The organism is Halorhodospira sp. M38, from assembly GCF_022227985.1.
GTDB lineage: Bacteria > Pseudomonadota > Gammaproteobacteria > Nitrococcales > Halorhodospiraceae > Halorhodospira > Halorhodospira halophila_A.
The window spans coordinates 113,076-168,836 of sequence record NZ_JAJNQP010000003.1 but is presented as its reverse complement, the minus strand read 5'-3'; the positions used below and the strand labels follow the sequence as shown (position 1 = coordinate 168,836).

At 69.9% G+C, this 55,761-nt stretch carries 56 protein-coding genes, 2 tRNA genes and 1 pseudogene (2 of these 59 running past the window's edge); 26 read left to right on the top strand and 33 right to left on the bottom strand.

Annotated elements, in window-relative coordinates:
• The 6 genes in view from trpA to LRA98_RS03510 are tightly spaced (at most 60 nt apart) and all read right to left on the bottom strand, a layout consistent with a single transcriptional unit that may run on beyond the window.
• On the bottom strand, positions 1-208 hold the beginning of the coding sequence (trpA, locus tag LRA98_RS03535) for a tryptophan synthase subunit alpha (protein ID WP_201171578.1). The gene continues 614 nt to the left of window position 1, outside the view; the window shows 208 of its 822 coding nt (coding positions 1-208); its start codon is at positions 206-208; its stop codon lies beyond the left edge, outside the window.
• Positions 205-1,425, bottom strand: coding sequence for a tryptophan synthase subunit beta (gene trpB, locus LRA98_RS03530; protein ID WP_201171580.1), 1,221 nt, complete (start codon positions 1,423-1,425; stop codon positions 205-207). Before trpB ends, trpA begins: the two co-directional genes overlap by 4 nt.
• Positions 1,409-2,032 (bottom strand): phosphoribosylanthranilate isomerase, encoded by a 624-nt coding sequence (locus LRA98_RS03525; RefSeq protein WP_201171582.1) that lies wholly within the window; start codon positions 2,030-2,032, stop codon positions 1,409-1,411. The genes trpB and LRA98_RS03525 overlap by 17 nt, the downstream gene beginning before the upstream one ends.
• 60 nt (positions 2,033-2,092) lie before the next feature.
• Entirely contained in the window at positions 2,093-2,893 is an 801-nt protein-coding gene (gene truA / locus LRA98_RS03520) for a tRNA pseudouridine(38-40) synthase TruA (protein ID WP_238633473.1), read from the bottom strand.
• A gap of 11 nt (positions 2,894-2,904) precedes the next feature.
• Positions 2,905-5,367, bottom strand: coding sequence for a FimV/HubP family polar landmark protein (locus LRA98_RS03515; RefSeq protein WP_238633472.1), 2,463 nt, complete (start codon positions 5,365-5,367; stop codon positions 2,905-2,907).
• Positions 5,368-5,389: 22 nt separating this feature from the next.
• Entirely contained in the window at positions 5,390-6,412 is a 1,023-nt protein-coding gene (locus LRA98_RS03510; protein WP_201171593.1) for an aspartate-semialdehyde dehydrogenase, read from the bottom strand.
• A gap of 179 nt (positions 6,413-6,591) precedes the next feature.
• On the opposite strand from LRA98_RS03510, the gene LRA98_RS03505 reads away from it, so the two are divergent.
• A complete protein-coding gene (locus LRA98_RS03505) occupies positions 6,592-7,206 on the top strand; it encodes a porin family protein (RefSeq protein WP_238633471.1) in 615 nt (204 codons plus the stop codon).
• A gap of 99 nt (positions 7,207-7,305) precedes the next feature.
• On the opposite strand, the gene leuB is transcribed toward LRA98_RS03505, so the two are convergent.
• The 5 genes from leuB to aroC all read right to left on the bottom strand — a co-directional run bounded on the left by leuB (position 7,306) and on the right by aroC (position 12,851).
• Complete coding sequence (gene leuB / locus LRA98_RS03500) at positions 7,306-8,376, bottom strand: 3-isopropylmalate dehydrogenase (RefSeq protein ID WP_238633470.1); 1,071 nt, start codon at positions 8,374-8,376, stop codon at positions 7,306-7,308.
• A 23-nt stretch (positions 8,377-8,399) separates the two neighbouring features.
• A complete protein-coding gene (leuD, locus tag LRA98_RS03495; RefSeq protein WP_238633469.1) occupies positions 8,400-9,047 on the bottom strand; it encodes a 3-isopropylmalate dehydratase small subunit in 648 nt (215 codons plus the stop codon).
• Between the two features lie 45 nt (positions 9,048-9,092).
• Positions 9,093-10,493 (bottom strand): 3-isopropylmalate dehydratase large subunit, encoded by a 1,401-nt coding sequence (gene leuC / locus LRA98_RS03490; protein ID WP_238633468.1) that lies wholly within the window; start codon positions 10,491-10,493, stop codon positions 9,093-9,095.
• 80 nt (positions 10,494-10,573) lie between these two features.
• Complete coding sequence (locus LRA98_RS03485) at positions 10,574-11,743, bottom strand: MFS transporter (protein WP_238633467.1); 1,170 nt, start codon at positions 11,741-11,743, stop codon at positions 10,574-10,576.
• Positions 11,744-11,747: 4 nt separating this feature from the next.
• On the bottom strand, positions 11,748-12,851 hold the full coding sequence (aroC, locus tag LRA98_RS03480) for a chorismate synthase (RefSeq protein WP_238633466.1): 1,104 nt from the start codon (positions 12,849-12,851) through the stop codon (positions 11,748-11,750).
• A gap of 76 nt (positions 12,852-12,927) precedes the next feature.
• Here aroC and LRA98_RS03475 point away from each other — a divergent pair, with 76 nt between their 5' ends.
• From LRA98_RS03475 to LRA98_RS03450, 6 genes and pseudogenes are all read left to right on the top strand, one after another.
• Positions 12,928-13,929, top strand: a complete 1,002-nt coding sequence (locus tag LRA98_RS03475) for a CobW family GTP-binding protein (protein WP_238633465.1) — start codon at positions 12,928-12,930, stop codon at positions 13,927-13,929.
• Between the two features lie 90 nt (positions 13,930-14,019).
• On the top strand, positions 14,020-14,763 hold the full coding sequence (queC, locus tag LRA98_RS03470; RefSeq protein ID WP_201171621.1) for a 7-cyano-7-deazaguanine synthase QueC: 744 nt from the start codon (positions 14,020-14,022) through the stop codon (positions 14,761-14,763).
• 31 nt (positions 14,764-14,794) lie between these two features.
• Positions 14,795-16,081 (top strand): annotated as a pseudogene (locus LRA98_RS03465) (D-amino acid dehydrogenase); the annotation flags it as partial.
• Between the two features lie 105 nt (positions 16,082-16,186).
• Positions 16,187-16,564, top strand: coding sequence for a photoactive yellow protein (gene pyp, locus LRA98_RS03460; RefSeq protein WP_201242104.1), 378 nt, complete (start codon positions 16,187-16,189; stop codon positions 16,562-16,564).
• 58 nt (positions 16,565-16,622) lie between these two features.
• Complete coding sequence (gene pcl / locus LRA98_RS03455) at positions 16,623-17,807, top strand: 4-coumarate--CoA ligase (RefSeq protein ID WP_201171627.1); 1,185 nt, start codon at positions 16,623-16,625, stop codon at positions 17,805-17,807.
• Between the two features lie 5 nt (positions 17,808-17,812).
• Positions 17,813-19,405 (top strand): HAL/PAL/TAL family ammonia-lyase, encoded by a 1,593-nt coding sequence (locus LRA98_RS03450; protein ID WP_238633463.1) that lies wholly within the window; start codon positions 17,813-17,815, stop codon positions 19,403-19,405.
• A 4-nt stretch (positions 19,406-19,409) separates the two neighbouring features.
• On the opposite strand, the gene LRA98_RS03445 is transcribed toward LRA98_RS03450, so the two are convergent.
• Genes LRA98_RS03445 through LRA98_RS03425 form a run of 5 tightly spaced genes read right to left on the bottom strand, consistent with a single transcriptional unit; the run spans position 19,410 to position 22,140 of the window.
• Positions 19,410-19,997: a GspH/FimT family protein gene (locus LRA98_RS03445; RefSeq protein WP_338018542.1), complete on the bottom strand. Its 588-nt coding sequence runs from the start codon at positions 19,995-19,997 to the stop codon at positions 19,410-19,412.
• A complete protein-coding gene (locus LRA98_RS03440) occupies positions 19,919-20,335 on the bottom strand; it encodes a type IV pilin protein (RefSeq protein WP_201172523.1) in 417 nt (138 codons plus the stop codon). The genes LRA98_RS03445 and LRA98_RS03440 overlap by 79 nt, the downstream gene beginning before the upstream one ends.
• 10 nt (positions 20,336-20,345) lie before the next feature.
• The gene (locus LRA98_RS03435) at positions 20,346-20,774 is read right to left on the bottom strand and encodes a hypothetical protein (protein WP_238633461.1); all 429 of its coding nucleotides are present in this window, start codon (positions 20,772-20,774) and stop codon (positions 20,346-20,348) included.
• Positions 20,774-21,718, bottom strand: a complete 945-nt coding sequence (locus tag LRA98_RS03430) for a prepilin-type N-terminal cleavage/methylation domain-containing protein (protein WP_238633460.1) — start codon at positions 21,716-21,718, stop codon at positions 20,774-20,776. Before LRA98_RS03430 ends, LRA98_RS03435 begins: the two co-directional genes overlap by 1 nt.
• Positions 21,715-22,140 carry a type IV pilus modification PilV family protein gene (locus LRA98_RS03425; protein WP_201242109.1) on the bottom strand — a complete coding sequence of 142 codons (426 nt, stop codon included), beginning with the start codon at positions 22,138-22,140 and terminating at the stop codon, positions 21,715-21,717. Before LRA98_RS03425 ends, LRA98_RS03430 begins: the two co-directional genes overlap by 4 nt.
• A 182-nt stretch (positions 22,141-22,322) precedes the next feature.
• On the opposite strand from LRA98_RS03425, the gene LRA98_RS03420 reads away from it, so the two are divergent.
• From LRA98_RS03420 to LRA98_RS03400, 5 genes are all read left to right on the top strand, one after another.
• Positions 22,323-22,398 (top strand) — tRNA-Thr (locus LRA98_RS03420).
• 9 nt (positions 22,399-22,407) lie between these two features.
• Positions 22,408-22,917 carry a serine aminopeptidase domain-containing protein gene (locus LRA98_RS03415; RefSeq protein WP_238633459.1) on the top strand — a complete coding sequence of 170 codons (510 nt, stop codon included), beginning with the start codon at positions 22,408-22,410 and terminating at the stop codon, positions 22,915-22,917.
• Positions 22,918-23,028: 111 nt separating this feature from the next.
• Positions 23,029-23,388, top strand: coding sequence for a PA2779 family protein (locus tag LRA98_RS03410; RefSeq protein ID WP_201171641.1), 360 nt, complete (start codon positions 23,029-23,031; stop codon positions 23,386-23,388).
• A 213-nt stretch (positions 23,389-23,601) separates the two neighbouring features.
• Positions 23,602-24,441: a PA2778 family cysteine peptidase gene (locus LRA98_RS03405; RefSeq protein ID WP_238640824.1), complete on the top strand. Its 840-nt coding sequence runs from the start codon at positions 23,602-23,604 to the stop codon at positions 24,439-24,441.
• 130 nt (positions 24,442-24,571) lie between these two features.
• Positions 24,572-25,603 carry a hypothetical protein gene (locus LRA98_RS03400; RefSeq protein WP_238632660.1) on the top strand — a complete coding sequence of 344 codons (1,032 nt, stop codon included), beginning with the start codon at positions 24,572-24,574 and terminating at the stop codon, positions 25,601-25,603.
• Here LRA98_RS03400 and LRA98_RS03395 read toward each other — a convergent pair.
• The 3 genes from LRA98_RS03395 to LRA98_RS03385 all read right to left on the bottom strand — a co-directional run bounded on the left by LRA98_RS03395 (position 25,600) and on the right by LRA98_RS03385 (position 28,554).
• Positions 25,600-26,619, bottom strand: coding sequence for an LPP20 family lipoprotein (locus LRA98_RS03395; protein WP_238632661.1), 1,020 nt, complete (start codon positions 26,617-26,619; stop codon positions 25,600-25,602). The genes LRA98_RS03400 and LRA98_RS03395 overlap by 4 nt on opposite strands.
• A complete protein-coding gene (locus LRA98_RS03390) occupies positions 26,616-27,860 on the bottom strand; it encodes a COG3014 family protein (RefSeq protein ID WP_238632664.1) in 1,245 nt (414 codons plus the stop codon). Before LRA98_RS03390 ends, LRA98_RS03395 begins: the two co-directional genes overlap by 4 nt.
• A 94-nt stretch (positions 27,861-27,954) precedes the next feature.
• Complete coding sequence (locus LRA98_RS03385) at positions 27,955-28,554, bottom strand: penicillin-binding protein activator LpoB (RefSeq protein ID WP_201171652.1); 600 nt, start codon at positions 28,552-28,554, stop codon at positions 27,955-27,957.
• Between the two features lie 104 nt (positions 28,555-28,658).
• Here LRA98_RS03385 and LRA98_RS03380 point away from each other — a divergent pair, with 104 nt between their 5' ends.
• The gene (locus LRA98_RS03380; protein ID WP_238632666.1) at positions 28,659-29,102 is read left to right on the top strand and encodes a DUF2058 family protein; all 444 of its coding nucleotides are present in this window, start codon (positions 28,659-28,661) and stop codon (positions 29,100-29,102) included.
• Here the strand turns inward: LRA98_RS03380 and ispH are convergent.
• The 5 genes from ispH to murJ are packed head-to-tail and all read right to left on the bottom strand — an operon-like array spanning position 29,097 to position 35,965.
• The gene (ispH, locus tag LRA98_RS03375; RefSeq protein WP_201171655.1) at positions 29,097-30,053 is read right to left on the bottom strand and encodes a 4-hydroxy-3-methylbut-2-enyl diphosphate reductase; all 957 of its coding nucleotides are present in this window, start codon (positions 30,051-30,053) and stop codon (positions 29,097-29,099) included. The two genes, LRA98_RS03380 and ispH, sit on opposite strands and share 6 nt — an antisense overlap.
• Before the next feature lie 28 nt (positions 30,054-30,081).
• Positions 30,082-30,558, bottom strand: a complete 477-nt coding sequence (gene lspA, locus LRA98_RS03370; protein WP_238632668.1) for a signal peptidase II — start codon at positions 30,556-30,558, stop codon at positions 30,082-30,084.
• Between the two features lie 10 nt (positions 30,559-30,568).
• Positions 30,569-33,394: an isoleucine--tRNA ligase gene (gene ileS, locus LRA98_RS03365; RefSeq protein ID WP_238632670.1), complete on the bottom strand. Its 2,826-nt coding sequence runs from the start codon at positions 33,392-33,394 to the stop codon at positions 30,569-30,571.
• A 13-nt stretch (positions 33,395-33,407) separates the two neighbouring features.
• The gene (locus LRA98_RS03360; protein WP_201171663.1) at positions 33,408-34,343 is read right to left on the bottom strand and encodes a bifunctional riboflavin kinase/FAD synthetase; all 936 of its coding nucleotides are present in this window, start codon (positions 34,341-34,343) and stop codon (positions 33,408-33,410) included.
• Between the two features lie 47 nt (positions 34,344-34,390).
• Positions 34,391-35,965 carry a murein biosynthesis integral membrane protein MurJ gene (murJ, locus tag LRA98_RS03355; RefSeq protein ID WP_201171666.1) on the bottom strand — a complete coding sequence of 525 codons (1,575 nt, stop codon included), beginning with the start codon at positions 35,963-35,965 and terminating at the stop codon, positions 34,391-34,393.
• Between the two features lie 80 nt (positions 35,966-36,045).
• Between murJ and LRA98_RS03350 the strand changes: the two genes are divergently transcribed.
• The 5 genes from LRA98_RS03350 to rpsT all read left to right on the top strand — a co-directional run bounded on the left by LRA98_RS03350 (position 36,046) and on the right by rpsT (position 39,898).
• A complete protein-coding gene (locus LRA98_RS03350) occupies positions 36,046-37,176 on the top strand; it encodes an MlaE family ABC transporter permease (protein ID WP_238632672.1) in 1,131 nt (376 codons plus the stop codon).
• Positions 37,170-37,958, top strand: coding sequence for an ABC transporter ATP-binding protein (locus LRA98_RS03345; protein ID WP_201171670.1), 789 nt, complete (start codon positions 37,170-37,172; stop codon positions 37,956-37,958). Before LRA98_RS03350 ends, LRA98_RS03345 begins: the two co-directional genes overlap by 7 nt.
• Positions 37,959-38,900: an MlaD family protein gene (locus tag LRA98_RS03340; RefSeq protein ID WP_238632674.1), complete on the top strand. Its 942-nt coding sequence runs from the start codon at positions 37,959-37,961 to the stop codon at positions 38,898-38,900.
• A complete protein-coding gene (locus tag LRA98_RS03335; protein WP_201242595.1) occupies positions 38,897-39,517 on the top strand; it encodes an ABC-type transport auxiliary lipoprotein family protein in 621 nt (206 codons plus the stop codon). The genes LRA98_RS03340 and LRA98_RS03335 overlap by 4 nt, the downstream gene beginning before the upstream one ends.
• A 114-nt stretch (positions 39,518-39,631) precedes the next feature.
• Complete coding sequence (gene rpsT, locus LRA98_RS03330) at positions 39,632-39,898, top strand: 30S ribosomal protein S20 (RefSeq protein ID WP_238632676.1); 267 nt, start codon at positions 39,632-39,634, stop codon at positions 39,896-39,898.
• A gap of 83 nt (positions 39,899-39,981) precedes the next feature.
• Here rpsT and LRA98_RS03325 read toward each other — a convergent pair whose 3' ends face one another.
• The 8 genes from LRA98_RS03325 to LRA98_RS03290 form a co-directional block, all read right to left on the bottom strand.
• Positions 39,982-41,841 (bottom strand): ankyrin repeat domain-containing protein, encoded by a 1,860-nt coding sequence (locus tag LRA98_RS03325; protein ID WP_238632677.1) that lies wholly within the window; start codon positions 41,839-41,841, stop codon positions 39,982-39,984.
• Positions 41,842-41,844: 3 nt separating this feature from the next.
• A complete protein-coding gene (gene proB, locus LRA98_RS03320) occupies positions 41,845-42,978 on the bottom strand; it encodes a glutamate 5-kinase (protein WP_238632679.1) in 1,134 nt (377 codons plus the stop codon).
• Complete coding sequence (gene cgtA, locus LRA98_RS03315) at positions 42,962-44,002, bottom strand: Obg family GTPase CgtA (RefSeq protein WP_238632681.1); 1,041 nt, start codon at positions 44,000-44,002, stop codon at positions 42,962-42,964. The genes proB and cgtA overlap by 17 nt, the downstream gene beginning before the upstream one ends.
• 87 nt (positions 44,003-44,089) lie before the next feature.
• On the bottom strand, positions 44,090-44,347 hold the full coding sequence (rpmA, locus tag LRA98_RS03310; protein WP_201171682.1) for a 50S ribosomal protein L27: 258 nt from the start codon (positions 44,345-44,347) through the stop codon (positions 44,090-44,092).
• Positions 44,348-44,362: 15 nt separating this feature from the next.
• The gene (rplU, locus tag LRA98_RS03305; protein WP_238632683.1) at positions 44,363-44,677 is read right to left on the bottom strand and encodes a 50S ribosomal protein L21; all 315 of its coding nucleotides are present in this window, start codon (positions 44,675-44,677) and stop codon (positions 44,363-44,365) included.
• A 153-nt stretch (positions 44,678-44,830) separates the two neighbouring features.
• Positions 44,831-44,907 (bottom strand) — tRNA-Pro (locus LRA98_RS03300).
• A gap of 13 nt (positions 44,908-44,920) precedes the next feature.
• On the bottom strand, positions 44,921-45,892 hold the full coding sequence (ispB, locus tag LRA98_RS03295) for an octaprenyl diphosphate synthase (protein ID WP_238632684.1): 972 nt from the start codon (positions 45,890-45,892) through the stop codon (positions 44,921-44,923).
• 58 nt (positions 45,893-45,950) lie between these two features.
• A complete protein-coding gene (locus tag LRA98_RS03290; protein WP_238632686.1) occupies positions 45,951-46,454 on the bottom strand; it encodes a hypothetical protein in 504 nt (167 codons plus the stop codon).
• Positions 46,455-46,570: 116 nt separating this feature from the next.
• On the opposite strand from LRA98_RS03290, the gene LRA98_RS03285 reads away from it, so the two are divergent.
• On the top strand, positions 46,571-48,208 hold the full coding sequence (locus tag LRA98_RS03285) for a BCCT family transporter (protein ID WP_238632688.1): 1,638 nt from the start codon (positions 46,571-46,573) through the stop codon (positions 48,206-48,208).
• 33 nt (positions 48,209-48,241) lie between these two features.
• On the opposite strand, the gene LRA98_RS03280 is transcribed toward LRA98_RS03285, so the two are convergent.
• On the bottom strand, positions 48,242-49,576 hold the full coding sequence (locus LRA98_RS03280) for a DUF3422 family protein (protein ID WP_443134937.1): 1,335 nt from the start codon (positions 49,574-49,576) through the stop codon (positions 48,242-48,244).
• A 98-nt stretch (positions 49,577-49,674) separates the two neighbouring features.
• Here LRA98_RS03280 and cobU point away from each other — a divergent pair, with 98 nt between their 5' ends.
• From cobU to LRA98_RS03245, 7 genes are all read left to right on the top strand, one after another.
• The gene (gene cobU, locus LRA98_RS03275; RefSeq protein ID WP_238632690.1) at positions 49,675-50,211 is read left to right on the top strand and encodes a bifunctional adenosylcobinamide kinase/adenosylcobinamide-phosphate guanylyltransferase; all 537 of its coding nucleotides are present in this window, start codon (positions 49,675-49,677) and stop codon (positions 50,209-50,211) included.
• A 40-nt stretch (positions 50,212-50,251) separates the two neighbouring features.
• A complete protein-coding gene (gene cobT, locus LRA98_RS03270; RefSeq protein WP_207189817.1) occupies positions 50,252-51,349 on the top strand; it encodes a nicotinate-nucleotide--dimethylbenzimidazole phosphoribosyltransferase in 1,098 nt (365 codons plus the stop codon).
• A complete protein-coding gene (locus tag LRA98_RS03265) occupies positions 51,346-51,975 on the top strand; it encodes a histidine phosphatase family protein (protein WP_201171691.1) in 630 nt (209 codons plus the stop codon). The genes cobT and LRA98_RS03265 overlap by 4 nt, the downstream gene beginning before the upstream one ends.
• The gene (locus tag LRA98_RS03260; protein ID WP_201171694.1) at positions 51,972-52,724 is read left to right on the top strand and encodes an adenosylcobinamide-GDP ribazoletransferase; all 753 of its coding nucleotides are present in this window, start codon (positions 51,972-51,974) and stop codon (positions 52,722-52,724) included. Before LRA98_RS03265 ends, LRA98_RS03260 begins: the two co-directional genes overlap by 4 nt.
• A 9-nt stretch (positions 52,725-52,733) precedes the next feature.
• Entirely contained in the window at positions 52,734-53,660 is a 927-nt protein-coding gene (gene cbiB, locus LRA98_RS03255) for an adenosylcobinamide-phosphate synthase CbiB (protein WP_238632692.1), read from the top strand.
• A gap of 10 nt (positions 53,661-53,670) precedes the next feature.
• Entirely contained in the window at positions 53,671-54,735 is a 1,065-nt protein-coding gene (cobD, locus tag LRA98_RS03250) for a threonine-phosphate decarboxylase CobD (protein ID WP_238632693.1), read from the top strand.
• Positions 54,736-54,842: 107 nt separating this feature from the next.
• Positions 54,843-55,761, top strand: partial view of a Gfo/Idh/MocA family protein gene (locus LRA98_RS03245; protein ID WP_238632694.1) — the 5' portion only. The gene runs 71 nt beyond the window's last position; the window shows 919 of its 990 coding nt (coding positions 1-919); the start codon lies at positions 54,843-54,845; the stop codon falls past the right edge of the window.

Sequence of the window (55,761 nt, the reverse complement as noted above, 5' to 3'; positions counted from 1 at the left end):
GGGCGCAGGCGGCCTGGATCACAGGGCCGTCGGCCATCGGATCGGAAAACGGGACGCCAACCTCGATGATGTCGGCGCCGCCGGCCACCAGGGCGTGCATCAGGCGCACGGTGTCGTCGGGCGACGGATCACCACCGGTGATGTACGGGATCAGGGCCGTTCGCCCGGCGGAGCGGCAAGTGCGGAAACGTTCAGCGATGCGGCTCACAGTTCGATGCCCTCCTGCGCCGCGACAGTGGCGATGTCCTTGTCACCCCGTCCGGAGAGATTGACCACCAGGGTAGCGTCCGGCCCGAGTTCCGCGGCCAGGCTTTCGGCGTAGGCGACCGCATGGGCGGTCTCCAGCGCCGGCAGGATGCCCTCGGTTCGGCTGAGCCGGTGGAACGCCGCGAGCGCCTCGGCATCGGTGACCGCGACGTACTCGGCGCGCCCCGTATCCTTCAGCCAGGCGTGCTCGGGGCCGACGCCGGGGTAGTCGAGGCCGGCCGAGATGGAGTGGGTGCCGATGATCTGCCCCTCGTCGGACTCCATCAGGTAGCTGCGCGCGCCGTGCAGCACCCCGGGCCGTCCGGCATTGAGCGGAGCGGCATGCCGACCGCTGGCCACGCCTTCGCCACCGGCCTCGACACCCACTAGCCGGACAGCGGCGTCGTCGAGGAACGGGTGGAAGATGCCCAGGGCATTGGAGCCGCCGCCGACGCACGCCACCACGGCATCGGGCAGACGGCCCTCGCGCTCCAGCATCTGCGCCCGGGTCTCGACGCCGATGACCCGCTGGAGATCGCGCACCAGGGTCGGATAGGGGTGGGGGCCGGCGACGGTGCCGATGATGTAGAAGGTGTTGTCGACGTTCGCCACCCAGTCGCGCATCGCCTCGTTCATGGCGTCCTTGAGGGTGCGCGTACCGGCATCCACGGCGCGGACCTCCGCACCAAGCAGGCGCATCCGATAGACGTTGGCGGCCTGGCGCTGCACATCGTCGGCTCCCATGTAGACGACGCACTCCAGGCCCATTCGCGCCGCCACCGTCGCCGTGGCCACGCCGTGCTGGCCGGCCCCGGTCTCGGCAATGATCCGGGTCTTGCCCATGCGTGCGGCCAGCACCGCCTGGCCGACGGTGTTGTTGACCTTGTGCGCGCCGGTATGGGCCAGGTCCTCACGCTTGAAATAGATGCGCGCCCCGCCGGCGCTGGCGGTCAGCCGCTCGGCCAAATACAGCGGAGTCGGTCGGCCGACGAAATCGCGCAGCTCGCGGTCGAGTTCATCCTGAAAGGCCGGATCGCGACGCGCTTCCGCGTACGCCTCGGCCAGCTCCTCAAGCGGCCCCACCAGGGTCTCGGAGACGAACCGTCCCCCGAAACGGCCAAAGTGCCCGTCGTGCTCCCCGGCGGGATCGCCGCCGTACTGCTCAGGTCTCGTCGCCACGTTCCACCTCCGCGAGAAACCGGGCTATGCGCTCCCGGTCCTTGATCCCCGGCTCCGACTCGACGCCGCTGCTGACATCCACGGCGAAGGGGCGCACATTGCGCACCACCCCCGCCACATTCTCGGCGTTCAGGCCGCCGGCCACCGTAAGCCCCCGCACGCCGCCCGGGATCGTGTCGTGATCAAAGGACTCGCCCCGGCCACCCCGTTCGCCCAGGCGGTGGCTGTCGAACAGGAACCCGCTGGCATCGGGATAGGCCGCCACATAATCCTGAGGATCCACCCCGCCGCCCATGGGCACCGCCTTGACGTAACGGCGCTCGTAGAAGCGGCAGAGCTCAGGCGCCTCATCGCCGTGGAACTGCAGGGTATCAAGGTGCAGCCCCTCGAGCGCCACTTCCACCTGCCCCGGCTTGGGATCGACAAACAGGCCGACCACGGAGACAAAGGCCGGGACCGCGGCCACAATGGCGCGGGCCTCTTTCATATCCACCGCACGCGGGCTGGCATCGCAGAAGACCAGGCCGATGGCATCGGCCCCCAACTCCACGGCGGTCGCGGCATCTTCAGGGCGGGTGATTCCGCAGATCTTGACGCGCGTGCGCACGCTCGGCGTCCCCCTTCGGCGGCTCCAAGGAAAGCGCAAATGTTACCGCGTGGGCCGGCTTTACGCCAAAAACGGCCAGTGCCCTTCGGCGGGGAGTCCGTAATGTGGCGGGTAGACCACCCGGGTCAGGTAGAGCCCGGACGCCGGCGCCGTGATCCCGCTGCGGGTCCGGTCGCCCGCGGCCAGCAGATCGGCGGGCCAGTGCTCAGCCTGCTCGCCGGTTCCGACGGCCATCAGCGTCCCGGCGATGTTGCGCACCATGTGGTGCACGAAGGCGTTGGCCTCGATGTCGATGAACAGAAGCTCACCGTGGCGGTGCACATCGATCCGGTACACCTCGCGAACGGCGTGGGGTGCCTGGCAGGCGACGGCACGGAAGGCCGAGAAGTCTTGCTCACCGACCAGGGCCTGGGCGGCCCGGTGCATACGCCCCGCATCGAGCTGGCGGTGGGTCCACGCCACCCGGTGGCGCAACAGCGCCGGGCGGGCGCGGCGGCTCAGGAAGACGTAGCGGTAGCCACGGCGCTGGGCGCGGTAGCGGGCGTGGAAATCGGCGTCGACGGCGTGGGCCGAGCGCACGCTGACCGTCTCGGGCAGTTGCGCGTTGGCCCCTAGCACCCAGGCGTGCAGCGGGCGCGACGCCGTCGTATCGAAATGAACCACCTGCGCGGCGGCGTGCACCCCGGCATCGGTTCGCCCGGCGCAGACCACGGTCACGGGGTGATCCGCGATCCGCGACACCGCCCGCTCGAGGGCCTGCTGCACCGAGGGGGCGTGGTCCTGGCGCTGCCAGCCGCTGAAATTGGTGCCGTCATACTCCAGCACCAGCGCGATGCGTTGCTCGGTACACGCTCCCGCCAAGGCCGCCCCGCCTACTCGCCGCCGAGCTCAGCCAAGACCTGCCGGGCGCTCTCGCGCTGCGACTCGGTCCCCTCCTCCAGGACCTCCTCGAGCAGGCTGCGGGCCCCCGGCTCATCCCCCAGGTCGATGTAGGCCCGGGCCAGGTCGAGCTTGGTGTCGGCCTCATCCCCCTCACCGACCCCCAGGGACGGCTCCGGCTCAGCCTCCGGCTCGGCACCCTCGTCCGCCTGCAGGCCGAGCCCCTCCTCGGCGCCCTCGTCTTCCTCCTCGCTGAACAGGCTGTCGAGGTCCATTTCGTCGAGTTCATCGCCGCTGGCATCCGCACCGCCGAAGAGCTCATCGGCGACGTCCTGCGCGCCGGCACTCGATTCCGGCTCGCGGGCCATGGCCGGCTCAGGCCCCTCGGCGGGCTCGGCGGCTGCCGGCCCCCCGGCGGCCTCGGGCTCCGCAGGCTGCGGCTGCTCGTCAAAAGCCGCATCAAGACGGCGATCGAAGTCATCCTCGCCCTCGCCTTCGCCCGGCGCCTGCTTGCCGACTCCTTCGCCCTCGTCAGCGTCCAGACCCAGATCCAGGTCTTCCAGATCCGGCTTGGTATCCAGACCCTCCTCGACCTCGGGCGCCGGACTCTCCGGCGTACCGCCATCGGCTGCCGCCCCCCCAGGCGCCTGCGCTTCGCCCTCCGCCTCGTCGGCGTGCGCCTGGCTTGCTGCCGCGGCATCGGCGAACAGCGGACTATCCGGCACGAAGGCCACACCCAGTGCCACCGCTGCCTGCCAGGTCGGGTCGGCGTCGCTGCGGGTCCGGTCGTAGAGGTCCTGGGCCTGGCTGAGGAACGCCTCCCGATCGCCGAGACGGGAGTGCACCTCGAGCAACCGCAGGCGCAGATCGGTGCGTGCCGGTTCGCGGTGAATGCCGCGCTCGAGCACGTCCCGGGCCCGGCGCAGGTCGTCGTCTGCCAGGTACTCGTCGGCGAGTTCGAGGGCGTCGCGGCGTGCCCCGCTGTCGAAATCGAAATCGAGGTCGCCGCGATCGAGGCGCAGCCCCTCCCGGCTATCAGGCTCCGCCGAACGGCGCCGCCGGCGCAGCAACAGGCCGGCGACCACAGCGAGCGCCAGCAGGGTTCCTCCGGTGGCGATCAGCATCTGCCGCCGTGCCTCCTCGTCACGCCAGAGGTCGGCAGCGGTGACGTCGCCGTCGCCGGAGAGCCACTGCGCCCAGCCGACCTCATCTTCCGTCTCTTCCTCGCGCTCCGGCGCCTCCGGCTCAACCTCGACGGGCGCTGGCTCCGGCTCGTCCAGGGGGTCGAGGGGCTCGTCCACCTCGGGCAGCGGGACGATCGGCGTCGGCTCGGCATCCGGCGGCGGCAGCACCCCTTCCATGTCCAGGTCCACCAGCCGCTCGAGCGCCGCCACCCGCTCGCTCAGATCCTCAACCTGCGCCCGGAGGCTGTCACGTTCCGAACGCAGGCTCGCCCGCTCCTCCCGCAGGGCCGCCAGTGCCCCCTGCAACCGGCGTACGTTGGCCTCAGAGGCCTCCAGCTCGGTATCAAGCAGCGAGAGCACCTCTTCGGTGCCTTCCTCATCGCCCAGGGCCAGGATGCGCAGACGGGCCTCCTCGGCTGTCGGCGCCTCTTCCTCCCCAACGGGCGCGTCGGGGTCCGCCAGGTCAGGGATAGGCACCGACTCGTCGAGCTCCTCCACAGCCGCGCGTCGCTCGGCTGGCGGCACCCAGCTGGCCAGGTGCTCCTCGTAGATCGCCTGGGCCTCGCCGGCAGAAAGCTGCTCGATCTGCTCGCGGCTGGGCAGCTTCAGCCACCACCCACTGAGCAGGTCGTTGACGTTGTCGTCAGAGAAGGCGCGGGGGTTGAGCCGCTGGATGGCCAGCATGGTCTGCGCGACCGTCACCGAGTCATCGGGGCGGTGCTCCGACGCGATCCGCCACAGGGTATCCCCCTCCTCCACCGGCCCATAGGCGGTGGATCGGCGCTCGCGCTCACCGTCGCGGGTCACCTCCTCAAACGGCTCGCCCTCGCGGGCCAGTGGCTGCCCCTGTGCCGGGGCATCGTCGTCGGCGGTGGTCGGCCGCTCGAGGAGCAGGGTGTACTCGCGGACCAGGTCGCCCTCGGGCCAGCTGACCTGGACCAGGAAATCAAGCAGGGGCTCATCGATGGGCTGCTGGCTGGTGACGGCGATGTACGGGGCATCCTCGCCCGACTCGATCAGCTCAAAGTCGAGCAGCGACAGCTCGGGCGCACGCTCGATCCCGGCGCGATCGAAGATCCGCCCCGGGGCCAGGCCGACATCGAGCCGCGCCAGCTCGTCGGAACCGAGATCCCGCACAGGGATGCGCGCCGAAACCGGCTCGCCGGCCTCGGAGCGGCCCTCGATGGTACCGAGGCTGACCTCCACCGCGGCCGCCACCGAGACCAGTGACAGACCTGCCAGGCCGGCGAGGCCGTGAATCGCCTTGCGCACGGGCTCGCCCCTCCGTCCGCCGTCAGATGTATTCGCCAATCAGCAGCTCCGCGATCTGCACGCTGTTCAGCGCTGCTCCCTTGCGGACGTTATCGGCCACCACCCACAGATCGAGACCCCGCTCGTGGCTGATGTCCTCGCGGATGCGTCCGACGTAGACTGGATCGCGCCCCGCGGCCTCGGTCAGTGCCGTCGGATAGCCGCCACCGGCGCGCTCGTCCAGGACCTCGATGCCCGGAGCGCCGGAGAGCACCTGCCGGGCACGCTCAGCGGTGATGCGCTCGCGGGTCTCGATGTGCACCGCCTCGGAGTGGCCGTAGACCACCGGCACCCGCACCGTGGTCGGGTTCACCCGCACGGAGGAGTCCTCGAAGATCTTGATGGTCTCCCAGACCATCTTCATCTCCTCCTTGGTGTAGCCGTTGTCCTGGAAGTCGTCGATGTGCGGCAGGCAGTTGAAGGCGATCGGCTTGGGATACTCGGCACACTGCGGCTCGGCGCCGTCGAGGATCGCCCGACTCTGGGTGTGGAGTTCGTCGATGGCCGGCTTGCCACTGCCGGAGACCGCCTGGTAGGTGGCCACGTTGATCCGCTCGATGCCCACGGCGTCATGGATCGGCTTGAGCGCCACCAGCATCTGGATGGTGGAACAGTTGGGGTTGGCGATGATCCCCCGCTTCTTGTAGCCAGCCACCGCGTGAGGGTTCACCTCGGGGATGATCAGCGGGATATCGTCGTCATAGCGGAAGTGGGAGGTGTTGTCGATGACCACCGCACCGGCCTCCGCCGCCCGCGGCGCATGCTCGGCGGAGATGGAGCCCCCGGCGGAGAAGAGCGCGATCTGAACCTGCGAGAAATCGAACTCGGCCAGATCCTGGATCACCAGCTCCTGCCCGGCAAAGGTCACCGTGTTCCCCGCCGAGCGCGCGCTGGCCAGCGGGTAGATCCTGCGCGCGGGGAAGCCGCGCTCGGCCAGGATGGAGAGCATCACCTCTCCCACGGCGCCGGTGGCACCAACGACGGCGACGTCGTACTGCTTGCTCATGGATCCTTAGCCCCTGTCTGGACGTTTTCCTGTCCGGAGTCTAACGCCTCGCGGCAGCACGGGGCCAGCGCGACCCGCCGCCTCGGGCCGCCCCAGCAATCCGCGGACTGGCACGCCGGCAGGTACCTGCTAGATTGTCAGCAGTTCCCCCCAACCCGTGAAACCAAGGAGCGGCACCCATGCACAGAGGCATCCTCTACACGGCCGCCACCGGCCTGGTCGCCGGCGGCGTTCTCGGCGGGCAGGCGTTTGCGCAGCTGCCGGCCCAGGACTTCAGCTACGACTACGCCGAGGGCGGCGTTGTCTTCACCGAGTTAGGCGACGAAGATCCCATCGGCCCACGGGTCATTGGCTCGCTGAGCCTGACCGACGACATCTTCCTGCGCGGCGAGGCCAGCTACCTCACCGACGACATCGACATCACCACGCTCTCGCTGGGCCCGGGCTACCGCCTGGCGGTCACGCCGGGCATCGACCTCTACGGGGTCGCCGCCCTGGTCTACCGCGATACCGACTTTGATGATGGCTCAAGCAGTGAGAGCGAGACCGGCTACGAGCTCACCGCCGGCATCCGCCACGGCTGCATGTTCCTCGACGGGCTGCAATACGCCTGGGAGATCCGCTACCTGGACGTCGACACGTTTGAGGATCTCGACGACGGCATCGTCAACCTGGCGGCCAAGTTCACCTACGCGCTGACCCCGCAGTGGGACGCCGTGGGCGATCTGCAGATCAACGACGCCGGCGACGAGAACGATCTGGGCCTGGCCCTCGGGGCCCGCTTCAACTTCTAACGCCTCCCCGGGACGCGCGGAGGCACCCACGCAAAGGGGCCGCACCTTGCCGGGTGCGGCCCCTTTGTCGCGGATGGTTGCTGCGGGCTGTAGCTGGAGCTACAGCCGCTGCGCCACCGCCTCGCCCATTTCCCGGGTGCCCACCGGCCGCGTGCCGCCCTGCAGGTCCGGGGTGCGCAGCCCTTCCTCGAGCACCGCCCCCACGGCGGCCTCGACCCGGTCGGCAGCCTCGCCGGCACCCAGGCTATAGCGCAGCATCATCGCCACCGACAGGATCGTGGCCAGCGGATTGGCCTTGTCCTGCCCGGCGATGTCCGGCGCTGAGCCGTGCACCGGCTCGTAGAGCCCCTTGCCGTGCTCATCCAGCGAGGCCGAGGGCAGCATGCCGATGGAGCCGGTCAACTGGGCGGCGCAATCCGAGAGGATGTCGCCGAAGAGGTTGCCGGTGACCACCACGTCGAACTGCTTCGGCGCGCGCACCAGCTGCATGGCGGCGTTGTCTACATACATATGGGAGAGCTCCACCGCCGGATAGTCGGCGGCCACCCGCTCGGCGACCTCCCGCCAGAGCTCCGAGCTCTCCAGCACGTTCGCCTTGTCCACCGAGCAGACCCGCCCCTGGCGCTGCTGCGCCGCCTCGAAGGCCAGGCGCATGATCCGCTCGATCTCCGACTCGCTGTAGACCTCGGTGTTGTACCCCTGGCGCTCGCCGTTCTCCAGCGTGCGGATCCCCCGGGGCTGGCCGAAGTAGATGCCGCCGGTGAGCTCGCGGACGATGAGGATGTCCAGCCCCGCCACGACCTCCTCGCGCAGCGCCGAGGCCCCGGCCAGCTGCGGGTAGAGGATGGCCGGGCGCAGATTGCCGAACAGCCCCAGCTCCGAGCGGATCGCCAGCAGACCACGCTCCGGGCGCACCTCGCGGGGCAGCGCGTCGTACTGCGGGCCGCCGACCGCGCCGAGCAGCACCGCGTCGGCCGCCCGCGCCAGGCGCAGGGTCTCCTCGGGCAGGGGCTGCCCCGCCGCGTCGTAGCCGGCGCCGCCGATGGGCGCCGTCTCCATCTCGCAGCCAAGCCCATGGCGCTCGTTCAGGGCCTCCAGCACGCGCCGGGCCTCCGCGGTGATCTCGGGGCCGATACCGTCGCCGGGAAGCAGCAGGATCTTGTGGCACATAGGTTCTATTCAGGTTCCAGGGTTCAGGGTTCGGGGAAGAGCCAGGGGGCTTCCTGCTTGCGCCGCTGCTCGTAGGCCTGGATGGCCTCACTCTGCTCCTCGAGGGTGACGCCGATCTCATCGAGCCCCTCAAGCAGCATGCGCTTACGAAACGGGTCCACCTCGAAGCCGAAGCACTCACCATCCGGCGTATGGACCTGCTGCTCGAAAAGATCGATGGTCAACTGGTACCCCTCGGTGGCGTAGGCCGCCTGGAAGAGCCGGTCCACCACCGCGCCGTCGAGCACCACCGGCAGCAGGCCGTTCTTGAAACAGTTGCTGTAGAAGATGTCGGCGAAGCTCGGCGCCACGATGGCCCGGAAGCCGTAGTCCTTCAGCGCCCACGGGGCGTGCTCCCGGGAGGAGCCACAGCCGAAGTTCTCCCGGGCGAGCAGCACGCTGGCCCCCTGATAACGCTCCTGATTGAGGACGAAGTCCGGGTTGCGCGGCCGGTTCGTGCAGTCCATCCCCGGCTCGCCCCGATCGAGGTAGCGCCACTCGTCGAAGAGGTAGGGGCCGAAGCCCGTGCGCTGGACGGACTTGAGGAACTGCTTGGGGATGATGGCGTCCGTATCGACGTTGGAGCGATCCAGCGGCGCCACCAGGCCGGTGTGTCGAGTGAAAGGTTCCATGGGCGTTTCCAGTCGTTCGTTCAAGGGCCGGAAGCAGGGCGGCGCCTACTCCCGGATATCCACGAAATGGCCATGGATGGCGGCGGCGGCCACCATCGCCGGGCTCGCCAGGTGGGTGCGCCCCCCCTGCCCCTGTCGCCCCTCGAAGTTGCGGTTCGAGGTGGAGGCGCAGCGCTCGCCGGGCTCGAGCCGGTCGGGGTTCATCCCCAGGCACATGGAGCACCCCGGCTCCCGCCACTCGAAACCGGCCTCGAGGAAGACCCGATCCAGCCCCTCGGCCTCGGCCTGCTGCTTGACCACCCCGGAACCGGGCACCACCAGGGCCTGACGGATGTTCTCCGCCACCCGGCGGCCGCGGACCACTGCGGCGGCCTCGCGCAGATCCTCGATCCGGGCGTTGGTGCAGGAACCGATGAAGATCTTGTCCATGGGGATGTCAGTCAGGGCGATCCCCGGCTCCAGGCCCATGTACTCCAGTGCCCGGGTCATTGCCCGGGCACGGACCGCATCGGACTCCTCGACCGGGTCGGGCACGTGCCGGTTCACCGAGGCAACCATCTCCGGCGAGGTTCCCCAGGTCACCTGGGGCTCGATCTCGTCGGCGTGCATCTCCACCACCCGGTCGAACTCGGCGTCCGGATCCGAGACCAGGTTGCGCCAGCTGGCCACGGCCTGCTCCCACCGCTCGCCCTCCGGGGCGTTGGGCCGGCCACGGACGTAATCGATGGTAGTGTCGTCCACGGCCACCATGCCGGTGCGCGCCCCGGCCTCGATGGACATGTTGCAGATGGTCATCCGCCCCTCCATGGAGAGGTTGCGGATGGCTTCACCGCCGTACTCCAGGGCGTAGCCGGTGCCGCCGGCAGTGCCGATACGGCCGATGATCGCCAGGATGATGTCCTTGGCCGTGACCCCGCGCCCCAGCTGCCCGTCGATGCGGATGAGCATGGTCCGGGCCTTTTTCTGGACCAGGGTCTGCGTGGCCAGGACGTGCTCCACCTCGCTGGTCCCCACGCCGAAGGCCAGGGCACCGAGCGCCCCGTGGGTGGAAGTGTGGGAGTCGCCACAGACCAGCGTCATGCCCGGCAGGGTGGTGCCCTGCTCCGGACCGACGACGTGGACGATCCCCTGACGCGGGTCGCGGATGCCGAACTCGGTGACCCGGAACTCCGCGCAGTTGCGGTCCAGGGTCTCGATCTGCACCCGCGAGACCGGATCCTCCACCGGTTGGCTGCGATCGGTGGTGGGGACGTTGTGGTCGGTCACGGCCAGGTTGGCGGCCACACGCCAGGGCTGGCGCCCGGCCAGACGGAGACCCTCGAACGCCTGCGGCGAGGTCACCTCGTGCAGGAGCTGACGATCGATGTAGAGCAGCGCCGAGCCGTCGTCATACTCGGTGACCACGTGGCTATCCCAGAGCTTTTCGTAGAGGGTCTTCCCGGTCATTGGCCTGTTCTATCAACTGACTGAAAAACATTCACCGCACGATTATATCGAACGGAGCCCGCCGGGGGGAAATGCCCCGCTCAGGCTCGCTGCCCGCGCAGACTCCACGCCGCCAGGACCGCCGCGAGGAAGGCCACCCCGCTGGCCGCCAGGAAGGTCTGGCCGCCGAAGACATCCCAGGCCATGCCCGAGAGCAGCGAGCCCAGCGCCACCCCCGCGCCGAAGGTCAGGCTCGAATAGAGCGCCTGCCCCCGACCCTGGGCCGTGCCGGTGAAGAAGCGATTGACCACATCGATGGCCACCGCATGGTAGATCCCGAAACTGGCGGCGTGGAAGGTCTGACTCAGCGCCACCAGCCAGGCCGAGTCCACCCAGGCGGCGACCATCAGCCACCGCAGCCCGCCCAGCGTCAGCGCCAGTGTCAGCAAAGTGCGGGCCCCGAAACGGGGTAGTAGCCGATGCATGACCAGGAAGATGACGATCTCGGCCACCACGCCCCAGGCCCATAGGGCCCCGATCAGCCCGCCGCTGTAGCCGTGGTCCTCCAGGTAGATGCTGAAAAAGCCGTAGAACGGTCCGTGGCCCATCTGGTTGAGGAAACAGGCCAGAAAGAACCCGATCACCGCCGGCCGGCGCAGGGTCTCCCAGAAACCGTCACCATCGGCACGGCGCATGGCGCGCCCCGCCTCCGGCGCGATCAGGCTGGAGATGGCCAGCCCGCCGAAGATCAGCAGCACGACATAGGGCAACGCATCGAACCCGGCCCGATCGAGCATCTCCCCGATGCCCATCACCGACAGGATGAACCCCACCGAGCCCCAAAGCCGGATACGCCCGTATCGGTGCTCCTGCCCACGCAGGTGGTTGAAGGTATTGGCCTCGTACTGGGGCAGCGCGGCGTTCCAGAAGAAGCCGAACAGGGCCATCACCAGGGCCACCGCCCCGTAGGTCTCGGCGATGAGGATGGCGGAGAAGGCCAGGAAAGCCACCACCGAGGCGGCACGCACCACAGCCATGCGCCGGTCGAGCCGATCGGCCAGAGCCCCCCAGACGTTGGGCGCGATGATCTTGGTGGCGTGCAGGATGGCCAGCAGCTGACCGATCTCCGCCGAAGAGAACCCCTCGGCGCGCAGATACGGCCCCCAGTAGGGCATCAGCGCGCCCAGGGCGGCGAAGAAGAACAGGTAGAAGCCGGAGAGCCGCCAGTAAGGCAGCGGCGTCTGCGCCCCGCCCGGAGCCCCGACGCTCAACGGGTCACTCCCGGTCGCGGGCGGGCAGCACCGGGGTCCCGGACTCGACGTCGGCGTTCTGTGCCCGATGCCGCAGCCAGTGATCCATCACCACCAGGGCGACCATGGCCTCGGCGATGGGCACGGCCCGGATCCCCACGCACGGATCGTGACGGCCCTTGGTCACCACCGAGACGGGCTCGCCGTGGACATCCACCGAGCGACCGGGGATGAGCATGCTGGAGGTGGGCTTGAGCGCGGCGCGCGCCACCAGATCCTGGCCGCTGGAGATGCCACCGAGCACCCCGCCGGACTGGTTGCCGGAGAATCCGGCCGGGGTCAGCTCGTCCCGATGGGCGCTGCCCCGCTGCGCGGCGGCCGCCATGCCGGCACCGATCTCCACGCCCTTGACGGCGTTGATCGACATCAGCGCCTTGGCCAGATCGGCATCGAGCCGATCGAACACCGGCTCGCCGAGCCCCGGCGGCACGTTGCGGACCTCGACCTCCACCGCCGCACCCACCGAGTCGCCGGCCTTGCGAACCTCGTGGATCAGCGCCTCGAGCTCCGGAATGCGCGCCGGATCAGCGCAGAAGAAGTCGTTGCTGTCGACGGCGGACCAGTCTTCGGCCCCAAGTTCGATCTCGCCCATCTGCGCCAGCCGCCCACGGATTTCGATACCGAGACGCTGGGCGAGATAGCGGCGGGCGATGGCCCCGGCCGCCACCCGGACGGCCGTCTCCCGGGCCGAGGAGCGCCCGCCGCCACGATAGTCACGGACGCCGTACTTTTGCTGATAGGTGTAGTCGGCGTGCCCGGGCCGGAAGCGCTCGGCGATCTCCGAGTAATCCTTGGAGCGCTGATCGGTGTTTTCGATGAGCAGCCCGATGGACGTCCCGGTGGTCACCCCCTCGAAGACCCCGGAGAGGATCCGCACCTGATCGCTCTCGCGGCGCTGCGTAGTGTGCTTGGAGCGCCCGGGCCGGCGCCGGTCGAGCTCGACCTGCAGATCCGTCTCGGTAAGGGCGAGCCCCGGCGGGCAACCATCCACGACGCCGCCAAGCGCCGGGCCGTGGCTCTCGCCGAAGGTCGTAACCGTGAACAGGGTGCCGAAGGTATTCCCAGACATAGGTCACCGATTGTAGCACTGCAGACCTGTGGGCGGGCCTGGTCGGGTGCGGGTCGCTGCGCGTATGCTTCGCATCATGCAGAGTCCCGCCCCCGCCAATCTGATCACTGGCTTCCTGGGCGTCGGCAAGACCACGGCCATCCGCCACCTGCTCGCCGAGGCCCGCCCTGCCGGCGAGCGCTGGGCCGTGCTCGTCAACGAATTCGGCGATGTCGGTGTCGACGCCACACGATTCGAGGACGACGCGGCCATCGAAGAACTGCCCGGCGGCTGCCTGTGCTGCACACTCGGGGCGCCCTTCCGGATCGCCCTGGCCCGCCTGCTGCGCCGCAGCCGTCCGTCCCGACTGCTGATCGAGCCGACCGGACTCGGCCATCCGGCGCGCATCCTCGACCTGCTCCGCGAATTCGAGCAGCAGGGCGTGATCTCGCTGCGCGCCACGCTGACCCTGATCGACCCGCGCCAACTCGATGATCCGCGGGTCGCCGGGCACGACGCATTCCTGGATCAGGCGCAGCTGGCCGATGTGCTGGTTGCCCACAAGACCGACCTGTGCAGCGCCGGCGAGCGCGCAACCTTCCAGGCCTGGGCCCGATCGCTGTATCCACCCAAGCAGCGCATCGAGGAGGCCGCCCACGGCTGCATCGATCCGGCTTGGCTGGACGAGTCGGCTGGCGGTGCCGGCCCCGCAGGCAGCGCGGCAGCGCCTCACCACGCCGGGCACCACGACCACCACGCCGACCGTGCCGCCACCCCCGAACCGGGCCGCCCGGTGCGCGCCGAGCAGGCTGGCGGCGCCGCTGCGGCCTGCGGGTGGATCTTCCACCCCGACGACGCCTTCGACCGCCAGGCCCTGCTCCGGGCCCTTGAGACCCTTCGCGGCTCCCAGCGCGTCAAGGGCGTCGTGCGCACCGGCCGCGACTGGCTGCGCGTGGATGTCGACGCCGATGGGGTCCGGATGGAAGCCACCGCCTGGCGCGGCGAAAGCCGGCTGGAGATCATTGGCCCGGCCGACGGGATCAGCTGGGCCGCCACCGAGCAGGCCCTGCTGGCAGCCCGCCGGGACGCCGGCGAGTGACCGCCGGGGCGCCGCCGCATCGCTCTGGCGGACGCTGCACGCAACCCCTATCCTGTTACGGGAACGCGACAACCAACCAGGAAGCAGGCGATGGCCGAGTCCCGGCAGCGGACACCCGCCAGCACCGATGAAGAACACGCCCTGGTCCTCTTCTCCGGGGGGCAGGACTCCACGGCCTGTCTTGCCTGGGCCCTGGAGCGTTTCAGCCGCGTCGAGACCATCGGCTTCGCCTACGGGCAGCGGCACGACGTGGAACTCTCGGCCCGCCGCGAGGTTCTTGACGGCCTGCGGGCCCTGCGCCCCGATTGGGCGGCGCGTCTGGGCGAGGACCGCGTTCTTGACGCCGGCGTGCTCGGCGAGATCAGCGACACGGCGCTGACCCGCGAGGCCGAAATCACCTACGACGCGCGCGGCCTCCCCAACACCTTCGTCCCCGGCCGCAACCTGCTCTTCTTCACCCTGGCGGCGGCCCTGGGCCACCGGCGGGGCATCCGCCACCTGGTAGCCGGCGTCTGCGAAACCGACTTCTCCGGCTACCCCGACTGCCGCGACGACACCGTCAAGTCCCTGCAGGTCACCCTGAACCTGGGCATGGCCGAACGACTGGTGCTGCATACCCCCCTGATGTGGCTGGACAAGGCCCAGACTTGGGCGCTGACCGAACGACTCGGCGGAACCGCCCTGGTGGACCTGATCGTGGAGGCAAGCCACACCTGCTACTACGGCGCGCGCGAGCAGCGCCACGAGTGGGGCTACGGCTGCGGCGAATGCCCGGCCTGCCGTTTGCGCGCCGAGGGCTGGCACCGTTACCGAGACAGCAGCGCGGCGCCGTGATCCCACCGCCCGCGCCGGAGAATCGTGCCCGAACCACAACCGAGGGAGAACACCGATGCGCATCGCTGTAGTCGGGGCTGGCGTGGTCGGAACCTCCGTGGCCTGGGAACTGACCGCCCGTGGCCACCAGATCGTGCTCATCGAGCGCTGCAGCGACGTGGCGCAGGAGACGAGCTACGCCAACGGCGCCCAGCTCCACGCCGGCCACGCCGCTCCATGGAACCCTCCGGGCGTACTCCGGGATGCCATTGCCTGGCTCGGCAAACCCGACTCCCCGCTGCGCATCAATCCCTTGCGCGTACTGCGCAATCCGAGCTGGTCGCTGCGCTTCCTGGCCAACGCCACCGCCCGGCGCTACCGCCGTCACGCCGACGCCAATGCGGTCCTGGCCCTCTACGGCCTACAGCAGGCACGGGCGTGGCGTGACGAGCTCGACCTCTCGTTCGCCGCTCGCGACAGCGGCATCCTGAAGCTCTTCGATGACCCGGACGCTCTGGAGCAGGGGTGCACCGAAGCGGCTGCCGTGGAAGCGCTGGGCATCCGGCACCAGGTGTTGGGAGTGGACGAGACGCTCGCCCGCGAACCCGCGCTGAGTGATACCGCAGACCAGCTGGCTGGCGCCATCGAGTTCCCCGACGACGGCTGCGGCGACCCGCTGCAGTTCACCGCGGCCCTGGCGCAGCGACTCACCGCCGAAGGCGCTGAACTCTGGCTCGACACCACGGCACGCAGGCTGCTCGGCGGCCCAGCGGGTGTGGAGGGCGTCGAGACCAGCCGCGGGATCATCGACGCGGACGCCGTAGTTGTCGCGGCGGGCAGTTACAGCCCGGCCCTGACCCGCAGCTTCGGTCTGCGCCTGCCCATCGAACCCGTCAAGGGGTATTCGGTGAGCATCCCGCTGCACGGGATAGAGGGCGCACCCGGGATGCCCATCATCGACGACGCCCGCAAGGTGGTCGTTACCCGACTGGGTGAGCAGCTGCGTATCGCCGGCAAGGCGGAGATCACCGGCTTCGATCTCAGGCTCGACGAGCGGCGCTGGCGAGCCGTCCGCGAGCAGGGTCTGAGCCGCTTCCCGCGCCTGGCCGAACAGCTGGCGGACGCCTCGAGCCAACCCTGGGCCGGCCTGCGCCCGATGACCTGCGACGGCCCCCCGATCCTGGGTCCGACCCCGATCTCCGGCCTGCACCTGGCCACGGGCGTCGGCCACCTGGGCTGGACGTTCGCCGCCGGCAGCGCGCGCCTGGTCGCCGACCAGCTGGAGGAGCGCACCTGCGACCTCGATCCCGCCCCGTACTGGCTCCAACGCTACGGATGAACAAAGGGACGGGTCTTGTTATACAAGGGCTGTACATCTAGGCTGGAGTCTCGAGAGTGAGCAAGGCTCACCACGAAGCCCCCGGTCCATGAAAGGAGTATCACGATGGAACACGTAGCCTTCGGTAGCGAGGACATCGAGAACACCCTCGCCAAGATGGACGACGGCCAGCTCGACGGCCTGGCCTTCGGCGCCATCCAGCTCGACGGCGACGGCAACATCCTTCAGTACAACGCCGCGGAGGGCGACATCACCGGCCGCGACCCGAAGCAGGTCATCGGCAAGAACTTCTTCAAGGACGTGGCCCCGTGCACTGACAGCCCGGAGTTCTACGGCAAGTTCAAGGAAGGGGTGGCCTCGGGCAACCTGAACACGATGTTCGAGTACACCTTCGATTACCAAATGACGCCCACGAAGGTGAAGGTGCACATGAAGAAGGCCCTCTCCGGCGACAGCTACTGGGTCTTCGTCAAGCGCGTCTAGACCAGACCCCGCTGCCCGTGCCCGTCCCGGGCGCGGGCAGCCGCGAAAGGACCGACCGATGCAAGGGCTGAATGCCGATGAAGTGCTGCGGTTGCTGCGCAGCCTGATCCCCGGCGAGCTGGCCACCGGCCGCGGTCAACGGGGCGACCCGCCCGAAGCGCAGGACCTGTGCGCCGATAGCCGCCTGGATGCCGAACCAATCCGGGCGGACTCCCTGGATCGACTCAATCTAGCCAGCGCGCTCAACCGCTTCTTCCGCCTGCATGAGACCGGTGTGGAGGACCGTCTGCTGGCCGTGCGCCGGATCGGCGACATGGCCGAACTCATCGCCGACGCCAGTCAGCACACCAGCGGCCTGACCTTCTCGACCTCGGGCAGCACGGGCACCCCGCAGCCGCACCACCACAGCTGGGCGGCGCTGACCCAGGAGGCCGAGGCACTGGCCAACGCCCTGGGCAGTCACCCGCGGGTGATCGCCTGGCTGCCCGTCCACCACCTCTACGGTTTCGTCTTCGGCGTCGCCCTGCCCCGCGCGCTGGGCAGCACCGTGATCGAGAGCCACGCCGCGCCCACCGCCCTGTTCCGCGAGCCGGCACCTGACGACCTGATTGCCACCGTCCCGGCACGCTGGCGTTACCTGTTCGATAGCAATCACCGCTTCCCCGGCGGCACGGGCATCAGCTCGACCGCCGCGCTGGAGACCGCCTGCCGCAACGGGCTGTTGCAGGCCGGCCTGGACGCGCTGCTGGAGGTCTACGGCGCCACCGAGGCCGGCGGGATCGGCCTGCGCTGGGCACCCTCGGAGGACTACCGCCTGCTGCCCCACTGGCAGCGCGACGCGGACGGCAACCTCCAGCGCACTCAACCCGATGGTGCAGCGGTGACCGTGGCCCCGCTCGATCGCCTCCAGTGGCGGGACGAGCGGGTCTTCCGACCCACCGGACGCATCGATGACATCATTCAGATCGGCGGTGTGAACGTCTCTCCGGGGCACGTCGCGCGGCGCCTCGAAAGCCACGAGGCCGTTGCCGCCTGCGCGGTCCGCAGCCACGGCGAAGGCAGTCGTCGGCGCCTGAAGGCGTTCATCGTTCCCGCGCGTTCCGACGCCGATCCTGAAACGCTGCGCCAGACGCTCGAGAACTGGATCTGGGAGCACCTGCCGGCGGTCGAGCGACCCACGGATCTGCGTATCGGCACCGAGCTTCCGCGCAACGCCATGGGCAAACTGCAGGACTGGGACTGAACAGCATGGCTGCAGTGGATCTGGCCGGTGGCCTGAGCGCCGCCGATATCGAGGGTATCGGACACGGCAGCAGCTCAGCCACGGTCTTAGCGGCCGGCTGGGAACGCCTGCGTGCCGCTGAGGGCTACCTCCAGCGCCTCGTGGACGAACGCCGGCTGGTCTACGGTGTCACCACCGGCTACGGACCGCTGGCCACCAGCCGGATCGACCCCTCCGCCTCGCGCACCCTGCAGCGCAACCTGGTCTACCACCTGTGCAGCGGCGTCGGCGATCCGCTCTCCCGTTGCCACACCCGCGCCACGCTGGCCGCGCGCATTGCCAGTGTCACCCGCGGACACTCCGGGGTCACGCCGGCGGTTGTGGAGCGCCTGCTGGGGTGGCTGGAGCAGGACGTGATCCCGGAGGTGCCGGCCATCGGGACCGTCGGCGCCAGCGGCGACCTGACCCCGCTGGCCCACGTGGCGCGGGCCCTGATGGGGGAGGGCCGGGTGAGCGTCCACGGCGGCGCCTGGGAGCCTGCTGACGCCGCCCAGCGCCGCCTGGGCTGGGAACCGTGGACCCTGGACGGCAAGGACGCCATCGCCCTGGTCAACGGCACCTCGACCACCGCCGGCATCAGTGCCGTCACCGGCGCGGGCGCCGAGCGGGCGGCCGGGATCTGTGCGGTACTGGGCATGCTCTACGCCGAGTTGCTTGGCGGCCATGCCGAGGCCTTCCAGCCGGCCATCGGCGCCGCCCGCCCTCACCCTGGCCAGATGCGGGCCCACGCCTGGCTCACCGCCCTGGCCGAGGACAGCCGGCGCCTGCAGCCGTGGCCCGGCGTGCCACCCCGGCTGGATGAAGAGCAAGGCGCCGTCCTGCCCGACCAGCCGCTGCCCCAGGACCCCTACTCGATCCGCTGCCTGCCTCAGGCGCTGGGCGCGGTGCTGGACAGCATCACCTTCCACAACAAGACCGTGGCCAGCGAGCTGGATGCGGCCAGCGACAACCCGCTGCTCTTCCCCGAGGAGGGGCGCGTGCTGCATGGCGGCAATTTCTTTGGCCAGCACCTGGCCTTTGCCGCCGACGCCCTGAACAACGCCCTGGTCCAACTGGCCGTGCACAGTGAACGGCGCATCAACCGCATCACCGACCCGGTGCGCAGCGGCTTCCCGGCCTTCATGCAGCCCCGCCAGACCGGTCTGCACAGCGGCTTTATGGGCGCCCAGGTGACGGCGTCGGCCCTGGTCGCGGAGATGCGCACCGGCGCCCACCCGGCCTCGATCCAGTCAGTGCCGACCAACGCCGACAACCAGGACATCGTCCCCATGAGCACCCGCGCCGCCCGCCAGGCGGCCACCAACCTGGACCACCTGCAGCGGATCCTGGCCATAGAGGCGCTGGTCCTGGCCCAGGGCCTGGAACTGACCGACGGGACCGGTTTCAGCCACAGCGCGCGTCAGACCCTGGCGTGGGTCCGCGAACTGGCGCCGCCATTGGAGGCGGACCGCCCGCTGGCCGAGGAGATCGCCGCAGTCGCCGACGCCCTGGCCACGCCCCACCGGGCCCAACGCCTGGTCGCCGGGCTGCCGGGCGCACCCCCGGGCCCGGCCTCCTGAGGCCTCATTCGCAGGGCTCACCCCGCTTGTCGTCGGCCGGCCTTGGCCGGCCGGTCGTGGCCACACGGATGGCGGCCACCGCCTCGCCGTCGCGACAAAGCATCAGGGTGCCGCCGTAAACGCGCGATAGCCAACCATCGGGCTGGAACTCGAACCCTTCCCGCTCTCCGTCCGAAACGACCCCATGACCCGGCCCGGCGCCACGCCCCCGGGCGAGGAGCTGCTCCGGTTCCGGCGCCTGGCCGGATGCGGCCTCGCCGCGGAACAGGATCCAGCCGTCATCCCAGCCCTGCGCCTCGCACCCGCTCTGCGGGGTGCCGCCGCACAGGGTGACGGTCTCATCGTGGTCCAGCGCCTCGATGCGGGCCCGCTCCAGCCCGGCGAGGAGCTCCCGCTGCCAGGCCCAGGCACGGATCTCGTCTACACCGGCGCCCAACCGGGGCGCCGCCACGGCCGCCAGCCCGGCAGCCAGGGCGAGGACCACCAGCAGCTCGGTGAGGGTAAAGGCCGGGCTCAGTCGCCCCAGCAGACCTCGACGCCCTCGGGGCCACTGCCCCGCTCGCCGCGGTGATCGAGGGTGAATTCCGTACACGCCTCATCCGCCTCCTGCGGACTTCCCGGCGCCGGTGTGGCAGTCAGGCGAAAGCCATCGGCGTCGGTCTCGACCCCCAGCTCATAAAGGCCCCGCTCGGACAATTCCGGGACCTCATCCGTACACGCGTCGTAGTCCATCTCCTGGATGAAACAGCGCTCCAGCGCCATCCAGGTATCCATCAAGGTGGCGGTGGCGTCGCTACGGTCCGCCTGCACCTTGTACTGGCCGTAGAAGGGGTAGGCGATCGCCACCAGGATGGCCAAGATGGCCAAGACGATCATCAGCTCGACCAGGCTGAAGCCAGCCACGCGGACGCGCTGATCCGCTCTCCTCATAACACCTTCCTCAATCCCGATTCCCGTAGGGACATTCGCGCTTCCAGCGGATTTCGACGCGGTCAGCTGCTCCCGTTACCGGCGCCGGCGCGAGCACACCACCCGCTTGCAGGCAGACCTCGGCCCCGTCCCCCCCGCTGCCGCGAGCACAAATCCGAAATTGCCCGTCGTCGCGCTCGATACGGTAGCACGGCGCAGCCACCTCTCCGCTGCAACACCCCGGATCGCCGGCTTCTTCGCGCCCGGCCGCCAACTCCCGCCTCGCCCTGAGCAGCTCATCGCCGGCCGCCAGGCGGGCCGCAGCACGAGACTCCAGGGCCGCGGCCGCGCGCAGCTGCAGCGCGGTGGGGGCGACCACCGACCAGGACAACAGCGCCAGCATGACCAGCACGGCGCTGAGACCGAGCACCGCAAAGCCGGCCTGCCGGGAGCCCCCCATCAAGGCAATCTCCCGTGGATCGGCACCGTCACCGTCTGGACCTGCTCCGTGCCGGCCCCACCCCGCTGGCCACCGGTGCGGATGCGTGCCGTAAAGCGCACGGCACACACCCGCAGCCAGTCGTCTACCTCCTCCGCGCGCTGGAAAGGCCCTGGATGATCCGGGACCTGGGCCGGGTCGTCGGCCCCCGGACACTCGGCGAAGCCCATCTCCAGCGCCTCGACCCCGCGCAGGATCGGCTGCGGAGCCCCCTCGCCACGGCCGAGGTTCAGGGTCGGCACCCCATCGACGCCTCCGCCATCCGACCACCGCAACCGCCGCACCTGGACGGGCGACGCATCGTCGTCCTCCGCGGACTCCTCCTCCGGCCACCAGGGGACCCACGCCACCCCGCGCTCGGGCAGGTCGTGGTCCTCGCCGAGCCCGTCCAGGGTGAGATCCTTGGCGCCATCCTGCGCCTCGGCCTCGAGCAGGAACAGGCCCTCGGCATTACCGACCAGGACCTTGGCCGGCAGGCTTCCAAACACCTCCTCGGCCGGCTCATCCAGCTCGATTTGCGCCTCCGGGGCCGCTACCTCGATGGCATCGTAGCCGGTCGCCACGCTCCGCGGCGCCTCCTTACCGCGCACCCAGGTCAGCTCGCCTTCATCGGCGCGCAGACCCGGCGGATCGAGCTGGGCCCCGATCACCTCGCCGGCCGCGCCCTCGCCTCGATACAGCGGGGTCCGGCCACCGCAGGGGACCTCCCCGGCCAGCGCGACTTCGCCATCGAGGACCTGACGCAACACCGCGCCCTTATCCGCCACCCGCCCCAGGTCCTCCACGGTGGCGCTGGCCCGCAGCGCGCTGCCGAGGATCTGCACCGCCGCGAGCAGCGCCACCGCCGCCACGGCCAGCGCCACCAGCAGCTCGACCAAGGTCACGCCATAGGCACGCCCGGTCATGGGCCGACCTCGAGGAGTTGCCCGGAGAGCTCAAGGGACGATGCCTCGTCCCGGTGGGGAGCCTGCCAGCGGAGTTCGACGCGGATGCGATCGGCGCCCGCCTCGACCGACACCTCGGCCTGCGGCAGCTGGCAGGCAACCTCGGCCCGCCAACCGTCGGCATCAACCACGTCGCCGCGGGCCTGGTCCCCGACCGACGGCGGTTGGCACGTGCCCACGTCCCCCGCATCGACCTCGGCCAGATCAGCCGAGCGCTGATCTGGCGCGACCAGCCGGGCGCGGGTGATCAACTCTTCGGCGAGGAGAGTGGCTCGTACGTGATACGCGGCATCACGAGCCCCGTGCACCCCACCCAGAAGGGCCTGGAGCGACACGGCCGCGACACCGGCCAGGAGCCCGAGGGCGACGAGCGCCTCGAGCATTGTGAATCCAGAGTGGCGAGGCATCCCTTCCTCGCGATTGGGTTCCATCCGCACCTTCCATGCGCACCCACTGAGACTAGCGCAAGATCGCCGGGACGCGACCGCGGCCCGATGACGCACGGGGGGCTTGGTTCCCCACCCGCCCTTCGGCTACAATCCGCGGCGTTGTTCAGGCAGCCTGTGCCGGTGTAGCTCAGTTGGTAGAGCAGCCGATTCGTAATCGGCAGGTCGGAGGTTCAAGTCCTCTCGCCGGCACCAGAAACCCCGATGACTCACCCCCAAAACCGTCTCTATTACGCCCACGGCAAGGGCACCGGCCCCTGGGGCCGCAAGAGTTCCGCCCTGCTGCCCGTCGCCGAGCAGGCCGGCTTCGCCGTCGAGAGCATCGACTTCACGGCCACCGAGGACCCGGACGAGCGGGTGGCCATGGTGCTCGAGCACCGACCCCGGGCCGCCGGTCGACTGGTGTTGGTCGGCTCCAGCATGGGCGGCTATGTCATGGCGAATGCCGCCAACGAGCTCAAGGCGGACGGCCTCTTCCTGCTCGCCCCGGCCATCGGCATACCGGGTTACCCGGCCTATCCGACGCCCACCACGGAGCACCAGGAGATCGTCCACGGCTGGCGCGATGCCCTGATCCCGCCCGAGGCGGTGATGACCTTCGCACAGCGCCAGCGGGCCCGCCTACACCTGCTCGACGCCGAGCACGACCTCAACGACCACCTGCCGACGCTACAACACCTGTTCGAAGATTTCCTCCGACGGGTGCGCGGCTGAGCGCTTCCCGCCAGTCCGCGCAGCATCACGTTGCATGACCCGAATCAGCGTGCGACGCTCCACCACAAGTGGATCATTCGTGAAAAAACCACTCAAAATAGGAGCTTCTCCATGAAGCGCACCGGTATCAAAGGTCTCATCGTCCTAATCGGGCTCGCGCTCTCGCTGGGTGCCATGGCGCCGACCACGGCGCTGGCGGGTGTGGTCGGGACCAGCGACGTGATCAGCGAGCGCCAGGCGGCATCCGACCGCGATCGCGTCCAGGAGGCCCTGCAACGCGAGGATGTCCAGCAAGCCCTGACCGACTACGGCGTTGATCCGGCGCAGGCCAAGGAGCGTGTCGCCGCGCTGAGCGATGAGGAGGCGCGGGAGCTGGCCGAGCGCATCGAGCAGCAACCGGCCGGCGCGGGCGTTTCCATCGGCGCAACCACCATCCTCCTGCTGGTCATCATCTGGCTGCTGGTCCGCTGAACCGCTGCACCGCCATGGGGCCCGCAATCCGGCTGCAGCGGCGGATCACCCCGCGGTACGCCCTGATGGTGACAGCGCTTCTCGGTGCCGGGGGGGGGGGGGGGGGGGGCCCGGGGGGGTGGGGGGGGGGGGGGGGCGGGGGGCGCCGCCCCCCCACTGCAGCACCCGGAGGTAATCGCCGAGGCGCGGGAGACCGCCGAGCTACCCCGCGCGGTGGAGCTGAGCGACACGCCCTTCTTCCCGGACGAGACCTACTACTGCGGCCCGGCGGCACTGGCCACGGTCTTGGTCGCCAGCGATGTGATGACTACCGACGATGAGCTGATCGACGCCGTCTACCTTCCCGAGCGCCAGGGCACGCTGCAGAACGAGCTGCTGGCCGCCGCCCGCCGCGCCGACCGCATCCCGTATGTCCTCGCACCGGATCTAGCCGACCTACTAGCGGAGGTAGCCGGCGGCCGCCCGGTTTTGGTCCTGCAGAACCTGGCCCTGGAGGCGCTGCCCCACTGGCATTACGCCGTGGTGGTGGGCTTTGACCTGGACGCTGGAACGGTCACCCTGCGCTCGGGGACCGAGCGACGCGAGACCCTCTCGCTGCGCCGGTTCGAGCGAACCTGGCAACGCGGCGACCACTGGGCGATGGTGATCCCGCGCCCCGGGCACCTGCCCCGCAGTGCCAACGCCGATGACTGGGTCGCCGCCGTCGCCGAGCTGGAGCGCCAGGAGCGCTGGGAGCCGGCCCTGGCCGGCTACCGCGCCGCCACGACGCGCTGGCCCGCGCACGCAGACGCCTGGCTGGGCCTCGGCAACATCCGCTACGCCCGGGGGGAGTACGCCGCCGCTGTGGACGCCTATGGCCACGCTATCGGGGCGGAGGACGAGTCGGGGCCAGCGGCCCACCACAACCTGGCTTGGGCACTGCTGCGCCTGGACCGGGTCGCCGAGGCGCTGGAGGCGGCTCGCCGGAGCGAAGCGGCAGCACCCGATCATCCGCAGTACGGCGAGGCGGTCGAACGGATCCGCCTAGAGGCTGCGGGCGGCCGCGGGGAATAACCCACCGGCGCTGGGTCGCGAGACGGGCACGGGCTGACTATCCTTCGGGGCAGGGCTAGCGCGCCTCACCAGCCGACGGGCCGCGCTGGCCGGAAGCAAGAGGTAGCGGCACAACAGACAGGAGCCACCCATGCACCGGTATCGTCGGCCCAACCGCACGCCCGGCAGCAGGCACCTCGCCGGGTTACTCATCGTGGCCGCCACGCTGTGGCCGGTCCTCCAAGCGACGGCCGAAGACGCCGAGGCTCCGGCGCCCCACGGCAGCGCATCCGCTGATCCGGGCCTGCTCACCGAACACCAGCGCAGCATCCTCGATGACGCCCTGACCCGCATCGAGGAGGCGGCGCTGCGCGACGATGAGGCCTTCCTCGATGAGTTCGACGAACTGCTGTCGACCTATCCGCGACTGGCCGACCCGATTGCCCGCCACGCCATGGAGATGCGGCCGGCGTTGATGCCCGGGATCATGCGCATCCTCGAACAGGCCGACGGCCCCGAGCCACCCGATACAACGCGTGAGACACCGCCCACCGACCGACCGGCCTGGTGGCAGGGTGGAATCCCGGGGGCGACTCATGACGAGACCGAGGAGGAACGGGCAGAAGAAGCGGAGACGATACGCGTGGCCGAGCGGGCCGAAGGGCAGGCGCCGCCGCCCCGGCGCAACTGGAGTGTGGGGGTCGGCTACGGCTACCACCACCTGTCGGTTGAAGAGCGATACGGCGACGACTCAACGCGCCTGCGCGCCCACGGTCCCGTGCTGGACATCCAGTACGCCGTCAGCGAACACGCCTCGGTGGGCATCGCCCACCTGCACAGCGAGCAGCTGAGCACCAGCGGCAGCCTCTACGCCGACCCGGAACCGAAACGCTGGAGCGCCACAGACCTGACCCTGCGTTTCGGGCGCGAGTTCCGCGAGGCCGGGCCGCGCGCCTACATGGGGGCCGGCCTGCACTACGAGCGCCTTGAACGCGACAACGGCGATACGCTCTCCGGCACTGGCTTCCACCTGCTCGGCGGCGGCGGCTATGCCTGGGAGCGGATCGAGATCCGGCTGGAGGCCTCGGCAAGAAGCGTTGACCGCGATCTGGTTCCGGATGACTTCCGCGGCAGCCGCTCGAGTTCGCTGCTCGCTACGGCCACGCTGCGCGGTCGCTTCTAGCCTCGCGGCGCCGACTCGCCCTGGCCGACAGCCAAGGCGATGATCAGGCCGAACAGGTCCTCGCCGAGGCGCTCGAATGCCTGCTCCAGGGCACGACGCTCGGCCGTCGTGTAATCGGTGGCGGCACCGCGCACCGGCCAGCGCTGCTCGCCACGGACTTCACCGGCATCATCCAGCAAGCGCAGGGTCAGGCCGCCACGCTGCCAGTACCAGCCATCGCGCTGCCCGAGATCCTCGAGTTCAAGCACAGCCTCCAGCCGGTAGGCATCCTCCCGTTCATCGACCCGGAACCCGGCAGCGGCCACCGATGCCTGCAGTTTGCTTGCCACCCGTTCGGCATGATCACCCCGCGCGCCGATGCCGAAGGGGATGCTCCCGGCCTCGGCGGCCAGCCGCGCACGCAGCACCGCCAGCTCGTACCGCACCGTCATGCCGGCACCGGTGAGCACCCGCAGGGCCTGCTGATACTCGGCACGCTGGCGCTGCGCCTCCAGCCCCCGGGCCAGCGCGGCGAGTGCGTGCAGCGGGTCGGCGGCAGCGTCTGCCTGGCGCAGATAGCGACTGGTCGCCGCGTCCAGGCCCGCGATGCCCTCGCGCAGCGCGCTGGCCGCCTGCTGCCGATCCATGACGGCGAGGACGTGATACCGGCCGCTCTGCGGCTCCCGCCAGGTCTCGCCGATCTCGACACCGCGCAGTGTGACCGCGGTGCGCGTCGCGACCTGCTGACCCAGCGTCGCCCGGTGCCGGGTCTCGCCGTCGCCGAACGCCAGCCAGTCCTCCTGCTGTGTCGCCGCCGTTACATGAACCTCGAAGGCGCGCGCCAGCTCGGCCCGGGCCCGATCGTGGGCCAGCTCACGGTGATCGGCCGTGCCCACCGCACTGAGATAGCTTTCACCGGGATAGGAGGCCGGCTCACCGCCGACCACCCAGGATGGCTGATCTCCCGATGGCGGAGCACTACCAGCACAGCCGGCCAGCAGGAACAGCGCCATCAGGACTACGAGAAGCGCTTTCACGGCTCCCCCCTGTGGGTCACGGAGCCGGCACGCGCCGAGACCCAGCGATCGAATACAAAGTGATAAGCCCCGGCCTCGAGTTCCAGCGCCCCGAGGTCCACCCGGGTCAGCGGGTGACCGGACCGGCCCTGATAGACCAGCTCAAGCCGGTGCTCGCCGGGTGGCAGACTGATGCGGGCCATGTAGTACTGCGCCGGCAGCATGCCCCAGGTGCGGGTGTCCGCCCGGTCCGCCACCAGGGTGAAGACGTTCATGGCCAGACCGGCTACCGGACTGGCCTCGCGGGCCTGATCGATCATCTCCTTCTGCACCAGCAGTCGCCCCAGCGCGCGGGCGGCGAGCACGCCCTGCTGCTCTTCGAGCAGGATCCGGGCGACGGCGTCCACGTCGTGCACCGGCTCTGCCGGCACCGAGGCCTCCCCAGCGCTGAACTGGACCCCGCCCAGCGGCCTGCGCCGCGGCTCGTAGTACGGCAGGGCCACGCTGTGGACGCGTCCCTGGCGATCCTGCACCGCGAACCCCTGCTCTCCCTTGCGCGGGGCTAGCCCCACCCCGGCAATCAACACCACGTGCGCCTGCTCGCGATGCTCGGCCGGATCCGGCCAGGCGTCCAGCCCAAAAGCCTGCTGCCACTCGGCCCGCTCTTCGTCGAGTCCCAGCTCATCGGCTAGGCGCAGCAGATCGCGCTGTAGCGAGCGGGGCACCGCAACCCCCAGCCGTCCGCCCTGCTCGCGGTAAGCCTGGTAGGCCTGGCGATAGGCCACCAGGGCCTGATCCGGCTCACCCAGACGCTCGAAGATCAACCCGCTGAGGTACCGGGCAAACGGATCCTGCCGGTAGACGGACCGCCCCTGCTCGGCGGCGAGACGCTGCAGGCGCAGATCCACGCGCAAAGCCTCGACCCGCGCCGCATCCGGATCCCCGAGATCCAGATAATTGAAGGCCATGAGCAGATGGAGCAGGACCCGTTCGTGGGGCTCGCCGGCGTAGGCGAAAGCGGTCTCACCCACCATCAGACTGCCCACGCTCTCCGAGACGCTCAGCGGATCGACCTCGGCGATGGCGTCGTAGGCCTCTTCCAGGGCGCGGTTGCTGGCCTCGAACTCCCCGGCCATGCGCAGGAGCGCTCCGCGGTTGAGCAGGTCGACAACACGGTCCCCCGGCCCGCCGGAGTCCGCATCGAGCAGCTCCACCGCTCGACGCGGATCGCCGTCCTCCACGGCGGCCTCTACCGGTGCCATCCGATCGCCGTAGGTCGTGCACCCGGCCAGGGCAGCAGCCAGTATCAGTGCCAGCCAGGGCCTATACAGCCAATGCGTCACGCGGCCGCGCCGCTCAGGGCCGCGCCGAGGCCGAACGCACGAGCTTGCGGATCTCCTTGTTGCCAATCCAGACCTTGCGGTTATCGGCCAGGCTGATCAGCTCCATGTCGACCTGGTAGTAACGGACCTGACGTCGCCCCTCCTGATCGATGATGGAGTTCACCGAACCAAGCAGCATGTAGTCAGCGCCCAGCTCCTCCCCCATGGCCTTGCGGGTCTCCTCGCTGGCGTGCAGATCCTGGTCGCGGCGCTCCTCACGGATGCGCTCGCGCTGATCGGCGTCGGCGACGAAATCCACCTGTCCGGAATTGATCAGCTCCCGCTGGATATCGTTGACGAACGTGCGGGTATTGATGTGCTCGTGGCTGAGATTGCGGACACCCCCCACGATGACGGTGGGCCGCCCGCCCTCGTCGCGCCGAAACTCCCGCAACCAGGGGCGATCCAGCGCGTCGGCGATCATCTCCTCAGCAACCAGTCGCGAGTCCTGGTCGTTCCACCGACCGGAGAGGTCGTGCTCCGCATCCCGATCGATCCGCTCCACCGAGTGACCGCAGCCCGCGACCGCCGCCATGGCCAACAGCACCAGGGCACCCCGAATCCACGCCTTCATAGCCCCCTCGCCTTATCCGGAAAAACTGGCTGCGGGATCAGTATAACCCGCCATGCCGCGACCGGGGGTCGACGCCGGCAGGCCACCTGTGCAGAATGCTGCACATGTCAAATTCTCTTCAAGAACAGCTTTTTAGAGCAGGTCTGGCGAGCCAGGAGGAAGCTCGCAGGCAGCAGTCGGGCAAGCGCCGAGGCCCCCGCGACCGGGCAACCCCGCGCGGGAGATCCCGCCCGGACAAGGCACGGGATCACCAACCGCTCGAGGCGCACATCCCACTACCCGACCTGATCCGCCATTACGCGCTACCGCGCTGGGGAGGCGACACCGCCTACCACTTCATCGAGGGACAGCGGATCCGCCACGCCTGGGTGACACGGCAGCAACAGCGGCAGCTGGCGGACGGCTACGCCGGCTTGGTCATCAGTGGCGACGGCCTGGCCGTGGTGCCCAGGGCGGTTGCCGAGCAGGTGCGCCAGCGCCAGCCGGAGGCCCTGCTGGTGCTGCACCCGCTCAAGCGGCGGGAGGAGTCGCCGGCACGGCGCTCATGAGGCCGCCGGAGGCTGACCGAGCTCCCGCGGCAAACCAAAGGTGACCGTCTCCGCCTTGCCCGGCCGCTCCTCCGGCGCTTCGCAGCCCCACGCCTGGAGCTGCTCGACCACCTCCACCACGGTGCTCTCCGGCGCCGAGGCGCCGGCGGTCACGCCGATCGCCTGACGGCCATCCAGCCAGCCCCGGTCCAGATCGGCAGCACCATCGATCAGGTACGCCTCGGTACCGCAGCGCACGGCCAGTTCGCGCAGGCGGTTGGAGTTGGAGCTGTTGACCGAGCCGACCACCAACAGCAGGTCAACCTCGTCGGCAAGAGTACGCACCGCATCCTGGCGATTCTGCGTGGCGTAACAGATGTCGTCCTTGCGCGGCCCCTGGATAGACGGGAAGCGGCGCTGCAGCGCCTCGACAATGCCAGCGGCGTCGTCCACCGACAGCGTGGTCTGGGTGACAAAGGCCAGATCGTCCGGGGTCCGGACCTGTAGCGCCGCCGCCTCCTCCTGGCTCTGCACCAGGTAGATACCGCCCTGTCCCTCCGGGGCCAGATACTGCCCCATGGTGCCCTCGACCTCCGGATGACCGGCGTGGCCGATCAGGACCACTTCACGGCCCGCTCGCGCATGATCGCGCACCTCTTTGTGGACCTTGGTCACCAGCGGGCAGGTGGCATCAAAGACCTGCAGCCCCCGCCGCTCGGCCTCGTCGGCGACCCACTGCGGCACGCCGTGGGCGCTGAAGATCACGGTGGCCCCGTCGGGCACCTCGTGCAGTTCCTCGACAAAGACCGCGCCGCGCCCGCGCAGATCATCCACCACAAAACGGTTATGCACCACCTCATGACGGACGTAGACGGGCGACCCGTAAACCGCCAGCGCCCGATCGACGATGGCGATGGCCCGGTCCACGCCGGCGCAGAAACCGCGGGGATTGGCAAGGTGAATCTTGGGCACGGAAACCTCCGGTTCTGCCTGCAGCGGTTCAGTGTTCAGTGGCCGATTTTGAGAACATGAGCAGCGCGATCACCAGCCCGGCGCCCAGGGTGATGGCAATATCGGCGACGTTGAAGATCGGCCAGTGAAACCCAGCGTAATGGAGGTGGATGAAATCAACCACGTACCCCAGGTACAGGCGATCGACCAGGTTGCCCAGAGCCCCGGCCAGGATCAGAGCCAACCCCAAGGCGAGCCAGGGCTGCGACGCCCCGATACGGCGTAGCCAGTAGATCAGGTAGACCCCCACGGCGGCAGCGATGCCGGCAAGCAGCCAGCGCTGCCAGCCGCCGGCGTCGCCGAGCAGGCTGAACGCCGCCCCGGGGTTGTAGCCGAGCGTGAGACTGAGCACGGGCAGCAATTCGACCGACTCGTAAGGTCGCAGCGCCGCTTGGGCCCACGCCTTGGAGGCCTGATCCAGGGCCGCGATGGCGACGGCGAGCAGAAGCCAGAGCCGGTAGCCCATCCCACCCCCGTCAGGCCGTGGCCCGGCGCTCACCGGCCCCGGCCACGTTCTCGACGCAGCGCCCACACAGCTGCGGGTGCTCATCACTGGCGCCGATATCGGGACGACGATGCCAGCAACGCGGGCACTTGTCGTGGCCGGAGGCGGCCACCACGATGCGCACCTCGGTGCCATCCTCCAGGGCGGCGCTGGCGGCACCGGCCGGAGCCTCGGCGACGTCGTGGATGCGTGCCGCCGAAGTGATCAGCACGAAGCGCAGCTCATCGCCCAGCGGGGCGAGCTCCGCAGCGAGCGCCTCGGGGACGTAGAGGTCCACCTCGGCATCCAGATTGGCGCCGATCACCTTCTCGTTACGCAGCCGCTCCAGCTCGCGGCTGACCACCGTGCGCACTTCCATGACCCGCTCCCAGAACGAGGCCTCGCGCGACTCGTCGTCCAGCGGGAAGAGCCCATCGTACCACTCCGCCGTGAACACCGGCTCGCGGCGATCGCCGGGCAGATGCCCCCAGATTTCGTCGGCGGTGAAGGAGAGGATCGGCGCGAGCCAGCGCACCAAGGCCTCGGCGATGTGGTACATGGCCGTCTGCCCGGAGCGCCGGGCGCGGCTGTCCGCCGGCGTGGTGTAGAGGCGGTCCTTGAGCACATCCAGGTAGAAGCCGCCCATGTCCACCACGCAGAAGTTGTGCAGCAGGTGGTAGATGCGGTGCAGCTCGTAGCGATCGTAGGCGGCGACGATCCGCTCCTGCAGCTCCCGGGTCCGGGCCACCGCCCAGCGGTCGAGCGGGAGCATCTGCTCTGCGGCGAGCGCATCGCGCGCCGGCTCGAAGCCGTGCAGGTTGCCGAGCAGGAAACGCGCCGTATTGCGCATGCGCCGGTAGGCATCGGCGGTGCGCTGGAGGATGTTGTCGGAGACGGCGATCTCGCCACTGTAATCTGCCGAGGCCACCCACAGCCGCAGGATATCGGCACCGAGTCGGTCCATCACATCCTGCGGGGCGACCACGTTGCCTCGGGACTTGGACATCTTGCGCCCCTGCTCATCCACGGTGAAGCCGTGGGTGAGCACGCCCCGGTAGGGGGCCGCCTGGCGGATCGCCGCCGAGGAGAGCAGCGAAGACTGGAACCAGCCGCGGTGCTGATCCGAGCCCTCCAGATAGAGATCCGCCGGTACCTGCAGGCCGTCGCGCTGCTCCAGCACGGTGGCGTGGGTCACCCCGGAGTCGAACCAGACGTCCAGGATGTCGGTGACCTTCTCGTACTCGGCGGCCTCGTCACCGAGCAGCTCCGCGGGATCCAGGTCCCACCAGGCTTCCAGTCCCTCGCGCTCCATGCGCTCGGCGACCGCTTCCATGTGCTGAGGCGTCTGCGGATGCGGTTCGCCGCTGCGGCGATGGATGAACACGGCGATGGGCACGCCCCAGTGGCGCTGCCGGGAGATACACCAGTCCGGACGCCCGCGGACCATGGCGTCGATGCGCGCCTGGCCCCACTCCGGCATCCAGCGCACGCCCTGGATCCCGGCCAGAGCGCACTCGCGCATGCCGTGACGATCCAGATCGATGAACCACTGCGGCGTGGCCCGAAAGATCACCGGGGTCTTGTGCCGCCAGCAGTGGGGGTAGCTGTGCCGGTACTTCTCGTGGTGGAGCAGCGCGCCCCGGGCCTCCAGCACCTCCACCACGCGCGGGTTGGCCGTGAAGACGTTCAGCCCGCCGAAGTGCTCGGTATCCTCGAAGAAGCAGCCGGCGCCGTCGACCGGATTGGTCACCTCCAGAGCGTAGCGCTGCCCGACTTCGAAGTCCTCCTGGCCGTGCCCCGGCGCCGTGTGCACGCAACCGGTACCCCCGTCGGTGGTCACATGCCCGCCGAGAACCACCGGGACTTCGCGCTCAAGGAAGGGGTGGCGCAGGGTCAGTCCCTCCAGATCCGCCCCGCGGCAGCGGCCCACCACCTCGTGGCGGCCGATGCCGGCCCGCGCCAGGGTCGACTCGGCCAAATCGGCGGCCAGGATGAGCCGCTCGCTGTGATCCAGGGCGACCACCAGGTACTCCAGCTCGGGATGCACCGCCACCGCCCGGTTGGCCGGTAGCGTCCAGGGCGTGGTGGTCCAGATCACCACCGAGGCCGTTCCCGCCTGGGCACCCTCGCCCTCGAGCAGGACGCGCTGCTGCAGCGCCATCTCGTCCGCCACAGCGAAGCGCACATCCACCGCCGGCGAGGTGCGCTCCTCGTACTCCACCTCGGCCTCGGCCAGGGCCGAGCCGCAGTCGGCACACCAGTGCACCGGCTTGAACCCCTGGGTAACGTGCCCGCCCTCGAAGATCCGGGCCAGGGCCCGCAGGATGCCGGCCTCGGTGGCGTAATCCATGGTCAGATAGGGGCGCTCCCAGTCGCCGAGCACGCCCAGGCGCTTGAAGTCCTGGCGCTGTCCGTCCACCTGCTCGGCAGCGAACGCCCGGCAGCGCTCACGAAACTGCGCGTAACTCAGGTCTACGCCGGGCTTGCCAGCCTCCTCCTCGACCTTGTGCTCGATCGGCAGGCCGTGGCAGTCCCACCCGGGGATGTACGGCGCGTCATACCCGTCCAGGGTGCGCGCCTTGACGATGATATCCTTGAGGATCTTGTTGACCGCGTGGCCGATATGGATATCGCCGTTGGCGTAGGGCGGACCGTCGTGCAGGATAAACCGCTCGCGCCCCGACCGCGCACGCCGGATGGCGCCGTAGAGGTCCTCTTCCTCCCAGCGCTGCAGGCGCTGCGGCTCACGCTCGGCCAGACGCGCCCGCATCGGGAATTCGGTGTGGGGAAGGTTGAGGGTGTGCTTGTACTCGCTCACGTCGCCGCCTCGCCTAATGGTGTTCTTGACCGAGCACGCGCCGCGCCGCGCGTACATCCTCGCCGATTTGTCTCGCCAGCGCATCGAGCCCGTCGAAGTGCTCCTCGCCCCGGAGCCGGGCCACCGGCTCGACGCAGAGGTGGCGGCCGTAGAGGTCGCCGTCGAAATCGATCAGGTGAGCCTCGAAAACCAAGCGCCGCCCCCCCACCGTGGGGCGCACGCCGACACTGATTGCCGTCGGCCACGGGCGTTCGGCAGCCCCCCGGGCCCACCCGGCGTAGATACCGTCGAGCGGGATGCGCTCCGGTGACAGCCGTAGATTGGCCGTCGGCCAGCCGAGCTTCCGGCCCATGGCATCACCGTGGACCACACGCCCCTGCACGCAATAGGGATGTCCGAGCAGCTCGGCCGCATCGGCGAAGCGCCCCTGGGTAACGGCCTGACGGATGCGGGTGCTGCTCACCCGCTCCCCGGAGCGCACCACCGTGTCCATGGGTGCCACCTCGTAGCCCCGCTCGCGGCCAACGCGCCGAAGCATGTCCAGATCTCCCCGGCGCTGGCGACCGAACCGGAAATCGTCGCCGACTAGGACGTATCCGGCACCCAGGCGCTCACCGAGCAACTCGCCGGCAAAGGCCTCGGCCTCCACCGCCGCCAGATGCTGATCGAAGCGCAGGCAGAGCACCGCATCCACACCGGTCTCGGCGAGCCGGCGCACCTTCTCGCGCAGCCCGGTCAAACGCGCCGGCGCCCGCGCCGGGGCCAGGCGCTCCATGGGGTGCGGCTCAAAGGTGACCACGACGGCCGGCCGACCACGCCGCGCCGCCTCCCGGCGCAGGCGCTCGATCATGGCCCGGTGCCCGCGGTGGACCCCATCGAAGTTGCCGATGGTGATCGCCGCGCCGCGGTGACGGGCCCGGACGTTATGCAATCCCCGGATGAGTTCCATGGCCCCTGAGAAAAGGATCAAGTGTACTAGCCCGGCAACAGCCTCGGCTAGCCGCCCGGCTCACCGGCCGCCTCCGGTTCGCGGAACTGCCGCGGCCGGACACCCAGGGCGTAGAGCGCAGCGAAGTAGACGGCCCCGCCGGCAGCCACGACACCGGTCAGCGCCAGCACACGCGCCACAACGCCGGCCTCCAGCCACGCCTCCAGGCGCAGCGCGGGGTAGAGCAGGACCGCCACCATCAGTGACGTGGCCACGGCCACCTGCACCGTCAGGCGCAGCCAGCCGCTGCCCCCCCGGTAGACCCGCCGGCGAACCAGGCCGGTGAACAACAGCGCCGAATTGACGGTCGCCGAGGCCGCCGTGGCGGCGGCCAGAGCCACGTGGCCGAAGGGCGTCTCGTGCAGGGCCCAGACCGCGCTCACTGAGAGGACCAGGTTGACCGCCACGGCGGCCACCGCGCAGTAGACCGGGGTCTTCATGTCTTCCCGGGAAAAGTATCCCGGCGTCAGCACCTTGACCAGGACGAATCCGAAAAGACCCAGGCTGTAGGCGGCCAGAGACCAGGAAGCGGCGACCACATCGTCCGCGCCGAAGGCACCGTACTGAAACAGGGTGGCCAGAATCGGCCCGGCGAGCACGATCAGCCCGGCCGTGGCCGGCGCCACCACCAGCAGCACCAGACGCAGCCCCCAGTCCAGCGTGCGCGAGAAGCGCTCCGGCTCACTGCCGGCGTGCTCGGCCGAGAGCCGCGGCAGCAGCACGGTTCCCAGCGCGATGCCGAACACCCCCAGCGGGAACTCCACCAGGCGGTCCGAGAAGTAAAGCCAGCTGACACTGCCGGTGATCAGGAAGGAGGCGAGGATGGTGTCCACCAGCAGGTTGACCTGCATCACCGAGGAGCCGATCACCGCCGGTCCCATCAGCCGGGCCACCCGCCGCACCCCGGGGTGGCGCAGCGACGGCCGAGGCCAGACCAGCAGCCCCTCCCGGTAGAGAAACGGCAGCTGCAGCAGCAGCTGCAGGACACCGGCCACCGCCACGGCCACCGCCAGGGCCATGATCGGCTCTTCGAACCACGGCGTGGCCCACAGCGCGGCCCCGATCATCGCAGCGTTCAGCAACACCGGCGCAAAGGCGAAGGAGGCGAACCGGTTGCAGGTATGCAGCACGGCCCCGGCGCACGCGACCAGGGATATGAATAGAATGTAGGGGAAGGTCACCCGCAGCAGGTCCACGGTCAGCGCGAAGCGCTCCGGATCGTCGCTGAAACCGGGGGCGAAGACACTGACCACCGCCGGCGCCGCCACCATGCCGAGGGCCGTGACCAGCGCCAATGCCGCCCCGAGGGTGCCGGCGCTGTAGGCGATCAGGGCGCGGACTTCGCGGTGCGTGCTGTGCGTGCGATAGTCGGTGAGCACCGGGACAAACGCCTGCGAAAACGCCCCTTCGGCGGTAATCCGCCGCATGAAATTGGGGATTTTGAAGGCGACAATAAACGAGTCCGTCTGCGCCCCCGAGCCGAACACCCCGGCGATGATCACATCCCGGGCCAAACCGAGGATCCGCGAAACCAGGGTCAGGGAGCCGAACGTGAAGATGTGGCGAAACAGACCGGTAACCACGCAGGGAACGCCTCCTCGGCACACAGCAAACAGCGACGGCGCTGATGATACAGCGCCCGGTCAAGGGGATACGACCATCCGTGGCTGACCCGGGCTACCTGAGGTGCCGGCACGGGGCAGCGGGGCCCGAGGTGCTTGTCGGCGGCGACTGGACCCTGGCCCACTACCGCACCGTGCTCCGGCAAGTGGAGCAGACGCGGCTGGACGGCGAACCGCGGGTCGATCTCGGCGCACTGGAACGACTGGACACCGCCGGCGCGACCCTACTGGCCCGCCTGCTCGGGCCGGAACGTGTCGAAGCGCTGGCGCGCACGGCACCCGAGCTCTCCGCCGAGCGACGCAACCTGCTCCAGGCCGTGGCGGCAGCTAGCGAGCGTGCCCGCGCCACCCCGGAACCGACCCGTGAACCCTACTTCTTCGGGCGCCTGACGATCGGCCTGGGGGCACAAATCAGCCATGCGGGCCAACAATTGGCCCGGGCCATCGCCTTTACCGGTCTGGTCCTCGCCGCCTTCGCCGCCAGCGCCCTGCGCCCCTGGCGCTGGCGCCCGGCCGCGGTCTCGCGCCAGCTCCAGCATACGGCGCTGGAGGCGCTGCCCATCGTCGCCCTGCTGACCTTCGCCGTCGGGGCGGTGATTGCGGTTCTCGGAATCACCGTGCTGGGGCGCTTCGGTGCCGGCATCTTCACTGTGGACCTGGTGGCGTATGCGTTCTTGCGCGAGTTCGGCGTCGTGCTCACCGCGATCCTCCTCGCCGGACGCTCGGCCAGCGCCTTTACGGCCCAGATCGGCTCGATGAAGGCCAACGAGGAGATCGATGCCATGCGCGCCCAGGGGCTCAGCCCCATCGAGATGCTGGTCATCCCGCGGGTTGTCGCGCTGCTGATTGCCGTGCCGGTCCTCTCCTTCGTGGCGGTGGTCTGTGGCTTGGCTGGCGGTGGGCTGGTCACCCTGCTCAACGTCGACGTCCCCGCGGGGCGGATCATCTCGCTCTACAGCGACATCTCGCTGCGCCACTACCTTGCCGGACTGGCCAAGGCGCCGGTTTTCGCCTTCGTGATCGCCATCATCGGCTGCCTGGAAGGACTCAAGTGCAGTGCCAGCGCGCAGTCGGTGGGCACGCACACCACCTCGGCGGTGGTGCAGTCGATCTTCTGGGTCATCATCCTCAACGCCGTGGCCGCCCTCATCTATGTGGAGATAGGATGGTGAGCGCCAGCACCACCGATCCTCACCCGGCGATCCGGGTCCGCGGCCTGGTCACCCGACTCGGCGGGCAGACCATCCACGACGGGCTGGATCTGGACGTGCACCGGGGCGAGATCCTCGGCCTAGTCGGCGGCTCGGGCAGCGGCAAGTCGGTCCTGCTGCGCACGCTCATCGGACTGTTGCGCCCGGCCGCCGGCCAGATCCGGATCCACGACCAATCCGTCGACGCCCTCCGACAAGGGGGCGGGCTGGAGCGGCGCATCGGCGTACTGTTCCAGCACGGCGCCCTTTACTCGTCGTTGACCATCACCGAGAACGTCGCGCTGGCCCTGATCGAACACGCCGGGCTAACCCGCGCCGAGGCCGAAGACCTGGCCCGGGTCAAGCTGGCGCTCACCGGCCTCGACCCGGCGGCCGGCCCGCGCTACCCCGCCGAACTCTCCGGCGGGATGGTCAAGCGGGCTGCCCTTGCCCGCGCCCTGTCGCTCTGCCCGGACGTCCTGTTCCTGGACGAGCCCACCGCCGGCCTGGATCCGATCAGTGCCGGCGGCTTCGACCGATTGCTGGTCACCCTGCGCGACGCGCTGAACCTGACGGTCTTCCTGGTCACCCACGACCTGGATACGCTCTATGCCACCTGTGACCGCGTTGCGGTGCTCGCCCACCAGCGGGTTCTGGCCACGGGCACGCTTGAGCAAGTGAGCGCCATCGACGACGATTGGGTGCGGGCCTATTTCCATGGCGCGCGGGGGCGCGCCGCCCGCAGCACGCAGGAGAACCGCTGAATGGAGACCCGGGCGCGGCATTTCTGGATCGGGCTGGCCACCCTGGCCCTGATCGTGGGCGTCATCCTCTTCGGGGTCTGGCTCACCGACTCCGATCTCCACGGTGAACGGCAGCGCTTCGAGATCGTCTTCGAAGAGGATGTCAGCGGCCTGACCACGCGCAGCCCGGTGAAGTTCAACGGGATCAACGTCGGCGAGATCGACCACCTGACCCTCGACCCCGACGACCCGCGGCGGGTGATCGCCCGCATCACGGTGGGGGGCGACACCCCGGTCCGCAGCGACACCCGGGCCCAGATCGGCAGCTCGAGCCTATTCGCCGGCGGTGCCCACATCCGGCTCAAGCCCGGCGATGCCGACGCTCCGCCGCTTGAACCACCGGATCGGGGAATGGCGCGGATCGAGACGGAGCCCTCGCCCATGGCCCGTCTGCGCCAGGACAGCGACCAACTGCTGGCCGGCATCAACGACCTGGTCGAGACCGCCAATCAGCTGCTCTCTCCGGAGAACATCGAGACCCTGAGCGCCACCCTCAACCACCTTGAGCGGACCAGCGGGACGGTGGCCTCGCGCAGCGACGACCTGGGCCGGGGCATCACCGCCCTGGCCGATGGCGGCGAGCAGCTTCAGGAGACCCTGAGCGAGGCGCAACAAATGCTTGAGGAGATCCGCGCGCTGCTTGACGGCCCGGGCCGCGAGATCCTACGCAGCACCGCGCGCGCGGCCGAGGCGCTCGAGGGAAGCAGCAGCGAGGCGCAGGAGCTGTTCCGCGACAACCGCGAGGCTGTCGAACGCGGCCTGCAGAGCCTGCAGGACCTGGAACCGTTGAGCGAAGAGCTGCAGCAAACCCTGGGCGCCCTGCGCGGCCTGCTCCGACGCCTGGGACAGGACCCCGGCGGGCAACTGCTGCGCCGTGAGCAGATGGAGGAGTACCAGCCGTGAAAACGCCCCGCCGCCCCGGCCTGCTGCTGACGCTGCTGGCAGCCGCGACGCTGAGCGCCTGCACCCTGCTGCCCGACCCCGAGACCTACACCGCCTATCGCCTGCCGCCGCCCGATGCGGACGCACCGTCGCCGGCTGGTCGCGAGGTGGACTGGACGCTGCGTGTGGCCGCTCCCGGCAGCAGTGACCTGCTGGCCGGTAACCGGATCGCCGTCGCTACCGGCGAACACCGCATGAGCGCCTTTAGCGGCGCGCGCTGGGTCTCGCCGCTGCCCCGGCTCTGGCAGGAGCACCTCATCGACACCTTCCGGAGCGACGGCCGTATCCGGCACCTGAGCGCCGACGGCGACCGCCTCGCCGCGGACCTGGAACTGCGCACCACCCTGCGCGACTTCCAGCTGGATGCCCGTGATGAGACACCACGAGCGCGGGTGGTGGTGGATGCCCGTCTGGTGGACGTCGGGCAACGGCGGATCATCGACGCCGAGCGATTTTCGGCCACTGAGGAGGCACCGGCCCGTGACGTCGATGCGGCTGTTGCCGCCCTGGGAGCCGCCAACCGAAGCGTCGGCAGCGAACTGTTGGCCTGGACGCTGGCCACCGCTGCCGGGGAGTAACCCGGCGCGCTTGACAGCGATCACGCCAGCAGGCATATTTACGCGCTTTGCAGGGTCCGCTATGACAGCTTAGGACCCCGTCTCCGAGGATCGCAAGCGAGCAGGAGTACAACCGTGGCGAATATCGCGAGCGCCAAGAAGCGTGCCCGTCAGGCCGAAGAACGCCGGCTGCGCAACAAGTCGCGCCGCAGCGAGATGCGCACCTCGATGAAGAAAGTTCTCAAGGCGGTCAAGACCGGGGACCACGATCAGGCTCAGCAGGCCTACCGCAGTGCCGTGCGAGTCATCGATCGTTCGGCGAATCGCGGGATCATCCACAAGAACAAGGCCGCGCGCCACAAGTCCCGGCTTAACGCCAAGGTGCGTAGCCTCGCCGGCTGAACCGGGCAACCGGAACGCGCAGCATCCCAAGCGGGCGCCCTCAAGGCGCCCGTTTTGCGTTGTGCCCCCCCCATCCGTGGCCGTCACCAGAACAGCCCGCCTGTGGCAGCTGGCAGATCGACATCGAAGATCTCGACCCAGTCCATGCCGCGGATGTGCGCCACCCGCCCCACGCTGATCTCGCTGACCGCCGTCCCGTCCGGTGGCCAAGCGCCGAACAGGTAATCCTCGAACAGCAGTCCGCGCAGGCCCGGCTCCTGGACCAGGAAGACCCCGTGGAGCCGGCCGTCCTCGGCTGCCTCGCGGGCCACCAGCTCCACCGTTGTCCCGGCCGGCAGCACGACCACGGGCGGCACCAGGCAACCGTGACCCCGGCAAGCCGTGGTGTAGGGCAGAAAACGGGCACTGTGACCGTCGTAGCCGGCACTGTCGAAGATGGCCACCGGGGCGTCGAGACGCATCAGGCGCTGGTGATCGCCGCCAACGGACAACCCCGGCGTCCCCTGGCGCGGCCCCACGGCCTTACCGCCCCCGGCTTCGCGCACGGCCGTTACCGCCTCTTCGGCCATACCACGCGACTCGGCCAACCGGGCATGGGTCAGCGCCGTAGCGCCGAGCGCATCCACGGCCCGCGGATCGGCCCCTCGCGCCAGCAGGGCGGCCAGGGTCGCCTCGTTGCCGGCCTGGGCGGCGAAGATTAGCGGTGTCCGGCCGTTGCGATCGGTCTGCTCCAGGCCGGCGCCGGCATCGAGGAGCGCCTCGACAGTCTTCGCCTCCGCCCGGGCCGCCGCTGCATGGATGGCGGCAAAATCGTGACGGTCGCCGCTGGACGGGGCAACGCCGGCCTCGAGCAGGGTCCGGACCACAGTGCCCCGATCCGCGTCGCGCTCCAGCCCGGCCTGCTCGTCCCCCGGCGAGACGTAGCCTACCGCGGCGTGCCAGAGCGCATCGGCGCCGTGCTCGTCGACGGCGCTGGCATCAGCCCCCGCAGCCAAGAGGTCTGCCACCACCTCGTCATACCCAAGGCGTGCCGCCTCCATCAGGAGCGTACGGCCCTCGGCATCGCCACCGCGGACCGTCACGTCGGGATCCACCCCTTCGCCGAGCAGCTCGGCGACCTGATCGGCATCCCCGTGGAGCGCCGCCGCCACCAGGGCCGCAGTCCCGTCCCCGTGCAGCTGCGCACCTCGGCGCAGCAGTAGAGCCGCAGCCCGCGGGCTGGATTCGGCGGCGATATCCGCCAGGGAGAGGAAGTCATCGCCATCCTGCCAAGCGACATCCACTGGCAACCCGCGGTCGAGCATCCAGGCCAGGGTCTCGACATCGCCCGCGCGCACGACCCCGATCAGGGCCCAGGGGGCGGCCGGTCGCTCGCTGACCTCGCGCAGCTGCGCTGCGACCCGGGGGTAGCGGGCGGCCGATGCCATCGACAGCGCGGTCGCACCATCGGCATCCTGACGATCCGGTTCCGCCCCGGCAGCCAGCAACGCCTCCACTGTGCGCGGATCACCGCTGCGGGCGGCCAGCATCAACGGTGTCCGCCGATCCCCGTCAACGGGATCCACCGCTACCCCGGCTGACAGCAGCGCCGCCACCGCCTCGGTGTGCCCACCCGCGGCCGCCTCGTGCAGGGGCACCCGCCCGCCGTCGTCGCGGAGCTCGAGATCCGCCCCGTCCGAGCGTTCGATGAGCAGCTCCACCACCCCCGCCTCGCCGTTGAGGGCGGCGTAGTGCAAGAGTCCGCGCCCGGAACCGTCGGTTGCCTGCACATCGGCAGCACCGTCCAGGGCCCGCTCCAGGGTGGCGGCATCGCCGTCACGCGCCGCGTTGAAGGCCTCCTGCTGCGCCGGTGACAGCGGCCAGGCGCCACAAGCGGCGAGCAAGCCGCCGAGCAGACATCCGGTCGCCAACGGCACCAAGACGCGAAGGGCGGGCCCGAGCATGACCTACACCGTCACCACCATGTTGTCGCGGTGGATCAGCTCCGGCTCATCGACGTAGCCGAGCGCCGCCTCGATATCACGACTGGCACGTCCGCAGATCAGTCGCGCCTCGTCGGCGGCATAGTTGACCAGACCGCGCGCCACCTCGATCCCCGACGGATCCCGGCAGACGACCATCTCCCCGCGGGAGAAGTCACCCGCCACGGCCACCACGCCGACCGGCAGCAGGCTCTTGCCGGACGCGCGCAGGGCTCGCGCAGCGCCTTCGTCGAGGGTCAGCGCGCCACGGGTCTGCAGGTGGCTGGCCAGCCACTGCTTGCGCGCCGCCAGGGGCTCCTGATCGGGTACGAAGAGCGTCCCCAGCCCTCGCTCGGCTTCGACCAGACGCTGGATCACCCGTGGCTCATGCCCGCTGGCGACCACCGTGTAGGTACCGGAGCGGGCGGCCCGCTCAGCACCGCGGACCTTGGTCAGCATGCCGCCACGGCCCAGGACCCCGGCAGTGCTGCCGCACAACCGCTCGAGTTCCGGGTCGCCGGCGCGGACCTCGTCGAGGAGCACGGCGTCGGGGTGAACCCGCGGATCGCGGTCCATCAGCCCGGGCTGGTCGGTGAGGACCACCAGCGCCTCGGCCTCCACCAGATTGGCCACCAGGGCCGCCAGGGTGTCGTTGTCACCGAAGCGGATCTCGTCGGTCACCACGGTGTCGTTCTCGTTGACCACCGGCACCACCCCCAGGCGCAGCATCTCGCGCAGTGCGCTGCGCGCATTGAGATAGCGGCGCCGGTCGGAGAGATCATCATGGGTCAGCAGCACCTGCGCGGTCTGCAGAGCGTGCCGGTCCAGGCCCTCGGACCAAGCGTGGACCAGTCCGCTCTGCCCCACCCCGGCCGCCGCCTGGAGCTGATAGACCGCCCGCGGCCGGGTCCGCCAACCCAGGCGCTGCATCCCCTCGGCCACCGCCCCGGAGGAGACCAGGGTCACCTGGCGGCCGGCCTTGCGCAACGCCGCCACCTGATCTGCCCAGGCACTGATCTGATCGCGTGCCAGGCCGCGCCCGTCATCGGTGATCAGGGCGCTACCAACCTTGACCACCCAACGCTGCGCCTGGCGCAGCGTCTCACGTCGATTCACCATCATCCTCCCTGCGTCGCGCCTCCAGCTCCCTCATGATATCCGCACACAGGCGTTCCACCCCCTCGCCGGTGAGCCCGGAGATGCCGTAAGCCGGGCCGGACCAGTCCAGCCCCCGGGCGATCTCCGCCACCCGCTCCTCGCGCACCTCTTCGGGCAGGGCATCGAGGCGATTGACCACCAGCCAGCGTGGCTTGTTCGCCAGCTCGGGGCTGAAGGCCTCGAGCTCGGCCAGCAGCGTTCGCGCCTCGGCCACCGGATCGCCACCGCGCTCCTCCTCGGCCACCCCATCGACCAGGTGCAGAAGCAGCCCGGTCCGGCTCAGGTGCTTGAGGAAACGCACGCCGAGTCCGGCCCCCTCGGCCGCGCCCTCGATGATGCCGGGGATATCGGCGACCACGAACGAGCGCTGCGCCTCGAAGCGGACCACGCCCAGCTGCGGATAGAGGGTGGTGAAGGGATAATCGGCCACCTTCGGACGGGCGGCGGAGATGGTGCGGATCAGGGTCGACTTGCCCACATTGGGCATGCCGAGCAGCCCCACGTCGGCGAGCAGCTGCAGCTCCAGGCGCAGTTCCCGGGACTCCCCCGGGGTGCCGTCGGTGGACTGACGCGGGGCACGATTGGTCGAGCTCTTGAAGTGCAGGTTGCCCAGTCCGCCCCGTCCGCCGGCGGCCACCAGCAGCCGCTCGCCGTGGCGCGTGATATCGCCGATGACCTCGTCCGTCTCCTCGTCCACGACCAGGGTGCCCACCGGCACCGGCAGGATGCGGTCGACCCCGGAGCGCCCGGTGCACTGCCGGCCCGCGCCGGCCTCACCGCTCTCGGCACTGAAGAAGCGGTCGTGACGGTAATCGACCAGGGTGTTCAGGCCTTCGTCGCCCTCGAGGTAGACACTGCCGCCGCGGCCGCCGTCGCCGCCGTCCGCCCCCCCCCGCGGCACATATTTCTCGCGCCGGAAGTGGACACAGCCGTCGCCGCCGTCTCCGGCGCGGACGACAAAGGTGACTTCATCGACGAATCGCATGCTCGGCCTCTGCGCTGTAGCGCGTCCGTATACAAAAAAGCCCCGCTCCATGGCGGGGCTTTACGGGTCCGGAATGGGTCGCCGCCCTTAGACCGCTTCGATTCGCACCCGGCGGCGCTGGGCCGGCCCCTTGCGCTCGAAGACAACCCGACCGTCGCTCTTGGCGAACAGGGTGTAGTCCTTGCCCACCCCGACGTTCTCGCCGGCGTGGAAGTGGGTGCCGCGCTGGCGCACGATGATGCTGCCCGCAGAGACCGCCTCACCGCCGTAGCGCTTGACGCCCAGACGCTTTGACTGAGAGTCGCGACCGTTCTTGGTACTACCGCCCGCCTTCTTGTGTGCCATGCCTGATGCCCTCCGTCAGCCGGCGTTGATGCCGGTGATCTTGACCTGGGTGTACGGCTGCCGATGACCGTGGTGGCGACGGTAGCCCTGCCGCCGCTTGAACTTGGTCACCTCGACCTTGCGATGCCGATCCTGCTCAAGGACCTCGGCCTTGACGCTGCCGCCTTCAACCTGCGGCGTGCCGATCTTGACCTCGCTCCCCTCGCCGACCATGAGGACCTCGTCGAACTGCACGGTCTCGCCGACCTCGGCCGGGAGCTTCTCGACTCGCAGCACGTCTCCTTCCGAGACCCGGTACTGCTTTCCGCCGCTTCGGATCACCGCGTACATCGGCGTCTTGCTCCTGTCTACTCTGATGGCTACGGGCCGCCGCCCGACTCGACACGATCACCCCGCCTGCCCCGGGGCCGCTTCCGGGCCTGCGAACATCTGGGGAGAGGCGGGCGTGGTGACTGCGGTCGGTCCGCGGCGCCTTGGATTGTTTGGTCGGGGTGGCAGGATTTGAACCTGCGGCCCCTGCCTCCCGAAGGCAGTGCTCTACCAAACTGAGCTACACCCCGAATTTGTAACCCGCTACGCTGTCCGGGATACCGAATTGCGCGCCAAGTGTACCAGCGCGTCTCGCCAGGGACTACCCGGAACCGCGGAGGTGAGCTGCTCGACGGCCTGCTCGACCTCGACCTCAGCGAGGCGCCTAGTATATTCAGCCGACCCGGTCTTTTCAATCGCCCGTCCGACAGCCTCCATCCGATCCAGCCCACCGGCCTCGATGGCCTGGCGGATCAGCTCGCGGTCGGCCTCTTCGCCCTCGCGCATGGCGTGGATCAGCGGCATGGTGGTCTTGCCCTCGGCCAGGTCGTCGCCGATGTTCTTGCCGATCTCGGCGGCATCGCCGCTATAGTCCAGGGCGTCATCCACCAGCTGATAGGCCGTGCCCAGATGGCGACCGTAGGCCGCCAGCGCCTGGCACCCGGCCTCATCCAGCCCGGCGAGCACCGCGCCGTTCTCACAGCCGGCCTCGAAGAGCGTCGCCGTCTTGCGATAGATCACCTGGCGGTAGTCCGCCTCGGTGAGATCCGGCTCGTGGACGTTCATCAGCTGCATCACCTCGCCCCGAGCGATGGTGTTGGTCGCCCGGGCCAGGATGCGCAGGATGGCCATCGAGTCGAGCTCGACCATCATCTCGAAGGCCCGGGTGTAGAGGAAATCGCCGACCAGCACGCTGGCCTCGTTCCCCCAGATGGTGTGCGCCGTCTGCTTGCCGCGGCGCATGTCCGAGCCATCGACCACGTCGTCGTGGAGCAGGGTGGCGGTGTGGATAAACTCGATAATCGCCGCCAGCTGGATGTGATCGCTGCCCTGATAGCCACAGGCCCGCGCCGCCAGCAGCACCACCATCGGGCGCACGCGCTTGCCACCGCTGTTGACGATGTGGTGAGCGAGCTGGTTGATCAGCACCACGTCGGAGGAGAGCCGATCGCCGATCAGGCGGTTGACCTCCGCCATGTCGCCGGCGGCAAGCTCGCGGATTTCATCAAGGTTCATGGGCAGGATCTGCGCTCCAGGTCAGCCCCGCGGATGCTAGGCAGGGGGGCCATGGGTGTCAAGCGCGGCCGCCGCCGGCCCGACGGCCACTGCGCCAGATCGAGAGCAGCAGCAGCCCGGCCAGCACCGGGGCCGCATAGACCACCACCAGGGCAACGGTCGCACCGAGCTGAGGCAGCGGATCGGGGATCGGCGGGGCGCCGAGCAGGCTGTAGGCAGTGACCCGATCGAGCCAGTGGCTGATCTCCGCCGCACTCAGCGCCTGCTCGCCCCAGCCGGCCGGCGGCAGCCCGTAGCGACCGCCGACGAACGCGTAGACCAGCGCCGGGGCAGCCCAGGCCATCCAGGCCAGGAACGTGCGCACCGCGGTCACCCGGGCCACCGCCGGACGCTGCCGGGCGACGTGAATGGCGAGGACACCGATCAGGGCAAAGCCGGACCACACCGGCCACCAGGCGGGCCAGGCGGCGGCGATCGGCGCCGAGACCATGGGGCCGAGCGCGATGGTGACCACAGCGAGAAGACCGACCACGACCAGAACGGGGAGCATCCCGCGATGCATGCACGCCTCCTTGGGCCCCGCTGCATGCCGGGCGCAGCGGGACATGTCGGTGGTTGTTAGGCTAGGGCGCCTGCGCGCCAGCCCGATAGCCTACCGTAAAGCAGGAGCCTGCAGCGATGTTCAACGTAGCGACCCGCGGTTTCTTCAAGGGCATGAGCCCCCGGGTGACCGCCGTCTCCACCTTCCTCGTCGCCGCCTTCGCCCTAGCCGGCGCCATCTGGCCGAAGCACCTGGAGGCGGTGGTGGTCGGCTGGCGGGAGTCGCTCACCCCCTTCCTCCAGTGGTACTACGTGCTGGTGGTTGCCGCCTTCCTGCTCCTGGTGATCTGGCTGGGCACCGGGCGCTTCAAGAACGTGCGCCTGGGCCAGGATCACGAGGTCCCCGAGTTCCGCACCTTCTCCTGGCTGACCATGCTCTTCGCCGCCGGCATGGGCGTGGGCCTGATCTTCTGGGCGGTGGCCGAGCCCATCTCCCATTTCGAGAGCAACCCGTTCACGATCAGCGACGACCCGAGCGAGGCCGCCGACACCGCGCTGCGCCTGGCCTACTTTCACTGGGGGCTCAACGGCTGGGCGGTCTTCTCCCTGGTCGCCCTGATCCTCGCCTACTTCAGCTTCCGTCGCGGCCTGCCGCTGACCATGCGCTCGGCCTTCTACCCGCTGATCGGCAAGCACATCCACGGCCCCTGGGGCGATGCCGTCGACATCCTTGCGGTGCTGGCCACCGTCTTCGGCATCGCCACCACCCTGGGCCTGGGCATCCAGCAGCTGAACACCGGCATCGGCGAGCTGACCGGGATCACGGCCGGCACCACCGGCCAGGTCGCCATCGCGATCACGGTGATGAGCATCGCCACCATCTCCGTGCTCTACGGCGTGCAGTCCGGGGTGCGCCTGATCAGTGAGGCGAACTTCTGGATGAGCGCCGCGGTGCTGCTCTTCTTCCTGCTCTTCGGGCCAACCCAGTACCTGCTGGCGCTGATCGTCCAGTCCACCGGCGACTACCTGCAGAACCTGTTCACCCTCTCCTTCCACACCCACGCCAACGCCGAGGGCGACTGGCAGGCCGAGTGGACCCTCTTCTACTGGGGCTGGTGGCTGGCTTGGGCCCCCTTTGTGGGGATCTTCATCGCGCGCATCTCGCGCGGGCGCAAGCTGCGCGAATTCGTCATGGGGGTGCTGCTGGTGCCCACGGGCATCACCATCGTCTGGATCGGGCTGTTCGGCGGCAACGCCATCCACATCGAACTCTTCGGCCCCGGCGGGGTGGCCGAGGCGACCCGGGAGGAGGTCAGCACCGCCGTGTTCCGGACCATCGAACTGATGGAGGTGGGCGCCTGGGCGACGTCGGCCTCGATCCTGGTCACGGTGCTCATCGGCACCTACCTGATCACCTCGGCCAACGCCGGCATCCTGGTCACCCAGACCCTGCTCTCCAACGGCTCCACCGAGATCTCCCGGCTGCATACAGTGATTTGGGGCACGGTCATCACCCTGGTGACCATCGTCCTGCTCACCGCCGGCGGCCTGACCACCCTGCAGGGGGCGGTGATCGCCGCGGCGGTGCCGTTCTCGTTCATCATCCTCGGGATGGTGGTGGGCCTGCTCAAGGCGCTGGAGGAGGAGCGCTTCGCGCCCCGCCCGGGCGAACGCAGCGAACCGCCCATGGAGCCGTGGGCGCAGGTGGAGTCGGACTGGCACACCAGCGACACCGGCACCAGCAGCGCGACCGCCACCGACCGGGCGGAAGGCTGAGCGGCGGCCGGCGCCGCGCCGGCCGGCGCGGCGCTAGCCCTCCTGGCGCTTGGCGATGCGGTAGCGGACCAGGCGCACCACCAGCCAGATGGTGAACACCACCACCGGCACCGCCAGCCCCTGGGTGACCTCCACCCGGATCGGGGCACCGGCATCGCGCGCCGCCTCCAGGACGTAGCTGATCAGCCCCATCAGGTAGTAGCTGATGGCCGCCACCGACAGCCCCTCAACCGTCTCCTGGAGACGGAACTGGAGCTTGGCGCGACGATCCATGGAGTCGAGCAGATCGCGGTTCTGCGCCTCCAGGGCCACGTCGATGCGGGTGCGCAGCAGGTCGCCGGTGCGCGAGATGCGCTCGGAGAGCGACTCGCGCCGCTCGGTGACCGTCGCGCAAGTGCGCATGGCCGGGACCAGGCGCCGCTCCATGAACTCCTGGATGGTCTGCACGCCCTGGATGCGCTGCTCACGCAGCTCCTGGATGCGCCGCTCGACCAGCTCGTGGTAGGCGCGGGCGGCGTGGAAGCGGTAGTTGGTGTTGTTGCCGATGCGCTCGACCTGGGCGGCCAGCTCCATCAGCTGACCGAGCAGGTGCTGCTCGTCACGCTCCCGACTCGAGCCGGTCATGCGCTCGGTAATCCCCGCCAGCTGCTCCTCCAGGTCGTTGAGCTGCGGGTTCAGCCGCCGCGCCACCGGGAAGGCGATCAGCGCCATCATGCGATAGGTCTCGATCTCCAGCAGGCGCTGGATGGCACGCCCGGCCTGGCGCTCGCGCATGTTTACATCACGCAGGAGGATGCGCGAATAACCGTCGTCGTGGATGCGAAAGTCGGTCCACACCCGCGCCGCACCACCGGCGATCTGGCTGCCGACGATGGTGTTGTCATTGAACAGCGTAACGATCTCGCTGCTCGTCCGCGGCCGCGCCCAGGAGGGCTCCAGGGCCAGGTGGATACCCACCAGCCGGGGGCCGGGCAGACTGGCCAGCCAGTCCTCCGGCAGGCGCTCGATGGGCAGCCCCTCGAAGGGGTGCTCGAAGTCGTCCTCGACGATAAAGGTGTAGGTGGAGATCTCGGTGCGCCGCTCCCACTTGAGCCGGAAGCTGCCGAAATCCCGGGACATGTGCTGGGCATCCGGCTCCGGCGGTGCCACCCCGAAGCGCTGGCAGAGGTCGGCCACCGCCGCCCGGTCGGCGTCGGCGGAGTGGCGCCCCGAGAACATCCCCAGGTGGCTAACCCGGGCCGGCGCGCGCAGTCGCTCGTAGGGCCGGGCGTGGATCTCGTCGTTGACCTCCTGGCGCAGGGGGTGATCGACGTGGGCCCCTGGGACAGGCTCACTGGCCTGGTGCATCTCCGTTACATTCAGGGTCATGCTGGCTGGCTTTCTCTGCATCGGGCGTGCGGCCCCGGCCTGCACCGGGTCAGCGCAAGGGTATGGTATCCTCCCCCGCCCGTGCCAGAGGGAACAGCATGCGGGAACTCATCCTCGGCGGCGTGCGCTCCGGCAAAAGCCGCCATGCCGAGCAACGCGCCAGCAAGCTCAGCGACGACGTCGTCTATATCGCCACGGCCCAGGCCCGGGAAGATGCGGGCATGGCCGAACGCATCGCCGCGCACCAGGCGCGGCGACCGGCGCACTGGCGAACGGTCGAGGCCCCGCTGGATCTGGCCCGGGCCATCGAGTCCCACGATGCCCCGGGGCGCGTGCTGCTGATCGACTGCCTGACGCTGTGGCTGACCAACCGACTGGTGGCCGCGGACGAGGCGGCCGACGCGCCACCGGCCGACGACGGCCTCGAATCGGCCCGGGATGAGCTGCTCGACGCTGTGACCGCGGCACGCGGCCACCTGCTGCTGGTCAGCAATGAGACCGGCCTTGGCGTGATGCCGATGAACGCGCTGGCCAGGCGCTTTTGCGATGAGGCCGGAGCGCTGCACCAGCGGATGGCCGAACGTTGCGAGCATGTGACCTGGATGGTCGCCGGCCTCGCACAGCCCCTGAAATAGAGTCGTCCCCCCGCGACGGGCTGACGCCGCCAAGAAGGGAATGAGGAGCGCAATCGTGAACCAACCGGAGTGGCTCGATGAACCAATCCAGCAGACCCATCCGCATTACGCCCAGCAGGCGCGGGCTCGACAGGATCAGCTGACCAAGCCGCCGGGATCGCTCGGCCGGCTCGAAGAGATCGCCATCCAGCTCGCCGGGCTTCAGCAGACCCCGCACCCCGCCGTGGATCCGGTCCAGATCACGCTGTTCGCCGGCGACCACGGCATCGCCGAGGACGGCGTCTCCGCCTTCGACCCGGTGGTCACGCTGCAGATGATGGAGAACTTCTCCAACGGCGGCGCAGCCATCTGCGTGATGAGCGAGGAGATCGGCGCCCAGCTGGAGGTGGTGGATGTCGGCACCCGCTGGCAGGGCGCGGTGCCGCAGGCGGTGCGCGACGAACGCATCGCCGCCGGCACGGCCAACATGCGCCGGCAGCCGGCGATGACCGACGAGCAGTTCAGCGCTGCGCTCACCGCCGGCGCGCGGGCCGTCGACCGGTCCATCGATCAGCACGGCACCCGGGTCTTTATCGCCGGCGAGATGGGCATCGCCAACACCACTGCGGCCGCCGCCGTGGTCGGCGCCCTGCTCAACAAACCGGCGCCGGGGCTAGTCGGCCCAGGCACCGGACACGATGCCGCCGGGCTGCGACACAAGGCGGAGGCCGTCGACGAGACCCTGGCCCTGCACCGAGAACAGCTCGGCGGACCGGCAAACCTCAGCGAGCCGTGGCAAGCCGGTCGTCGCGTGGGCGGCCTGGAGCTGGCCGCCATGACCGGTGCCTACATCCGCTGCGCCCAGCGCGGTGTGGTCATCCTCCTCGACGGCTTCATCAGCGGCGCAGCCGCCCTGCTGGCCGAGCGACTGCGCCCCGGCACCCGCGCCTGGATGATCCTCGGCCACGGCTCCGCCGAGCCGGGTCATCACCGCATCGTCGCGGCCCTCGGCGGGCGCCCGCTGCTCGACTTCAACATGCGCCTGGGCGAGGGCAGCGGCGCTGCGACCGCGATACCGCTGATGCGCATGGCCTGCGCCATCCACAACCGCATGGCCACCTTCGCGGAGGCCGGCGTAACCCCGGAGGGCAAAGGGTGAGACCCCCCATCGAAGGCCAGGAGACCTGGATCGATCTGATCCGCCACGGCGAGCCGGTGGGCGGCCGCCGCTACCGCGGCACCCAGGACGACCCGCTCAGCGAACGCGGCTGGGCGCAGATGCGCGCCGCCCCGCTCGAGCCCGCGGCGTTGACCCGGATCGTCTGCTCCCCGCTGCGCCGCTGCCGCGAGTTCTCCGAACGCTACGCCGCCGAGCAGGGGCTGCCATTACAGGTGGAAAACGGTTTCCAAGAGATCGGCTTCGGTGACTGGGAGGGCCTGACCCCGGCGGAGCTCTACGAGCAGGACCCCCAGGGGCAGGCACGCTTCTGGGCCGATCCGCTCCACTATACGCCGCCCAACGCCGAGCCCATGGCCGACTTCCAGCGCCGCGTCATCGATGCCTGGGTGCGGCTGCTCGCAGAGCACCCCGGCGAGCACCTGCTGCTCGTCGGCCACGGCGGGCTGATCCGCGTGGTGCTGTCGCACCTGCTGGAGCTCCCGCTGCGCGGGTTCAACCGACTCTACGTGCCCTACGCCTCGGTCAGCCGGGTCCGTGTCGAGCCCGGCACCGATCCGACCCTCTACTTCCATAACCGCGCAACATCGGCGGAGGGGGAGCGATGACCGCCTTGCGACCGCTGCTGATCGCCATCGCCTTTCTCACACGCCTTCCGGTGCCTTCGCTCGGCCGCATCGACGACGAGGAGAGTGGCGCCTCGCTGGTCGCCTACCCCCTGGTCGGGGCGATCATCGGCACCCTGCTGATTCTGATGGCCTTCCTGACCCAGGCTTTGCCTGCACTGCTCACTGCAGCCCTGGTAGTGGTGATCTGGGCGCTGCTGACCGGCGCATTGCACCTCGACGGCCTGGCCGACTCCGCCGACGCCTGGGTCGGCGGCATGGCGCAGCGGGAACGCACCCTGGAAATCATGAAGGATCCTTCCTGCGGGCCCATCGGGGTCACGGCGATCGTCGCCGTCCTCCTGCTCAAGGTGGCAGCGGTGGCCGCCCTGCTCGACGCCGGCGCCGTACTGGCCATCGCCACAGCGGCGGTTGTCGGACGCGCTGGGCTGACCCTGCTGTTCCTGACCACACCCTATGTGCGCCCCGGCGGGATCGGCGAGGCCCTGTCCCACTTCGGGCCACCCGGCGCCTCGCTGGGCAGTGCGGCCGTGGTCACCGCCCTGGCCGCCCTGCTCACCGGATGGGCCGGGCTGGCGGCGGTGGCCGCCGGGGCAGTCGCCCTGGTCTTGGCGCAGCACGCGATGTCACGGCGTCTCGGCGGGACCACCGGCGACACCGCCGGCGCCACCGTGGAGCTCACCGAGACCGCCGCACTGCTTGGCGCCGCCGCCGTGGCGGCGAGCGTCTAGGCCGCTCCCGTGCCGTTCCCCGCCCTGATCATCGGCGCGTGGCTGCTCGACCGGGTTTTCGGCGAGCCCCGCGCCGGGCACCCGCTGAATGGCTTCGCCCGGGTTGCCGGCTGGCTGGAGCGGCTGCTCAACCAAGGGCGCCTGCCCGACCCGGACCGGCGCAAGGCCGGCATGGTGGCGGTCGCCATCCTGGTCGCACCGGCCGTGCTGCTCGCCACCCTGCTCACGCTGGGGCCGCTCGGCTGGGTGGTGGAGCTGGGGCTGCTCTACCTCTGCCTGGGCGGCCGCAGCCTGCGCGAGCACGCCTTGGGTGTGGCGCAACCGCTGGCCCGTGGCGACCTGGCCGAGGCCCGCGCGGCGGTGGGCAGGATCGTCAGTCGGGATGCACAGTCCATGGACGCCGAAGACACCGCCCGCGCCACCACCGAATCGACCCTGGAGAACGGCAACGACGCGGTCTTCGCCACCCTCTTCTGGTTCCTGGTCGCCGGCGCCCCAGGGGCAGTCGCCCACCGACTGATCAACACCCTGGACGCCCTCTGGGGTTACCGAACCGTGCGCTTCAACGACTTCGGCTACGCCGCCGCCCGCCTGGACGACCTGCTCGGCTGGATCCCGGCGCGCCTGACGGCGCTCACCTATGCCCTGGCGAGCCTGCGCCCGCAGGCGGTGTGGGCTGCAGTGCGCAACCAGGCCCCGCAATGGCCCGGCAGCAACCCGGGCGTGGTCCTGGCCGCCGGCGCCGCGGCCCTCGATACCACCCTCGGCGGCGCGGCCGTCTACAGCGACGGCGTCCGCCAACGCCCCACGCTGGGTAGCGGGCATCCGGCGGACGCCAACACCATCGAGGCATCAGTGGCGCTGGTGGAACGCGGGGTGCTGATCTGGATCGCGGCGGCGATCGCCCTGTGGGCGCCCTCCCCGCTGATCCCCTGAGGGGTCGTTGATGAGCGAAGCACAGCACCTGCCCGACACGCTGGAGCACGGCGGCAACCTCGCCGAGGCGACGGCGCGCTTCGGCGAGCCGCCGGGGGGCTGGGTGGACCTCTCCACCGGCATCAACCCGACCCCCTTCCCGCTGAGCGCCGCCCCGGCGGCCACCTGGCACCGGCTGCCCGAGGCCGACGGACTCGAGGCGCAGGCCGCGGCGCACTACGCCGCCGGCAACGGCGCGGCCCTGGCCCTGCCCGGCTCCCAGGCCGCCATCAGCCTGCTCCCGGCTCTCCACTCCCCAGGAAACGTGGCCATCCCGGCGCCGGAGTATGCCGAGCATGCGCGGGCGTGGCAGCACTGGGGCCACCGCGTCGAGCGGATCACGGCCGAGCGGATCGCCGCCGGGCCACCCACGCCCCCGCCCTGGCACACGCTCGTGCTGAGCCATCCCAACAACCCCTCCGGCACCCGCTACCCCGCCGCCATCCTGCTCGCCTGGTGCGATGCGCTGGCCGCCGGGGGCGGGCATCTGATCGTCGACGAGGCGTTCTGCGACGCCGAGCCGGAGACCTCCCTGGCCCCGGCCGTCGGCCGCCCGGGCCTGATCCTGCTGCGCTCGCTGGGCAAGTTCTACGGCCTCGCCGGCGCCCGGGTCGGCTTCCTGCTCGGCCCGGAGGGGCTGCGCCAGCAACTGGCCGGGGTGCTCGGCCCCTGGCCTCTGGCCGGCCCGGCCCGCCATGCCGCCGGGCAGGCCCTGGCCGACGAGGCCTGGCAGGCGGCCCAGCGACACGCCCTGACGGCGGCGACGCAGCGGCTCGATGGGCTGCTGACCGCCGCCGGGCTGGCACCGGCGGGGGGCACGGCGCTGTTTCGCTGGGTCCCCTGCACCGCGGCGCGGCGCTACCAGGCGCTGCTGGCCCGGGCCGGGGTCTGGGTCCGCGCCTTCGATGAGCCGGCGGGACTGCGCCTCGGCCTGCCCGGCACCGAAGCGGCCTGGCAGCGCCTGGCGGCAGCGTTGCAAACTCTCACCGCCGACGATGGGACACGCCCCTACAGCCCGCAGTCATCCGGTCGATAACCTGCCCAGCGCGATTTTTGATAAATTAGCGCGGTTTCGCCGCAGGCCGCCTCCGGCCCAGCGCGGGCGAAGCGCGCCGTCGGCACCAAGAGAGGATCGATACGCCCATGGCCACGACCGAAGCCGCCCAGGCCGCCACACCCCGGGTTGCCGTCATCGGCGCCGGCGGCTGGGGCCGCAACCTGGTCCGCAACCTCCATGAGCTCGGCGCCCTCCACGCGGTCGTCGAGGTCAACGCCGAAAACCTGCGCCAGGTCCAGACGATCTGCCCCGACGTCCCCACCTACACGGATACCGCCGCGGCGCTGGCCGACCCGCAGCTCGACGCCGTCGCCATCGCCACCCCGGTGGCGACCCACTACGAGGTGGTCCGCCAGGCCCTGGAAGCCGATAAGGACGTCTTCGTCGAGAAGCCCCTCACCCCGGACCCGACCCAGGCCTGGCACCTGGTGGAACGGGCCGAGCAGCGCGGCCGGCTGCTCATGGTCGGCCACCTGCTGCTCTTCCAGCCGGCCATCCAGTGGCTGCGCGACGACCTGGCCGCCGGGCGCATCGGGCAGGTGCACAGCATCCATCAGGAGCGTCTGGGCCTGGGGCGGGCGCGCGACTACGAGAACGCCCTGTGGTGCCTGGGCACCCACGATGTGGCCGTGCAGCGCCTCCTGCTGCCCGGGCGAACGCCCCGCGGCATGCAGGTCCACGGCCAGTGCATCCTGCAGCCGGGCATCGAGGACGACGTCTACCTCCACCTGAACTACGACGACGGCCTGCACAGCCACCTGCACTGCTCCTGGCTGTGGCCGGAGAAACGGCGCAACCTGGTCATCGTCGGCAGCGAGGGGATGGTGGTCTACGACGAGATCAACCAGGTGGTCACCCACCACCGCAAGGGCATCGACGGCAACCTGGACAACATCGACGAGGGCGCCGAGACGATCCATCAGGGCCACGGCCAACCCCTGCGCCTGGAGCTGGAGCACTTCCTCGACTGCCTGCGCCACGGGCAGACGTGTCAGTCGGACGGTC

Coding starts and splice junctions, on each gene's coding strand:
- LRA98_RS03415 (WP_238633459.1), top strand. CDS start 22,408: ATGACTCACCCCCAAAACCGTCTCTATTACGCCCACGGCAAGGGCACC.
- LRA98_RS03400 (WP_238632660.1), top strand. CDS start 24,572: ATGCACCGGTATCGTCGGCCCAACCGCACGCCCGGCAGCAGGCACCTC.
- leuB (WP_238633470.1), bottom strand. CDS start 8,376: ATGTGCCACAAGATCCTGCTGCTTCCCGGCGACGGTATCGGCCCCGAG.
- cobT (WP_207189817.1), top strand. CDS start 50,252: ATGAGGAGCGCAATCGTGAACCAACCGGAGTGGCTCGATGAACCAATC.
- LRA98_RS03340 (WP_238632674.1), top strand. CDS start 37,959: ATGGAGACCCGGGCGCGGCATTTCTGGATCGGGCTGGCCACCCTGGCC.
- LRA98_RS03410 (WP_201171641.1), top strand. CDS start 23,029: ATGAAGCGCACCGGTATCAAAGGTCTCATCGTCCTAATCGGGCTCGCG.
- LRA98_RS03510 (WP_201171593.1), bottom strand. CDS start 6,412: ATGAGCAAGCAGTACGACGTCGCCGTCGTTGGTGCCACCGGCGCCGTG.
- LRA98_RS03345 (WP_201171670.1), top strand. CDS start 37,170: ATGGTGAGCGCCAGCACCACCGATCCTCACCCGGCGATCCGGGTCCGC.
- LRA98_RS03475 (WP_238633465.1), top strand. CDS start 12,928: ATGCAGAGTCCCGCCCCCGCCAATCTGATCACTGGCTTCCTGGGCGTC.
- LRA98_RS03435 (WP_238633461.1), bottom strand. CDS start 20,774: ATGGGGGGCTCCCGGCAGGCCGGCTTTGCGGTGCTCGGTCTCAGCGCC.
- rpmA (WP_201171682.1), bottom strand. CDS start 44,347: ATGGCACACAAGAAGGCGGGCGGTAGTACCAAGAACGGTCGCGACTCT.
- LRA98_RS03425 (WP_201242109.1), bottom strand. CDS start 22,140: ATGCTCGAGGCGCTCGTCGCCCTCGGGCTCCTGGCCGGTGTCGCGGCC.
- LRA98_RS03380 (WP_238632666.1), top strand. CDS start 28,659: ATGTCAAATTCTCTTCAAGAACAGCTTTTTAGAGCAGGTCTGGCGAGC.
- LRA98_RS03390 (WP_238632664.1), bottom strand. CDS start 27,860: ATGGCACCGGTAGAGGCCGCCGTGGAGGACGGCGATCCGCGTCGAGCG.
- LRA98_RS03440 (WP_201172523.1), bottom strand. CDS start 20,335: ATGAGGAGAGCGGATCAGCGCGTCCGCGTGGCTGGCTTCAGCCTGGTC.
- LRA98_RS03430 (WP_238633460.1), bottom strand. CDS start 21,718: ATGACCGGGCGTGCCTATGGCGTGACCTTGGTCGAGCTGCTGGTGGCG.
- LRA98_RS03260 (WP_201171694.1), top strand. CDS start 51,972: ATGACCGCCTTGCGACCGCTGCTGATCGCCATCGCCTTTCTCACACGC.
- LRA98_RS03450 (WP_238633463.1), top strand. CDS start 17,813: ATGGCTGCAGTGGATCTGGCCGGTGGCCTGAGCGCCGCCGATATCGAG.
- ispB (WP_238632684.1), bottom strand. CDS start 45,892: ATGAACCTTGATGAAATCCGCGAGCTTGCCGCCGGCGACATGGCGGAG.
- aroC (WP_238633466.1), bottom strand. CDS start 12,851: ATGTCTGGGAATACCTTCGGCACCCTGTTCACGGTTACGACCTTCGGC.
- LRA98_RS03325 (WP_238632677.1), bottom strand. CDS start 41,841: ATGCTCGGGCCCGCCCTTCGCGTCTTGGTGCCGTTGGCGACCGGATGT.
- LRA98_RS03285 (WP_238632688.1), top strand. CDS start 46,571: ATGTTCAACGTAGCGACCCGCGGTTTCTTCAAGGGCATGAGCCCCCGG.
- rplU (WP_238632683.1), bottom strand. CDS start 44,677: ATGTACGCGGTGATCCGAAGCGGCGGAAAGCAGTACCGGGTCTCGGAA.
- LRA98_RS03505 (WP_238633471.1), top strand. CDS start 6,592: ATGCACAGAGGCATCCTCTACACGGCCGCCACCGGCCTGGTCGCCGGC.
- pcl (WP_201171627.1), top strand. CDS start 16,623: ATGCAAGGGCTGAATGCCGATGAAGTGCTGCGGTTGCTGCGCAGCCTG.
- LRA98_RS03385 (WP_201171652.1), bottom strand. CDS start 28,554: ATGAAGGCGTGGATTCGGGGTGCCCTGGTGCTGTTGGCCATGGCGGCG.
- leuC (WP_238633468.1), bottom strand. CDS start 10,493: ATGACCGGGAAGACCCTCTACGAAAAGCTCTGGGATAGCCACGTGGTC.
- pyp (WP_201242104.1), top strand. CDS start 16,187: ATGGAACACGTAGCCTTCGGTAGCGAGGACATCGAGAACACCCTCGCC.
- cgtA (WP_238632681.1), bottom strand. CDS start 44,002: ATGCGATTCGTCGATGAAGTCACCTTTGTCGTCCGCGCCGGAGACGGC.
- queC (WP_201171621.1), top strand. CDS start 14,020: ATGGCCGAGTCCCGGCAGCGGACACCCGCCAGCACCGATGAAGAACAC.
- cobU (WP_238632690.1), top strand. CDS start 49,675: ATGCGGGAACTCATCCTCGGCGGCGTGCGCTCCGGCAAAAGCCGCCAT.
- LRA98_RS03280 (WP_443134937.1), bottom strand. CDS start 49,576: ATGACCCTGAATGTAACGGAGATGCACCAGGCCAGTGAGCCTGTCCCA.
- proB (WP_238632679.1), bottom strand. CDS start 42,978: ATGGTGAATCGACGTGAGACGCTGCGCCAGGCGCAGCGTTGGGTGGTC.
- cobD (WP_238632693.1), top strand. CDS start 53,671: ATGAGCGAAGCACAGCACCTGCCCGACACGCTGGAGCACGGCGGCAAC.
- leuD (WP_238633469.1), bottom strand. CDS start 9,047: ATGGAACCTTTCACTCGACACACCGGCCTGGTGGCGCCGCTGGATCGC.
- LRA98_RS03290 (WP_238632686.1), bottom strand. CDS start 46,454: ATGCATCGCGGGATGCTCCCCGTTCTGGTCGTGGTCGGTCTTCTCGCT.
- LRA98_RS03360 (WP_201171663.1), bottom strand. CDS start 34,343: ATGGAACTCATCCGGGGATTGCATAACGTCCGGGCCCGTCACCGCGGC.
- lspA (WP_238632668.1), bottom strand. CDS start 30,558: ATGGGCTACCGGCTCTGGCTTCTGCTCGCCGTCGCCATCGCGGCCCTG.